Genomic DNA, 57671 nt, shown 5'->3' on the forward strand with positions numbered 1-57671 from the left:
TCGACCCGAAGCTGCTCGAGACCTACAAGAAGCTCGGCATCCCGCTCAAGGAGCAGGAAATACTCGCCGGCGTGCAGAACGTCGCCGTCGACGTCGTGTTCGACTCGGTCTCGGTCGCCACCACCTTCAAGCAGAAGCTCGCCGAAGCCGGCGTGATCTTCTGCCCGATCTCCGAAGCCGTGCGCGAGCATCCGGAGCTGGTGAAGAAGTACCTCGGCAGTGTCGTGCCGTTCGGCGACAACTACTACGCGGCGCTGAACTCGGCGGTGTTCTCCGACGGCTCGTTCGTGTTCGTGCCCAAGGGCGTGCGCTGCCCGATGGAGCTGTCGACCTACTTCCGCATCAACGAGCGCAACACCGGCCAGTTCGAGCGCACGCTGATCATCTGCGAGGACGACGCCCAGGTCTCCTACCTCGAAGGCTGCACCGCGCCGCAGCGCGACGAGAACCAGCTGCACGCGGCGGTCGTCGAACTGGTCGCGCTCGATCGCGCCGAGATCAAGTATTCGACCGTGCAGAACTGGTACCCGGGCGACGAGAACGGCGTCGGCGGCATCTACAACTTCGTCACCAAGCGTGGCGACTGCCGCGGCCGCGCCAGCAAGATTTCGTGGACGCAGGTCGAGACCGGCTCGGCGATCACCTGGAAGTACCCGAGCTGCATCCTGCGCGGCGACGACTCGGTCGGCGAGTTCTACTCGGTGGCGCTGACCCATCACCGCCAGCAGGCCGACACCGGCACCAAGATGATCCACGTCGGCCGCAACACCAGGTCGACGATCGTCTCCAAGGGCATTTCCGCCGGCCGCGGCCAGCAGGCCTACCGCGGCCTGGTGCGCGTGCTCGAGAAGGCCGAAGGCGCGCGCAACCACACTCGGTGCGACTCGCTGCTGATCGGCGACCAGTGCGGTGCCCACACCTTCCCGTACACCGAAGTCCGCAACCCGACGGCGATCGTCGAGCACGAGGCGACGACCTCGAAGATCGCCGACGACCAGCTGTTCTACTGCCGCGCGCGCGGCATCGGCGAGGAAGACGCCGTGTCGATGATCGTCAACGGCTTCTGCAAGGACGTCTTCAAGGAACTGCCGATGGAGTTCGCGGTGGAAGCGCAGAAGCTGCTGCAGGTTTCGCTGGAAGGCGCGGTGGGGTGAGCCCGCTTGCCCAAGCGGCGAACGCCCGGCCACGGAGCGTTGGCAATGGCGAGGAGCGACCCGATGTCGCGCCGAGCGGAGCCAGCGCCGGGCCGGGGCCGGATCAGGAACCGAAGTCGCGCCATGGACGGCCTGCCGGCGCGAAAACAGACAACGCGAAAGGCGGGTTGCCCCCGCTCTACGCCTGAGTTGGAACGAGAGATGAGCCAGTTACTGCAAATCGAAAATCTGCACGCCGAAGTCGCCGGCAAGGAAATCCTCAAGGGCCTGGACCTGGTGGTGAACGCCGGCGAAGTGCACGCGATCATGGGCCCGAACGGCGCCGGCAAGTCGACGCTGTCGAAGGTGCTGGCCGGTGCCGAGGACTACGTCGTCACCGCCGGCACGATCCGCTACCAGGGCCGCGACCTCGCCGAACTGTCGGCCGAGCAGCGCGCCGCGCACGGCATCTTCATGGGCTTCCAGTATCCGGTCGAGATTCCCGGCGTCAGCAACATGATGTTCCTCAAGGCGGCGCTCAACGCGCAGCGCAAGGAACGCGGCGAGCCCGAGCTCGATGCCGGCGACTTCCTGGCCTGGGTCCGCCACCGCGTCAAGCAGATGAAGATGGACCCGGCGATGCTCTCGCGCGGCGTCAACCAGGGCTTCTCCGGCGGCGAGAAGAAGCGCAACGAGATCCTGCAGATGCTGGTGCTCGAACCGCGGCTGATGGTGCTCGACGAAACCGACTCCGGCCTCGACATCGACGCGCTGAAGATCGTCGCCGACGGCATCAACGCGATGCGCTCGCCCGAGCGCGCGACCATCCTCGTCACGCACTACCAGCGTCTGCTCGACCACGTGCAGCCGGACGCCGTGCACGTGCTCGCCGCCGGCCGCATCGTCAAGAGCGGCGGCCCGGATCTCGCGCGCGAGCTCGAGGAAAAGGGCTACGGCTGGCTGCAGCAGGCGGCGTGATGACGATCCACGCATCCTACGGCGAAGCCTTCGAACGCTTTGCGGCGGCGCTGCCAGCCGCGGAACGCGCCGCCCGCGCCGCCGCCTTCGACACCTTCGCGCAGCGCGGCCTGCCGGACGACGGCATCGAGCGCTGGCACTACACCAATCTGCAGCCGTTCGCGGCGCAGCCCGTGCAGCTCGCGCCGGCCGCGGCCGGCACGCCGGATCTTTCGGCCTGGCGGCTCGAGGACTGCGACGAGCACGTCTGGATCAACGGCCGCGCGCTGAACGCGGCCGCCGCGCCGGCGCCGCTGCCGAGCCTCGATGCGCATGCCGGCCTCGCCGGCCTGCACCGCGCCTTCGCGACGCCGGGCCTGCAGCTGACGGTGCCGCGCGACGTGCGCCTCGATCGTCCGCTGCACGTGCTGAGCGTGTCGGACGCCCGCGAGGCCGGCGAGATGTTCCACCTCGCCCACCGCATCCGCCTCGAACGCGGCGCGCAGGCCCTGCTCATCGTCCAGAACCTCGGCCTGCCGGGCGCCACGCGCTTCTCGACGCAGAGCCTGTCGATCGAACTCGCCGAAGGCGCGCAGCTGACGCTGGTGCGCGTGCAGGACGAAGCCCGCGGCACGACGCACTGGCTGCAGACCACGGCCGAAGTCGGCCACGACGCGCGGCTCGACGTCGTCAACGTCGACCTCCCCTATGACGAAAGCGGGGATCCGATCCCCGGCGAAGCCACGGCCGCCAAGGCGAGCGGCGGCACGCTGATCCGCAGCGACTGGCGCGTCAAGCTCGCTGCGCCGGGCGCGCATGCCGAACTGTCCGGTCTGTTCGGCGCCGACGGCCGCGTGCACCTCGACAACCAGTACGAGATCGACCACGCCGCGCCGCACGGCACCAGCCGCCAGTGGTTCCGCGGCCTCGGCTTCGGCCCGAGCCGGGCGATCCTCAACGGCCGCGTCGTCGTGCAGCGCGGCGCGCAGAAGACCGATTCCGAACAGCGCATCGCCAACCTGATGCTGGCCAAGGGCGCCGAGATCGACGCCAAGCCGGAACTGGAGATCTACGCCGACGACGTCAAGTGCGCGCACGGCGCCAGCTGCGGCCAGCTCGACGACGCGGCGGTGTTCTACCTGCGCTCGCGCGGCGTGCCGGAAGCGCAGGCCCGCGCGCTGCTGATCTACAGCTTCATCAACGACGTACTGGCGCGCGTGCCGCACGTGGCGCTGCGCCTGCGCCTCGCGCGCCGCATCACGGCGCGGCTCGGCGCCGGCCTCGACCTTTCCGAAGCGACGCTGAGCGGAGCCGCCGCATGAGCGCCGCCGCCCCGCTGCCGCTGGATCTCGACGCGATCCGCGCGCAATTCCCGATCCTCACGCAGAAGGCGCGCGGCAAGCGCCTCGCCTACCTCGACAACGCGGCGACGACGCAGAAGCCGGAGGTGATGCTGCAGGCGATCGACCACTACTACCGCACCTCGAACGCCAACGTGCACCGCGCCGTGCACGAGCTCGCCGAGCGCGCGACCACCGCCTACGAAGGCGCGCGCGACCGCATCGCGGCGTTCCTCAACGCGCCGCGCGAGCAGATCGTCTTCACGCGCGGCACCACCGAGAGCATCAATCTGGTCGCGCGCAGCTACCTGCAGCCGCGCGTGCAGCCCGGCGACGAAGTGCTGCTGACCGGCATGGAGCACCACTCGGACATCGTGCCCTGGCAGCTCGCCGGCGCGAAGACCGTCGCCGCGCCGGTCGACGACCGCGGCGCGCTGATCTTCGAGGAATGGCTGCGGCTGTTCACGCCGCGGACCCGGCTGGTCGCCGTCGCGCAGATCTCGAACACGCTCGGCACCATCAACCCGATCGCCGACATCGTGCGCGAGGCGCATGCCCGCGGCGTGCCGGTGCTGGTCGACGGCGCCCAGGGCATCGCCCACCTGCCGACCGACGTGCGCGCGCTCGACGTCGACTTCTACGCGTTCTCGGCGCACAAGCTCTACGGTCCGACCGGCTTCGGCGCGCTGTACGCCAAGCGCGAGCATCTCGAAGCGATGGACCCGTGGCAGGGCGGCGGCGACATGATCCGCACCGTCGCCTTCAGCGGCAGCACCTGGAACGAGGTGCCGTACAAGTTCGAGGCCGGCACGCCGGACATGGCCGGCGCGGTCGGCTGCGCGGCGGCGATCGAGTGGCTGGACGCGCTCGGCGTCGCGCGCGTCGCCGCGCACGAGCACGCGCTGCTCGAATACGGCACGCAGCGCCTGCAGGAAGTGCCGGGCCTGCGCCTGATCGGCACCGCGCCGCAGAAGGCGGGCATCCTGTCGTTCGTGATGGACGGCGCGCACCCGCAGGACATCGGCACCATCCTCGATCTGGAAGGCGTGGCGATCCGCACCGGCCACCACTGCACGATGCCGTTGATGGAGCGCTTCGGCGTGCCGGCGACGGCGCGCGCCTCGCTCGCCGTCTACAACGGCACGGACGACATCGACCAGCTCTACGCCGCGCTGATGAAGGTGCACAAGCTGTTCTCGTGACGACGCGCCGACCGGCGCCGGCGCCCACACGCGCCGGCCGCCGGATCGGCACGCCGCGCCGTGCACGAGCGCACCGCTGACCAAGATCAAGATGCGGCGCGGCCCGCGACGCTAGGCTTGGCGCACGCTGTCCCCTTTCCGTGTCTTCGCCGCATGCCGCCGCCGGGCGGCGGCCGGATCGGTGCCGTCGACAGCGGCGGCGCATGCGGGCACGACCATCCGCCACGCAGACGCCGATCGCACGCAAGGATCGCTGATGCCGGCCGACGCTCTCGACGCTTTCTTCCGCCCCGCCTCGGTCGCACTGATCGGCGCCTCGACCCGGCCCGGCTCGGTCGGCGCGCTGGCCGCGCGCAATCTGCTCGACGGCGGCTACGCCGGGCCGGTGATGTTCGTCAATCCGCGTCACACCGAGATCGGCGGACGTCCGGTCTACGCCGACGTCGCGAGCCTGCCCCAGACCCCGGCGCTCGCCGTCATCGCCACGCCGCCGGCCACGGTGCCCGGCCTGATCGCGGCGCTCGGCGCGCGCGGCACGCGGGCGATCGTCGTCATCACCGCCGGCTTCGGCGAACTCGGCGAGCAGGGCAAGGCGCTGCAGCGCGCCGCCGTCGCCGCGGCGCGGGCGCACGGCGCCCGCCTGATCGGCCCGAACTGCCTCGGCCTGCAGGCGCCGGCGATCGGCCTCAACGCCAGCTTCGCGCAGCTGCTGCCGCCGCCCGGCCGGCTCGCCTTCGTCAGCCAGTCGGGGGCGATGGCAACCGCCCTGCTCGACTGGGCCGCCCCGCGCGGCATCGGCTTCTCGCAGCTCGTCTCGCTCGGCGACATGGCCGACGTCGACTTCGCCGACCTGCTCCGCTACCTCGCCGACGAACCGGGCACGGAGGCGATCCTGCTCTACATCGAAGGTCTGCGCGAAGCGCGCGGCTTCATCGAGGCCGCGCGCGCGGCGGTGCTGAACAAACCGGTGATCGCGCTCAAGGCCGGCCGCCGCGCCGAAAGCGCCAAGGCCGCGGCCTCGCACACCGGCGCGCTCGCCGGCGCCGATGCCGCCTACGAGGCGGCGTTCCGGCGCGCCGGCATCCTGCGTGTGCGCGACACGCTCGACCTGTTCGACGCGGCGCAGACGCTGGCCTGCACCGGCGCGCAACGCGGCGAACGCCTGGCGATCCTCACCAACGGCGGCGGCCCCGGCGTGCTCGCGAGCGATGCGCTCGCCGACGCCGGCGGCCGGCTCGCGACGCTGGCACCGCAGACGCTGGCGCGCCTCGACGCGACGCTGCCGCCGACCTGGAGCCACGGCAATCCGGTCGACATCATCGGCGACGCGTCGAGCGCGCGTTACCGCGAAGCGCTGGCCGCGCTGCTCGACGATGCCGACGTCGACGCCGTGCTGGTCATCAACTGCCCGACCGCGGTCGGGCATCCGCTGCAGGCGGCGCAGGCCGTTGCCGAGGTCGTGACGCAGGCGCAGCCGCAGCGGGACGATCGCAACGTGCTGGGCTGCTGGCTCGGCCGGCATTCGGCGGAAGCGGCGCGGCGCGTGCTCGTCGAGGCCGGCATCGCCGGCTACGAAACCCCCGAAGAAGCCGTGCGCGGCTTCATGCAGCGCGTGCAGTACGGCCGCTGCCGCGATGCGGTGCAGGCGCCGGTCGTCGCGCGCCCGTACACGGACGTCGACACCAGCGCCGCCGGCCGCGCCATCGACGGCGCGCTCGGCGCCGCGCGCGAATGGCTCGACAGCGAGGAAGTCGACCGCCTGCTCGGCGCCTGGCGCATCGCGGTGCCGGCCTTGCGCGTCGCCGCCGACGTCGACGCGGCGGTCGCCGCGGCCGCGGCGATCGGCTATCCGGTCGCGCTGAAGATCCGCTCGGCGCAGATCACGCACAAGACCGACGTCGGCGGCGTCGCCCTCGGTCTGGCCGACGCCGACGCGCTGCGCCGCGAGGCGGCAGCGATGCTCGAACGCGTACGCGCCGCGCGTCCCGACGCGCAACTCGCCGGCTTCACCGTGCAGGCCATGGTGCGCCGCCCGCAGGCCTTCGAGCTGATCGTCGGCGTCACGCGCGATCCGAGCTTCGGGCCGCTGCTGATGTTCGGCCACGGCGGCATCGCCGTCGAAGTGCAGCAGGACAGTGCCATCGAGCTGCTGCCGCTCGACGCCGCGCTGGCCCGCGCACAGATCGCGCGCACGCGCATTTACAAGCAGCTGCAGGGCCTGCGCCGCCAGCCGCCGGCCGATCTCGACGGCATCGTCGACATGCTGCTCCGCGTCGCGGCGATGGTCACCGCGCATCCGCAGATCGGCGAGCTCGACATCAATCCGCTGCTGGCCGACGCGCGCGGCGTGCTCGCCCTCGACGCGCGGGTCAGGGTCGCCGCGCAGCCGGATTGAAGGACCGCGCTAGCGTGCGTCGCCGGCCGGCCGCTCGTCCTGCATCCACAACAGCGCCTGGCCGAGGTGCAGCGCCAGCGCCAGCACCGTCGGCCCGATGAAGACGCCGGCGACGCCGAACGCCAGCACGCCGCCGATCACGCCCATGAACGTCAGCGCGAACGGCAGGTGACTCGAACGGCTGATCAGGAACGGCTTGATGACGTTGTCGACCGAGCTGATGCCGAAGAAGCCGTAGACGACCATGAACAGCGCCCAGCCCGGCTGGTCCTGACGGAACAGCCAGAACGCGGCGGCACCCCAGATCAGCGGCGGCCCGACCGGCGCCATCGACAGCACGAAGGTCAGCGCGCCGAGCAGGAACGGATTCGGCACGCCGGCGATCGCGAAGCCGATCGTCGCCACCATCGCCTGTGCCAGCGCAGTGCCGATGACGCTGAACATCACGCCGGTCACCGTGCGCTGCGCGATCTCCAGCAGCGTGCGCCCGCGCTCGCCGGCGATGCGCGTGGCGAAGGCGCGCAGCGCCGCCGCCAGTACCGCGCCGTCGCGGTAGAGGAAGAACAGCAGCAGCGCCGAGAACAGCGCCTGGCCGAGCCCGAGCCCGAGCGCGCGCCCGCCGAGCAGCGCCAGTCGCCGCGCCGGATCGACGAAGCGCCCGGCCAGTTCGGCGATGCGGTCGCCGCCCGAGCCGAGCCCGTGCAGCCAGGCGCGCAGCGGCTCGCCGAGCAAGGGAATGTGCCCGAGCCAGGCCGGCGGCTCCGGCGGCCCCGCGGTCCGCCATTCCTCGATCAGCTTCAGCAGCCACAGCGCCGCGTCACCGAGCGAGATCACCAGCATCGCCGTCGGCACGATCACGACCAGCGCGACGACCACGCAGGCCAGCAGGCTAGCGACGGTGCGCTGTCCGCCGAGGCGGTGCAGCAGCCAGACGTAGGCCGGCCAGGTCGACACCGAGATCGCGACCGCGAACAGGATCGCCGACAGGAACGGCCGCAGCACGAACCAGCAGACCAGCACGAGCAGCAAGGCCAGCGCCATGCGCGCCAGCTGCTCGAAACGAAGGACGTCAGCGTTCGCCACGAAGGGTTCTTCCGTGATGGAGGGGAGCCTGGAAAGCGCCGGCCGGCCGATTATGCGGCATCGTCGCGCGGACGCCATGCCGCCGCCCGGTTACGCCGCGGCGGCGCCGCGCGACGCGCAGGGCCGGCATCATCGCCGCCGCGCACGGCGCGGAGCATGCCGCGCCGGCCGCACGCTAGCGCGCCGCCAGCAGCATGATCGCCGGCACGGTCAGCGCCAGACCGGCGAAGTTGACGCGGCTCAGACGCTCGCGGAAGACGACGAGGCCGACCAGCGTGCCGAGCGCGACGACGCCGAGATTCATCGCCGTGAACACGCGCGCCGGATCGTCGGCCAGCGCGCGGTGCGCGCGCAGGTAGAAGAGGATGTTGCCGAAGTTGAGCGCGCCGAGCGCGAGCCCGGCGACCACGCTGCGCGCGCTCAGCGGCGGCCCGCCGCGCCAGCGCCGCCCGCCGACGATCAGCGCCGCGACGACGAAGGCCAGCGCGAACACGCGCAGCAGTGACTCGCCGAGCGGAAGGCCGGCCGCCGCGACACGCTTGAGCAGCACGTCGATCGTGCCGAGTCCGACGAACACCAGCAGCGGATAGAACCAGGCGCCGTGGCCGTCGCCATCCGCGCCGCGGCCGGCCTTCCAGACCAGCGCCAGCAGTGCCAGCAGGCCGAAGGCGATGCCGAGCAGCAGCCGCGGCGTCGCCGGCTGCCCGAACACGGTGAATGCGGCGAGCAGCGACAGCAGCAGCGACAGACGCTGGGCGACGTCCGAGCGCACGATGCCGGCATGCCGCACCGACGCACCGAGCGCAAGAAAGATCGTCGGCAACAGCACGCCGAGCGCGATCAGTTCCGGCCACGGCGCCGCCTGCAGCGCCGGCACGGCGGCCGGCCGCAGCAGCGCCGCGCTGAGCAGCGCCGCGACGACATAGTTCGCCGCGACCATTTGCGGGATATCGAGCCGGCCACGCGGCGCGAGCTTGAGCAGCACGGACACCAGCACGCTGCAGGCGACGGCGAGAGCGATATGGAACATGGCGAAGAGATCGGGCCGGGGAAACGGGAAACGCGCGCGGCGCGGCGGGCGGACGAACGGACGGGCGCGTAGCTTAGACCGTGCGGCGCGCGCCGCGGCCCACCTGTGCGGCACTCGCCGTGCGCAAGCGCAAACGTCGCCGCCGAGTCCGCGCACGCGGCGGCGCGGACGACGGCGCTTCAGGGCGACGCGGCGCGCGCCGTGCCCGACAGCAGCGGCTGCGCTTCGCCGATCAGCGACGCCAGCAGGTCGGCCATGAAGCGTACGCGCGGCGAACGCCGCACGTCCGGGTGCATCACCAGCCACAGCGGCCGCACCGTCGGACAGGCCGGGCCGGGCAGCGGCGCCAGCGCCGTGTCGCCGTGCGTCAGGAAATGCGGCAGCACGGCGGCGCCGAGGCCGGCGCGCGCCGCGTGCAGCAGCGCGGCGAGATCGTTGCTGCGCAGCACGATGCGACGTCCGGCCAGCTGCTGATCGAGCCAGGCCTGCTGCGGCACGCGGCTGAGGCTTTCGTCGTAGCCGAGGAATTCCCAGGCGTCGCGCGGCCGGTCGGCGTAGCCCGGCCGCGCGTAGAGCCCATAGCCCATCTCGCCGACGCGGCGCGCGACCAGCCCCGGCGCGTCGGGCCGCGACATGCGGATCGCGAGATCGGCCTCGCGGCGCGCCAGGTTCGCGTCGCGGGTCTCGCCGACCATTTCCAGTTCGAGGTTCGGCCATTGCGAACGCCGCTCGGCAAGACGCGGCACCAGCAGATGGCTGGCCAGCGCCGGCGGCGCGGAAACCCGCACGGTGCCCTGCAGCGAGGCGACGCCGAGCGCGAGCCGCGAGAACGCCTGGGCCTCGTCGTCGAGCCGGCCGGCCTGCGCGAGCAGGGCTTCGCCTTCGGCGGTCGGCGACCAGCCCTTCGCCAGGCGGTCGAACAGGCGCACGCCGAGGCGCTGCTCCAGAGCCTCGACACGCCGCGCGACCGTCGAATGCTCGACGGCCAGGCGACGGGCCGCGCCGGACAGGCTGCCGGCTCGCGCCAGCTCCAGGAAATAGCGGATGTCGTCCCATTGCAGATGCCGGGACGCGGCGGCGATGTCCGTGTTTTTTTGCACAGTGCATGTTCGCTTTTGCCGAATTCCTGTGCAACGACACGCTCACTACGCTGCGCCTCGTCCCTGATGTTCCTGACGCGAGGCTCGACGATGAACGCTCTTCCCCACTCCACGGCGACCGCGGTCCGCGAGATCTGCATCGCGCAATACGGCGATCGCTCGACGCTGACGGCGCGTCAGGTCGAACTGCCGCCGCCGGGCGCCGGCGAGGTGCGCGTCCGCCACAGCGCGATCGGCGTCAACTTCGTCGACGTCTACCACCGCACCGGCCTTTACGCGCTGCCGCGGCTGCCGGCCGTGCTCGGCGTCGAGGCGGCCGGCGTCATCGAGGCGGTCGGCGCGGGCGTCGATACGCTGCGGCCGGGACAGCGCGTGGTCTACGCCGGACCGCCGGCCGGCGCCTACAGCAGCGCCCGCAACCTGCCGGCGGCGCGTGCGATCGCGCTGCCCGACGACATCGACGCCGACGCTGCCGCCAGCCTGCTGCTGCGCGGCATCACCGCGCACATGCTGCTGCACTACGTCCGGCCGTTGAAAGCCGGCGATACGCTGCTGGTCCATGCCGCAGCCGGCGGACTGGGGCTGGTGCTCGTGCAGTGGGCCAAGCGCCTCGGCGCGCGCGTGATCGGCACGGTCGGCAGCGCCGGCAAGGCAGCGCTGGCGACGCAGCACGGCCTCGACCACGCCGTGCTGCATCGCGAGCAGGATTTCGTCGCCGCCGTGCAGGCGCTGACCGACGGTCGCGGCGTGGACTACGCCATCGACGGCATCGGCGGCGCGACGCTGGCGCGGACGATGGCCACGGTGCGGCCGTACGGCATGGTTGCCAGCGTCGGCCAGGTCGCCGGCGATCCGGGCCCGCTCGATCTGTCGCTGCTCGGGCCGGCGCGCTCGATCGCGCTGTCGCGGCCCGGCGTCTTCCGCTTCATGAGCGAGCCGGCCCTCTATCGCGAGGGCGCGCTGGCGACGCTGCAGCAGCTGCGCGCGGGCCTGCGCGCCAACATCGGCGCCGTGCTGCCGCTGGTGCAGGCGGCCGAGGCCCATCGCCGGCTCGAAAGCGGCGAGAGCGGCGGCGCGATCCTGCTGCGGCCATGAACGCATCCAGCTCCAGCCGCGCGCCGGCCGCGCCCGCGCCCGCGCCCGCCAGGACCGCGATCGTCACCGGCGGCGGCACCGGCATCGGCCGCGCCGTCAGCCTGCGCCTCGCCGCGGCCGGCTGCCGCGTCGCCGTGGTCTATTCGCGCAGCGAAGCCGACGCGCACGCCACCGTCGCGCAGGCGCGGCGCGCCGGCGGCGACGCGCTCGCCATCCGCGCCGACGTCGCCGACGACCGGCAGGCGCGACGCCTGGTCGCCGACGTGGTCGCGCGCTTCGGCGGCCTCGACTATCTCGTCAACAATGCCGGCATCACCCAGCAGCTGCCGTTCGACGATCTGGAGGCGATCGCGGACGACACCTGGGATCGTCTGATCGCCGTCAACGTCAAAGGCACCTTCCACTGCTGCCGCGCTGCCGCGCCGTACCTGCGCGCCGCCGGCGGCGCCATCGTCAACGTCGGCAGCATCGCCGGCGAAACCGGTTACGGCTCGTCGATGCCGTATGCGGTCTCGAAGGCCGCGGTGCACGGCCTGACGCGGGCGCTGGCCCGCGCCCTGGCGCCCGAGGTGCGCGTCAACGGCATCGCGCCCGGCGCGGTCGCGACGCGCTGGTGGTGCGGACACGAGCACAAGATGCGGCAGCTGTCCGGCGATCTGCCGCTGCAGCGCATCTCCAGCGCCGAGGACATCGCCGCCACGATCTGCGCCTTGCTCGACGCGCGGTCGCTGACCGGCCAGATCGTGCGCGCCGACAACGGACAGACGCTGTAGGACCCGGCGCCGCCGCGCGAAGCGGCGCGCGCTTGCGCTGGATCAAGGGCGCAGAACGGCGAAACCCCTATGCTGAGCGCACAGGGAGTTTCCGATGCCACGCTTGCCAGCCTCGTTCCGTTGCGGTGCCGCGCGCAGCCGCGCATGCCTGTGCCGTTTCGGTGCGGCAGGCGCGCTCGTCGGAGTGCTCGCCGCCTGCGTCGATCTATCGCCGCGCTACGTGCGGCCGGCGGCACCGGTGCCGGCCGCCTACCCGCAGGAAGCGGCAGCCGCGGCGAGCGACGCCGGCGTCGAAGCGGACTGGCGCCACTACTTCACCGACCCGCAGCTGCAGAGCCTGATCCGCGTCGCGCTGGCGAACAACCGCGACCTGCGCATCGCCGCGCTGCGCACGCAGGAAGCGCGCGCGGCCTACGCGATCCAGCGCGCCGACCAGTGGCCGACGCTCGCCGTCGGCGCGCAGGCGGCGCGGGCGCGCACGCCGGGCGATCTGAACATGAGCGGCCGACCGGTCGTCGGCGGCGACAACGAGGCCTATGTCGGCATCAGCAGCTGGGAACTCGATCTCTGGGGCCGCGTGCGCAATCTCAAGCAGTCGGCGCTGCAGGACTACCTGGCGAGCGAGGCGGCGCGGCACGGCGTGCGCGTGTCGCTGATCGCGCAGCTCGCCGACGGCTACCTGCAGCTGCGCGAACTCGACGAACGTCTGACGCTGACGCGGCAGACCATCGACAGCCGCCAGGAATCGTTCCGCATCTTCAAGCGGCGCTACGAGGTCGGCGCGATCTCCAAGCTCGACCTGACGCAGGTCGAAACGCTGCTCAACCAGGCGCAGTCGCTCAGCGCCCAGCTCGAGCAGGCCCGCGCCAGTCAGGTCCATGCGCTGCAGCAGCTGGCCGGCACCACGATCGAGCTGGCGCCGAGCGAGCGCGGCTTCGACGACGGTGCGGTGCTCGCCGGCCTGCCGCCGGGCCTGCCGTCGTCGCTGCTGACACGCCGCCCCGACCTCATGGCCGCCGAGCACCGCCTGCGCGCCGCGCACGCCAATATCGGCGCGGCGCGCGCGGCGTTCTTCCCGCGCATCGCCCTGACCGGCACCTTCGGCACGGCGAGCGCCGAACTCGACGGCCTGTTCGATTCCGGCAGCCGCGCGTGGACCTTCGTGCCGACGCTGGCGCTGCCGATCTTCGACGGCGGTCGGCGTCGCGCCGGCCTCGATCTGGCCGAAGTCCGCCGCAACCTCGCCGTCGCCGATTACGAAAAGACCGTGCAGACCGCGTTCCGCGAAGTCTCCGACGCGCTGTCGGCGCGGCGCTGGCTCGCCGAGCAGGTGCGTATCCAGCGCCAGACGCTCGATGCGCAGGCCGAGCGTGCACGGCTGGCGCGGCTGCGCTACGACAGCGGCGCCTCGCCCTACCTCGAAGTGCTGGACGCGCAGCGCGACCTGCTGTCGGCACAGCAGGCGCTGGTGCAGACGCGCCGCGCGCTGCTGTCGAGCGAGGTCGCGCTGTATGCTGCGCTCGGCGGCGGCAGCCACGACATCCCCGCCGATTCCCCTGCCCGCTCCGCCGCCGCCGAGGCCGCTCCGTGATCGAGATTCGTCCCCTCCTGAAGAAGGTGGCCGTGCCCGCCGCCGCCGTCCTCGTCGTGCTCGCGATCGCGCTGTACGCCTGGACCCGGCTGCAGTCGGACAGCGACAGCACCGGCTTCGCCAGCGGCAACGGCCGCATCGAGGCGACCGAGATCGACATCGCGCCGAAGCTGCCGGGCCGTGTCGCCGACATCCTGGTGCGCGAAGGCGACTTCGTCAGCGCCGGCCAGGTGCTCGCGCAAATGGACGTGCAGTCGCTGCAGGCGCAGCGCGACGAGGCCCAGGCCAGCCGCCTGCGCGCGGTCTACGCGGTCGGCGCCGCCGAGGCGCAGGTCGCGCTGCAGCAGGCCGATCTGGCCGCGCAGCAGGCGCTGATCCACCAGCGCGAGAGCGAGCTCGACGCCGCGCAGCGCCGCCTCGCACGCTCGGAAACGCTGGCGCGCGAAGGCGCGTCCTCGCAGCAGGAGCTCGACGACGACCGCGCCCGCGAGCGCGGTGCGCAGGCGGCGCTCGCGGCGACGCGCGCCCAGGCCAGCGCCGCGCAGGCCGCCGTCGACGCCGCCCGCGCACAGGTCACCGGCGCACGCTCGGCGGTGACGGCCGCCGAGGCGACGGTCGCGCGCATCGACGTCGACATCGCCGACAGTGCCCTCAAGTCGCCGCGCGACGCGCGCGTGCAATACCGCGTCGCCCAGCCCGGCGAAGTGCTCGGCGCCGGCGGCAAGGTGCTGAACCTCATCGACCTGTCCGACGTCTACATGACCTTCTTCCTGCCGGAGACGGTCGCCGGCCGCGTCGCGCTCGGCAGCGAGGCGCGCATCGTGCTCGACGCCGCGCCGAATCTGGTGATCCCGGCGACGATCTCCTACGTCGCCAGCGCCGCACAGTTCACGCCCAAGACCGTGGAAACGGCGAGCGAGCGCCAGAAGCTGATGTTCCGCGTCAAGGCGCAGATTCCGCGCAGCCTGCTGCAGAAGTATCTGAACCAGGTCAAGACCGGCCTGCCCGGCGTCGCCTGGGTGCGCATCGATGCGCAGGCACCGTGGCCGTCGCGGCTCGACGTCAAGGTTCTGGACTGAGCCCATGAACGACGCAGCGCCGAGCGTCGCGCGCCTGCGGAGCGTGCGCCTGCGCTACGGCAAGACCGCGGCGCTCGACGGCGTCGACCTCGAACTGCCGGCCGGCCGCATGGTCGGCCTGATCGGCCCCGACGGCGTCGGCAAATCGAGCCTGCTGGCGCTGATCGCCGGCGCGCGCGCCGTGCAGGACGGCCGCGTCGAGGTGCTCGGCGGCGACATGGCGCAGAAGCGGCATCGCGACGCGGTCTGCCCGCGCATCGCCTACATGCCGCAGGGCCTCGGCCGCAATCTGTACCCGACGCTGTCGGTCGAGGAGAACCTGCAGTTCTTCGCGCGCCTGTTCGGTCACGACGCGGCCGAGCGGCGGCGACGCATCGACGAGCTGACGCGCGCGACCGGCCTGTACGAGTTCCTGGCGCGTCCCGTCGGCAAGCTGTCCGGCGGCATGAAGCAGAAGCTCGGCCTGTGCTGCGCGCTGATCCACGACCCGGACCTGCTGGTGCTCGACGAACCGACGACCGGCGTCGACCCGCTGGCGCGCGCCCAGTTCTGGGAGCTGATCGCGCGTATCCGCGGCGGCCGGCCGGGCATGAGCGTGCTGGTCGCGACCGCGTACATGGACGAGGCGCAGCGCTTCGACTGGCTGGTGGCGATGGACGACGGCCACGTGCTGGCGACCGGCGCGCCGCGCGAACTGCTGGCGCGCACCGCCAGCCGCTCGCTGGAAGCCGCGTTCATCCGCCTGCTGCCGGACGAGAAGAAACGCGACTACCGCCCGGTCGAGATTCCGCCGCTGCCGGCCGACGGCGACAACGACATCGCCATCGAGGCGCGCGAGCTGACCATGCGCTTCGGCGACTTCACCGCCGTCGACCACGTCAGCTTCCGCATCCGCCGCGGCGAGATCTTCGGCTTCCTCGGCTCCAACGGCTGCGGCAAGACCACGACGATGAAGATGCTCACCGGCCTGCTGCCGGCGAGCGAGGGCGAGGCCTGGCTGCTCGGCGCGCATGTCGAGTCCGGCGACCTGGCGACGCGACGCCGCGTCGGCTACATGTCGCAGGGCTTCTCGCTGTACGGCGAGCTCAACGTGCGCCAGAACCTGGTGCTGCACGCGCGCCTGTTCCACGTGCCGGAAGCGCAGATCGAGGCGCGCGTCGCCGAAATGCTGGCGCGCTTCGGCCTGCAGGACGTGCAGGCGAGCCTGCCGGAGCGCCTGCCGCTCGGCATGCGCCAGCGCCTGTCGCTGGCGGTGGCGATGGTGCACAAGCCGGAACTGCTGATCCTCGACGAGCCGACCTCCGGCGTCGATCCGATCGCGCGCGACAACTTCTGGCGCCTGCTGATCGAGCTGTCGCGCCGCGATCGCGTGACGATCTTCATCTCGACGCACTTCATGAACGAGGCCGAGCGCTGCGACCGCATCTCGATGATGCACGCCGGCCGCGTGCTCGACAGCGACACGCCGGCGGCGCTGGTCGCCAAGCGCGGCGCGGACACGCTCGAGGACGCCTTCATCGGCTATCTGCTCGAAGCCGGCTGCGGCGCTGCCGCGCCCGACGCCGCGACGACGGCCGGCGCGCGCCCGTCGGCGCCGCAGCCGGTGCGCCATCGCCGCTTCAGCCTGCGGCGCATGTACAGCTATCTGTGGCGCGAAGCGCTGGAACTGCAGCGCGATCCGGTGCGCGCGACGATGGCGCTCGGCGGCTCACTGGTGCTGATGTTCGTCATCGGTTTCGGCATCAGCCTCGACGTCGAGAGCCTGCGCTACGCGGTGCTCGACCGCGACCAGTCGACGCTGAGCCAGAACTACGCGCTCAATCTCGCCGGTTCGCGCTACTTCAGCGAACAGGCGCCGATCGCCGACTACGCCGAGCTCGACCGCCGCATGCGCAGCGGCGAGCTGTCGTTGGCGATCGAGATTCCGCCCGGCTTCGGCCGCGACCTGCTGCGCGGCGATCCGGTGCAGATCGCGGCCTGGATCGACGGCGCGATGCCGCAGCGCGCCGAGACCGTGCAGGGCTACGTGCAGGGCCTGCACCAGCAATGGCTCGTCGAGCAGGCGCGCGAACGGCTCGGCACCGCGGTGAGCAGCCCGGCCGGTGTCGAGGTGCGCTTCCGCTACAACCCGGACGTCAAGAGCCTGCCGGCGATGGTGCCGGCGGTGATCCCGATGCTGCTGCAGATGCTGCCGGCGATGCTCACAGCGCTGGCCGTGGTCCGCGAAAAGGAGCTCGGCTCCATCGTCAATCTCTACGTCACGCCGGTCACGCGCTTCGAGTTCCTGCTCGGCAAGCAGCTGCCGTACGTCGCGCTGGCGATGCTCAATTTTCTGCTGATGAGCCTGCTCGCGGTCACCGTGTTCGGCGTGCCGATCACCGGCAGCTACCTCACCCTGCTGCTCGCGGCGCTGGTGTTCAGCATCATCGCCACCAGCATGGGCCTGCTGTCGTCAGCGCTGACGCGCAGCCAGATCGCGGCGATGTTCTTCACCATGATCGGCACGATGCTCCCGACCGTGCAGTTCGCCGGCCTGATCAATCCGGTGTCCTCGCTCGAAGGCGCCGGCCGCCTGATCGGCGAGATCTATCCGGCGACGCACATGTTCATCATCAGCCGCGGCGTGTTCAGCAAAGGCCTGGCGCTGCACGACGTGCAGGCCAACTTCATCCCGATGTTGCTGGCGGTGCCGGTGATCGTCGGCGCCGCCGTCGCACTGCTGCGCAAGCAGGAGCGCTGACGATGCGCATGCGCCATCTCGCCAACGTCTACCGCCTCGGCGTCAAGGAGCTGTGGAGCCTGTGGCGCGATCCGATGATGCTGTTCCTGATCATCTACACCTTCAGCTTCGCGATCTACACCGCGGCCACGGCGATGCCGGACACGCTGCACGGCGCCCCGATCGCGATCGTCGACGAGGACGGCTCGCCGCTGTCCTCGCGCATCGTCTCAGCGTTCTACCCGCCGCAGTTCACCGCGCCGCAGATGATCTCGATCGGCGAGATGGACCGCGGCATGGACGCCGGCCGCTTCACGTTCGCGCTCGACATTCCGCCCGACTTCCAGCGCGACGTGCTCGCCGGGCGCAGCGCCAGCGTGCAGCTCAACGTCGACGCCACGCGCATGGGCCAGGCCTTCACCGGCAGCGGCTACGTGCAGCAGATCGTGCTCGGCGAGATCGACGAGTTCGTGCAGCGCTACCGCGCCAGCAGCGTGCCGCCGGTCGACCTGGCGCTGCGCGCGCGCTTCAATCCGGCGCTGGAGAAATCCTGGTTCGGCGGCCTGATGGAGATCATCAACAACGTCACCATGCTGTCGATCATCCTGACCGGCGCCGCGCTGATCCGCGAACGCGAGCACGGCACCATCGAGCATCTGCTGGTGATGCCGGTGACGCCGACCGAGATCATGCTCGCCAAGGTCTGGGCGATGGGCGTGGTCGTGCTGCTGGCGGCGACGATCTCGCTGAACGTCGTCGTGCGCGGCCTGCTGCAGGTGCCGATCGAGGGCTCGATCGCGCTGTTCCTGGCCGGCGCCGGCCTGCACCTGTTCGCGACCACTTCGCTCGGCATCTTCATGGCGACGCTCGCGCGCAGCATGCCGCAGTTCGGCCTGCTGCTGATCCTGACCATGATCCCGCTCGAAATGCTGTCCGGCGGCCAGACGCCGCGCGAGAGCATGCCGCGCTTCGCGCAGGACCTCATGCTGCTGGCGCCGACCACGCACTTCGTCGAACTCGGCCAGGCGATCCTCTACCGCGGCGCCGGCATTGCCGTGGTCTGGAAGCCGTTCCTCGCGCTGGCGCTGATCGGCGCGGTGCTGTTCACGCTGTCGCTGCGCCGCTTCCGCGGCAGCATCAGCCGGATGGCATAGGCGCGGCGTCCAGCTCAATCGCGTAGCGCGCGCGGCCGTCGCCGAGATCCTGCTGCGGATGCACGCCGCGCAATCCGGCCTCGGCCGCCAACGCCGCCTTGCCGCCGGCCGAGACGAACGTCAGCGGCGCGCGCGTGTGCAGCGGCGCGAAGCGCCAGGCGCGCGGCAGCAGCTGCGCACGCTGCAGCTGCGGATGCCGGCGCAGCCAGTCGGCGATCAGCTCGCGCACCGTGTCCGGCGCGGCCAGCACGGTCTGGCTGCCATCGAGCGCCGGGAACGCGGCGCTGCCGGCGGCGCGATAGCTGTTGGTGGCGACGATCAGCATCTGCCGCTCGCCGACCGGTTTGCCGTCGATCGTCAACGCCGTGACGCGCGCGCCGACCGGCCGGCTCGGGTCGATGACGTAGCGCAGACCGTCGCCGGCGAACTGGTCGAAGTTGAAGCCGGGAAAGCGCTCGTTGAACAAGGCCTGCGGCGCGCTGTCAGCCGGATCGATGCGGTTGAAACGCTGCGCGCTCAGCTCCATCCAGCGCTTCAGCGTCGCGCCGTCGATACGCACCGCCATCATCTGATTGCTGAACGGATAGAGATCGGCGGCGCTGCGCAGGCTGAGCGCGCCGGGCGCGATGTCGGTGTAGTCGGCGGCGCCGGCGTAGCCGGTCTTGAACGCCGAGGCGGCCGACAGCAGCGGCTCGTCGCGCCACTCCGGATGCTCGCGGGCGATCCAGTCGCGCACGTAATCGCGCTGCACGGTATTGATGACGGCCAGCGTCGAGCTGTCGCCGACCTCGGCGAAGTACGAGCTGAGCCGCCAGCCGACGCTGCCGATCGGCGCCCGCAGAGAGGCGACCGCGCCCTCGTGCGCGACGCGCACCAGCGGCGCGATGCGCGCGTCGGGCGCGACGCAGTCCTGCGCGGTGCGGCAGATCGGTCGCAGCTCGCTGTACGCGGCCGCGCGGTCGAGCTGCCAGACGCCGCGCTCGCGGCGCAGGTCCAGATGCACGAGGCCGAGGGATTGGCCCCAGAAGCCGGCCATCACCGCCGGCACGCCGCGGATGCGACCGCGCCGCGCGTCGACGTCCGGCAGCGCAGCAAACGCGCCGGGGAACGGCTGGTGCATGTGGCCCATCAGGATCGCGTCGATGCCCGGCACGCCGGCCAGATGCCAGGCGGCGTTCTCCAGATCGCCGCTGTACGGCGCCGCGTCCGGGCCACCGTGGATCAGCGCGACGACCAGATCCGGATGCTGCGCCTGCAGCGCCGGCAGCCAGCGCTGCGCGGCTTCGACGACACCGCTGACGCGCACGCGGCCCTGCAGATGGGCGCGATCCCAGTTGACGATCTGCGGCGGCGTGAAGCCGAGTAGGCCGATGCGCAGCGTCACCGGCTGCGTGCCGCCGTCCGGCCGCCGCGCGCTGAAGGTCCGCGTCAGCAGCACCCACGGCCGGTACAGCGGCGTGCCGTCGCGCTCGGCATCGACGTTCGACAGCACCAGCGGGTAATGCGGGCCGGCGCAGCGGCGCGCGGCGCTGCCGGCGGCCGGCATCGGCGTGCCGGTGACCTGCGCCAGGTATGGCAGGCCGAAATTGAACTCGTGGTTGCCGATCGTGCCGCCGTCGTAGCCGAGCGCGTCCATCGCCCGGTACATCGCCAGTTCTTCGTCGCAGGGCAGCGGCGCGACGCGCGCCTGGTACTCGGCGAGCACCGTGCCCTGGATCGTGTCGCCGGCGTCGAACAGCATCGTGTTCGGATACTCGGCGCGCGCCTGCGTCACCAGCGTCGCCACGCGCTCGAAGCCGAGCGTCGGATCGGGCGCGTCGCGGCTGTAGTCGTAGCCGAGGATGTGGCTGTGCAGATCGGTGGTTTCGAGCAGCACCAGCGGCACGGTACTGCCGTCGGCCGGCTCCGGCGCCGCGGCCGGCGGCGCGACGCGGCAGGCCGCGAGCAGGGCGGCACCCAGCAGCGCGGCCCCCAGCAGCGCGTTGATCGGCAGGACGGAGGGTCGGCGTGACATGACGGGACTCGGCTCGGACAGGTCGGCTATTCGCAAGCAGCGGCCGTGCCGGATCCGGTCCGGCGCGCGATCACGGATTGTTGTTGGCCGGCTCGAAGACCTTGAGCATGGTCTTCTGCGTGTCCTCGGCGATCGCGTTCGGATCCTGGCGCCGCTCGAAGTAGCGCTGCGTGCGGTCGAGCAGATCGAGCTTGGTGCGCGCCGCATCGTCGGCGCCGGGCAGCTTGTGCTTGACGTCGTCGAGCTGACGGTCGGAGTCGTAGAGATAGCCGTCCGGCCGCACGACCACGGTCGGCATCTGCGCCTCGTCTTCGTTTTCGCGTTCCACCGTCTCGCGCGCCGCGCTGCGCGCCTGCTCGACGAGCGCGTCGCGGTTCAGCGACAGCGAGCCCTGCGCGAGCACCGCGCTGGCGCCCAGCAGCGGCGACAGCCACGCCAGCTGCGCGAGGCGCCGCCAGCGCCGGTGCCGCGATTGCGCCCTGTCCTGCCGCATGTCGTCTTCGCTCGTGACCGCCGAGGGTTCCGTCGTCCGATACGCCTGTTCGATCGCGCGTCGGCGCGCGAGTTCCGCCGCGCGTCGCTCAATCGCAGACATCGACGATGTACAGCTCGAGGCTCTCGCTGTCCTGCCAGCGGTTGATCGCGAGCCGGTACGTTACACGCATGCTGCCGGCGGCGCGCAGCTGCTCGATGCCGCCGAAGTGCATCGCCGACAGCGTCGCGCCGCCGGCGCTCGCGAGACGGTACTTGACGTGCTGCTCCTTGAGCACGCGATGGCCGAGCACGCGGAACGTGCCTTCGAACAGCGGCTCGGCGAAACCCTGGCCCCAGGGGCCGGCGCGTTCGAGCGCGTGCGCGGTATCGAGATCGAGCTCGGCCGCCGCCAGCTCGCCGTCGGTGTGCACGACGCGATCCAGCGCGTCGTCGTCGAGCAGTTCGGCGCAGACCGCGTCGAAGGCCTGCGCGAAGCGCGCGTAATCGGCCTCGGCGAGGCTCAGGCCGGCGGCCATCGCATGACCGCCGTAGCGCAGCACCAGGCCCGGATGGCGCGCGTCGAGCCGCACCAGCGCGTCGCGCAGGTGCAGGCCGGCGATCGAGCGCCCCGAGCCCTTCAGCAGACCGCCGTCCTGGGCGCGCGCGAAGGCGATGACCGGCCGGTGCAGGCGCTCCTTGAGCTTGGAGGCGACCAGACCGACGACGCCTTCGTGCCAGTCGTCCTGGAACACGCAGACGCCGGTCGCGTCGCTGCCCTCGACCAGCAGCAGCGCTTCCTCGCGCATCTGCGCTTCGATCTCGCGGCGCTCGCGGTTGAAGCGGTCGAGCTGCTGCGCGAGCGGCAGCGCCGTCTCGTACGACGGCGCCAGCAGACATTCGATGCCGGTGCGGATGTCGTCGAGACGGCCGGCGGCGTTGATGCGCGGACCGAGCACGAAGCCGAGATCGGTCGAACCGATGCGCTGCGCGTCGCGGCCGGCGACCTGCAGCAGCGCGCGCACGCCCGGCCGCGCGCGGCCGGCGCGGATGCGCGCCAGGCCCTGCTGCACGAGGATGCGGTTGTTGTGGTCGAGGCGCACCACGTCGGCGACGGTGCCGATCGCGACCAGATCGAGCAGTTCGGCGAGGTTCGGCTCGGCGCGAGACGCGAAGGCGCCGTCGCGGCGCAGCTGCGCGCGCAGCGCCAGCAGCAGGTAGAACATCACGCCGACGCCGGCGAGATGCTTGGAGGCGAACGCGCAGTCCGGCTGGTTCGGATCGACGATCGCGTCGGCGGCCGGCAGCTCCGGCCCGGCGAGATGATGATCGGTGACGACGACGCGCAGGCCAAGCGCCCGGGCGCGGGCGACGCCGGCAACGCTGGCGATGCCGCTGTCGACGGTGATCAGCAGGCGCGCACCGGTCGCGGCGGCGGCCTCGGCCAGCGCCGGCGACAGGCCGTAGCCCATGCGGAAACGGTCCGGCACCACGTAGTCGACCGCCGGCGCGCCGAGCGCGCGCAGACCGGCGACGGCGACGGCGACGCCGGTCGCACCGTCGGCATCGTAGTCGCCGGCGATGACGATGCCCTCGCCGGCGGCGATCGTCTGCGCCACCAGCGCGACGGCGGCGTCAATGCCGCGCAGCCCGGCCGGCGGCAACAGGCGCGCCAGCTCCAGTTCGAGTTCGGCGGCGGCGACGCCGCGCGCCGCGTAGAGGCGCCGCAGCACCGGGTGCAGCGACGCCGGCAGCGCATCGACGGCGCCCGGCGGGCGGCGCTCGATACGCGGCGTCATGCCTGCGGCAGCCCGGCGCGTGCGGTCTGGCGCGCGCTCAGGGCTGCAGGCGCGCGAGCAGCGCCTTTTCGACGGCGCCGCGCTCGGCCGGCACCTGGATCAGACCCTTGAGGCCGTCCTTCATGACGATGTCCGGGTCCTTGAGGCCGTTGCCGGTCAGCGTGCAGACCACGGTCGAGCCCTGCGGAATCTTGCCGGTCTTGATGTCGGCGAGCGCCCCGCACAGCGAGGCCGCCGAGGCCGGCTCGCAGAACACGCCTTCGCTGGCCGCGAGCAGCTTCTGCGTGGCGAGGATCGCCTCGTCGCTGCACTCGTCGAACCAGCCGTTCGATTCCTTCTGCAGCGCCCAGGCCAGATCCCAGGACTGCGGATCGCCGATGCGGATCGCGGTGGCGACCGTCTCCGGATCCTTGACCGGACCGCCGCGCATGAACGGCGCGCTGCCGGCCGCCTGGTAGCCGACCATGCGCGGCCGCGCGTGGGTCAGCGCCCGGTCGAGGAAGCGGCCTTCGGCGTGATACGGGCTGATCGCGGTGGCGACGCCGGCGGCTTCCGAGTAGCCGATCCAGTGCGCGCTGATGTTGCCGGCGTTGCCGACCGGCAGGCAGTGAAAGTCCGGCGCGCGGCCGAGCGCCTCGACGATCTCGAACGCCGCGGTCTTCTGGCCCTGCAGGCGATACGGGTTGATCGAATTGACGATCGCCACCGGCGTGGTCTCGCCGATTTCCTTGACGAGGCGCATGCCGTCGTCGAAATTGCCCTGGATCTGGATCACCACGGCGCCGTGCACGACCGCCTGCGCGAGCTTGCCAAGCGCGATCTTGCCTTCCGGGATCAGCACGAAGGCAGTGACGCCGGCGCGCACCGCGTAGGCGGCGGCGGCGGCCGAGGTGTTGCCGGTCGAGGCGCAGATGATGGCCTTCGCGCCTTCGTGCACGGCCTGCGTGACGGCCACCGTCATACCGCGGTCCTTGAACGAACCCGTGGGATTGAGGCCCTCGAACTTCACGTACAGCTCGCCCTCGAAGCCGATCTTGCCCGGCAGGTTCTCGAGCTTGATCAGCGGCGTGCGGCCCTCGCCGAGCGAGATGGCGCGCGCTTCGGGAGCCAGCGGCAGGCGGCTGCGGTAGTGTTCGATCAAACCGGTATAACGGGTCACGTCGGATCTCGGTGGAACGGCGGAAATCGGATGAGGGCTAGGCGGCGTCGCGTTGCGGCCGCGCCAGCAGCTGTTCGAGGTGGGCGCGTACCGCCGGCCATTCGACGTCGACGACGCTGAACCAGACGCTGTCGCGGACGCGGCCCGACTCGGTGAGCATGTGGCGGCGGAACACGCCTTCCTCGGTCGCACCGATGCGCTTCAGGGCGCGGCGCGATTTCTCGTTGAGGCTGTCGGTCTTGAACTCGACGCGCATCAGGCCGAGCGTCTCGAAGGCGTGGCGCAGCAGCAGGTACTTGGCTTCGGTGTTGATCGCGCTGCGCTGCGCCGACGGCGTCAGCCAGGTCCAGCCGATCTCGGCGCGGCGGTGCGTGGCGTCGATCTGCGCGAGGCGCGTGCTGCCGACCACGGCGCCGCTCGCGGCATCGATCTGCACGAAGGCCTGCGCGGTGCCGGCCTGCTGCCAGGCCAGCGCCTGCGCGACGAAGCGGCGCATCGCCGCCGGCGTGCCGAAATCCTGCGGGAACCAGGTCCAGATCGACGGCGCGGCGCCGGCCGCGGCCAGCGCCTCGACGTGCGCGTCGAGCAGCGGCTCGAGGCGCACGTGATGGCCGGCCAGCGTGCGCGGCGACAGATCGGGCGGCGCGGCGGCGGCCATCGTCAGTCGAACTTCTCGACGCGCAGGCAGGCCGCACCTTCGCGCACGAACGGCAGGCGCAGCATCTCGACCAGCGCGTGATCGAAGCGCTCCTGGCGGACCACCGAGGTGATCAGCGCGACGTGCGCGTCCTCGTTGCCCTGCGGCTCGCGCTGCAGGATCGCCTCGACGCTGATCTCGTGCGCGGCGAGGATCGCCGTCAGCTTCGACAGCACGCCGGCTTCGTCGGCGACCTTCAGGCGCAGGTAGAACGCGCTGGCGATCGCCGACATCGGCAGCACCGGCAGCGGCTGCACGGCGTCCGGCTGGAAGGCCAGCGCCGGCACCGCGTGGCTCGGGTCGGCGCCGAGGCCGCGCGCCAGATCGACGAGGTCGGCGATCACCGCCGACGCCGTCGCGTCGCCGCCGGCGCCGCGCCCGTAGAGTCCGACCTCGCCGACCGCGTTGCCGCGCACCAGCACCGAATTCAGCACGCCGTCGACCTTGGCCAGCAGCGAGGTCTCCGGCACCAGCGTCGGGTGCACGCGCAGCTCGACGCCGGCATCGCCGCGCTTGGCGATGCCGAGCAACTTGATGCGATAGCCGAACACCTGCGCGATCTGGATGTCCTGCGGCGTGACGCGCGTGATGCCCTCGGTCGTCACCGACCCGGCGTCGAGCGGCATGCCGAAGGCGATGCTGGCGAGGATCGTCAGCTTGTGCGCGGCGTCGAGGCCCTCGATGTCGAAAGTCGGATCGGCCTCGGCGTAGCCGAGCCGCTGCGCGTCGCGCAGCGCGTCGGCGAAGCTCTGGCCCTTCTCCTGCATCTGCGTCAGGATGTAGTTGCAGGTGCCGTTGATGATGCCGGCGAGGCGCTCGATGCGGTTGCCGGCCAGACCTTCGCGGATCGCCTTGATGACCGGGATGCCGCCGGCGACCGCCGCCTCGAAGGCGATGCTGACGCCGCCGCGGCGCGCCGCGGCGAACACGCGGTTGCCGTCCTCGGCGAGCAGCGCCTTGTTGGCGGTGACGACCGGCTTGCCGCGCCCGACCGCGGCCTCGATCAGCTCGCGCGCCGGGCTGATGCCGCCGATCAGCTCGACGACGATGTCGACGTCGGCCTCGCGCGCGACCGTCATCGGATCGGTGACAACGCTGACGCCGGACAGATCGCAGTCGCGCGGCTTGGCCGGATCGCGCGCCGCGGCGTGCGTGACGAGCAGCGGCCGGCCGACGCGCCGCGCGATCTCGGCGGCGTTGTCCTTCAGCAGGCGCAGCACGCCCTGGCCGACCGTGCCCAGGCCGATGACGCCGACGCGGATCGGCGCCGCGCTCATGCCTTGGCCTCTTTGAGCATCTTCTTGATGCCGCGGATCGCCTGGCGGGTGCGCTGCTCGTTCTCGATCAGCGCGAAGCGCACGTGCGTGTCGCCGTATTCGCCGAAACCGATGCCCGGCGAGACCGCGACCTTGGCCTCTTCCATCAGCCGCTTGGAGAACTCCAGCGAACCGAGGTGCTTGAACGGCTCCGGAATCTCGGCCCAGACGAACATCGTCGCCTTGGGCTTGTCGACCTTCCAGCCGGCGGCGTTGAGGCCGTCGCAGAGCACGTCGCGGCGCACTTCGTACATGTGGCGGATCTCGGCGACGCACTGCTGCGGGCCTTCGAGCGCGGCGATCGCGGCGACCTGGATCGGCGTGAACATGCCGTAGTCGAGATAGCTCTTGATGCGCGCCAGCGCCGCGACCAGCGTCGGATTGCCGGCCATGAAGCCGACACGCCAGCCGGGCATGTTGTAGCTCTTCGACAGCGTGAAGAACTCGACGGCGATGTCCTTGGCGCCCGGCACCTGCAGCACGCTCGGCGCGGTGTAACCGTCGAACACGATGTCGGCGTAGGCCAGATCGTGGACCAGCCAGATCTCGTGCTCGCGGCAGATCGCGACGACCTTCTCGAAGAACTCGAGCTCGACGCAATGCGTCGTCGGATTGGCCGGGAAGTTCAGGATCAGCATCTTCGGCGCCGGCCACGATTCCTTGATCGCGCGCTGCAGCTCCTCGAAGAAGTCGACGTCCGGCGTCATGCGCACGTGGCGCACGTCGGCGCCGGCCAGCACCACGCCGTACGGGTGGATCGGGTAGGCCGGGTTCGGCACCAGCACCACGTCGCCGGGGCCGAGCGTCGCGAACGCCAGATGCGCGAGGCCTTCCTTGGAGCCGATCGTGGCGATCACCTCGCTGTCCGGGTCGAGGTCGACGTCGTAGCGCGTCTTGTACCAGCGCGCCATCGCGCGGCGCAGGCGCGGGATGCCCTTGGACACCGAGTAACGGTGCGTGTGCGTGCCGTCCTCGTCGTGCAGCTCGGGCTTGACGTAATCGGAGTCGGTGCCGCGCACCGAGGCCTCGACCAGCTTGTCGAGGATGTGCTTGGGCGTCGGCTGGTCGGGGTTGCCCATCGAGAAATCGATGACGTCGTCGCCGCGAGCTCGGGCAGCCTTCTTCAAATCGCCGACGATGTTGAAGACGTAAGGCGGCAAGCGCTGAATGCGCGGGAAGACGGTTTTCACGGGATTCCTGGATGGATGAAGGGGAACAGCGGGGGTGACGCGCTCCGGACGGAGCCCAAAAACGGGGGCGGTATTAAAACAAGTTGGGGGTTTCCCCGCAAGCGAAAAACCGTCGTCAAACCCTTGTCGGCATTGGATTTGCGCGGCCTGACGGCGGCCTTTTGCCGCCGCCCGCCCAGCACAGCCGGCGCGCCTTCGCCATGATCTGCGTCAGGGGAGGCCCGGTGGGGCCTCCCTAGCATCGGGCCGCCCGTCTTTGGGTGTGCACCGACTCCCCCTTCCGATGTCACGTCGTCCCCGCCTCACCCCGTCCGAGATTCCGCAGCGCCAGGTCATCCGCGGCTGGCTGCAGGAATTCCGCTCGCGCAGCACGCTGCGCGCCCTGCTCCTGAGCGGCTTCGACCTGCTGCTGTTCGCCGCGCTGCTGGTGGCGATCGTGCGCGTCGAGTCGCCGATCGCCCAGCTGCTGCTCGCCGTCGCCGAAGGCTTCGTCATCGGCCGCCTGTTCATCATCGGCCACGATGCCTGCCACCAGGCGCTGACCGACAGCCACCGCCTGAACCGCTGGCTCGGCCGACTCGTGTTCCTGCCGTCGCTGACCCCTTACAGCCTCTGGGAGGTCGGCCACAACGTCGTCCACCACGGCTACACCAACCTCAAGGGCTTCGACTTCGTCTGGGCGCCGCTGACGCCGGCGGAGTACCGCGCGCTGCCGCGCTGGCGCCGCCGGCTCGAACGCCTGTACCGCAGCGGCTGGGCGCCGGGCCTTTACTACCTGATCGAGATCTGGTGGCTGCGCATGATGTTCCCGAGCCAGCGCTACATGAAGGCGCGGCGCCCGGCCTTCCTCTGGGACAACCTGCTGGTCAGCGCCGCGGCGCTGCTGTGGATCGGCGGCCTCGTGCTCGCCGCGCAGGCCACCGGCCAGGCGGCCTGGTGGCTGGTGCTGGTCGGCTTCGTCGTACCGTTCCTCGCCTGGAATATGCTGGTCGGCTTCGTCGTCTACGTGCACCACACGCATCCGCGCATCCGCTGGTACGCCGACAAGGAGAACTGGGCGAAGTCGGTGCCGTTCGTGTCGACCACGGTGCACCTGCGCCTGCCGTTCGGCCTCGGCGCCGCGCTGCACCAGATCCTCGAGCACACCGCGCACCACGTCGACATGGGCATCCCGCTGTACGGCCTGCCGGAGGCGCAACGCCGCCTCGAAGCGGCACTGCCCGAGCACATCGTCGTGCAGGATTTCTCGTGGCGCTGGTACTTCGACACCGCGCGCCGCTGCGCGCTGTTCGACCTGGAGCAGAACCGCTGGACCGACTTCGCCGGCCGCCCCAGCGAAGCGGCGGTCCCGGCGCCGGCTACGGCGCCCTGACCTTGGCCGGCAGTTTCTGCGCGGGGCTGATCGGCTGGCCCTTCTCGCGGATCTCGAAGTGCAGCAGCGGCTTGTTCTCCGGGCCGAGGCCCATTTCGGCGATCGGCTGGCCGGCGGTGACGATGTCGCCTTCCTTGACGTAGCGCGTGCGGTTGTAGCCGTAGGCGGACAGGTAGACGTCGTCGTGCTTGATGATGACGAGCTCGCCGTAGCCCTTCAGCGCGTTGCCGCTGTAGACGACGCGGCCGGGCGCGGCGGCGAGTACCGGCTGGCCGACGAAGCCGCTGAAGTCGACGCCCTTGCTGCCCTGCTGGCCGAAGCCGCGCACGACCGCCGCGCCGTCGACCGGCCAGCCCCAGCTGTAGGCCCCGACCTGATCGACCGGCTTCGGCGGCGGCGGGGGCGGCGGCGCGACGACCGGCGGCGGCGTATCGGCGGTGACCGCCTGGGCGCCGGCGGTGCTGGCGTCCTCGATCGGCCGCGACTGCATCTGGTCGGTCTGGAAGCGCTGCTGCGGCCGCACCGCGGCGACCGCCGGGCCGCGCGGCGGCCGCAGGCGCAGGATCTGGCCGGGGCGGATCAGGTAGTCGGCGCCGATATCGTTCCAGCGCGCCAGATCGCGATAGTCGAGACTGTTGCGAAAGGCGATGCCGAACACGGTGTCACCGCGCTGCACGACGTATTCCTGCGGACCGGGCATGCGCTCCGGCACCACTGGCCCGACGTCGCGCTTCTTCTTGCCGTCCTCCCACGAGGACCAGCCGGCGCAGCCCTGCAGCAGCAGCACGGCGAGCAGCGGGCCGGCACAGCGGATCTTGGCGAAATGGCTCATGCAGGCGGTCCGTGGTCGGCCGGACGCTAGCGCCCGGCGGTGGTCTTGCGGCCCTTCAGCAGGAATCTCAGCACAAAAACGGCGCACAGCAAAAGGGCGGCGATGCCGATCTCGTTCGAATAATGCCGCATCGCCTGCGCCGCCGACTCGCCGAACCAGTAGCCGACGCCGACCAGCACCGTGCACCACAGCGTCGCGCCGATCGCGGTGGCGAGCATGAACGGCGCCAGCGGCATGCCGAACACGCCCGGGGGCAGCGAGATCAGATGGCGGATCACCGGAATGAAGCGGCCGACGAAAGTGGCCCACACGGCATTGCGCAGGAACAGGCGCTCGGCCTCGTGGTACTTGCGTTCGTCGATCAGGAACCAGCGGCCGTAGCGCAACAGGAACGCGCGCCCGGCGTAGCGGCCGAGCGCGTAGTTGACGCTGGCGCCGAGCAGCGAACCGGCGCCGCCGGACAGCGCCGCGAGCGCCGGATCGAGCTCGCCGCGCCGGGCCAGATAACCGGCCGGAATCATCACCAGCTCCGACGGCACCGGGAACAGGCTCGACTCCAGCGCCATCAGGAAGAAAATCTCGACGTACCCCAGGTGGGCGACGTACTGCTCGATCCAAGCGGTGAAGACATGCATGCGTAACGGTTCCTCCGTGAACCTAGTCCCGTGCCCCGGCGACCTCGAGACCTGAAACAGCGTCCTTGCGCGCGTGCCGGCACGGCTGCCGCGCCGGCGATGCCGCCCGCCGCATTGGGCGCCGCCGCATTGCCGACACGGCCTAGACCTTGCCCGACAGCAGCGGCACGAAACTGACCCAGCCCAGATCCTGCTCGCGGAACGTCGGGCCGCGGCGTTCGACGAGCTTGAGCGTCTGCCGCCCCTGCGGGCCGACCGGGATCACCAGGCGACCGCCGGGCGCAAGCTGCTCGAGCAGTGCCGGCGGCACGCGCTCGGCGCCGGCGGTGACGAGGATGCCGTCGTACGGCGCGTACGGCAGCCAGCCGTTCATGCCGTCGGCATAGCCGAAGTGCACATTGCGGCAGCCGAGCGCCGCGAGCCGCGTGCGCGCCTGCTCCGACAGCGCCTTGATGCGCTCGACCGTGAACAGCGTGCCGACCAGTTCGGCGAGCACCGCAGTCTGGTAGCCGCTGCCGGTGCCGACCTCGAGCACGCGCTCGAGCGGCCGCCGTCCCTGCGTCAGCGCCTGCGTCATGTAGGCGACCACGACCGGCTGCGAGATCGTCTGCGCATGGCCGATCGGCAGCGCGTTGTTTTCGTAGGCGCGGTTCTTCAGCGCGTCGTCGACGAACTGCTCGCGCGGCACCTTGGCGACGGCGGCCAGCACCGCCGGCTCCTGCACGCCGGCGGCGCGGATTTCGTCGAGCAGGCGCGTGCGCGCGCTGGCGATCGCGCCGACCACCGGCCGCGGCGTCTGCGCGCGCGGCGTCACAGCGTGCTCGCCCAGCGGCCGACGCGTTCGAGCATGCTGTGCCGCGTCAGATCGACGAGCAGCGGCGTGATCGACACGCGGCCGCTGGCGACCGCGTTGAAGTCGGTACCCGGCCCGCAGTCCGCCTCGGCGCCGGCCGCGCCGATCCAGTAGATCGTGCGGCCGCGCGGATCGCGCGACTTCAGCACTTCCTCGGCGCGGTGGCGGTTGCCGGCGCGCGTCACCTCGAAACCCTGCAGCGCCTCGAACGGCCGGTCCGGCACGTTGACGTTGAGGATGGTGTCACCGGGCAGCGGGTCGCGCTCGATCTGTTCGAGCAGGCGCAGCACGACGCGCGCGGCGGCCTCGTAATGCTCGGGCGAATGCGAGACGTTCGATACCGCGATCGCCGAATAACCGAGATGGCGGCCTTCCATCGCCGCGGCGACGGTGCCCGAGTACAGGGTGTCGTCGCCGAGGTTGGCACCGGCGTTGATGCCGGAAACGACGATGTCCGGCTTGAAATCGAGCAGGCCGTTGAGCGCCAGGTGCACGCAGTCGGTCGGCGTGCCGTCGACGCAGATCGTGCCGTCATCGTGGCGCAGCGCGCGCAGCGGATTGAGCACCGTCAGCGAATTGCTGGCGCCGCTGCGGTTGCGGTCGGGCGCGACGACCTGGACCTCGTGGCGGGTCCGCAGCTGCTCGCGCAGGCACACTAGGCCCGGCGCGTGGCAGCCGTCATCGTTCGAAAGCAGGATTTTCATGGGGCGTAGCAGATGGTCAGCGACAGTTTAGCGGATATGATCTGGCGACCACGGCCCGCCTTCGTGACCAAACCGTGACCGACGACGCCGCTGACGCCCCTGCCGACGATGCCGCGCTGTTCCGCCTGGCGATGCAAGGCGTGCGCCTGCAGCCGCCGTCGTCGCGCGTGTCCGCTCGCGCCGATGCGCCGGCGCCGGTGCCGCAGCCGCGCCAGCGCCACGCCGACGAACTCGACGTGCTGCGCTCGCTGCTGGATACCGAGCCGGACGAGATCGAGAGCGGCGACACCCTGCTCTACCGCGCGCCCGGCGTGCAGGACGCGGTGATGCGCCGCCTGCGCCGCGGCCATTACCGGATCGAGACGGAGCTCGACCTGCACGGCCTCAACCGCGATCGCGCCAAGCTCGCCGTCGCGCAGTTCCTTGCCCGCTGCCATCACCGCGACCAGCGCTGCGTGCGCATCATCCACGGCAAGGGCAACGGCTCGCCGAACAGCGGCCCGGTCATCAAGGCCCTGCTCGGCAGCTGGCTGCGCCGCCGCAAGGACGTGCTCGCCTACTGCTCGGCGCGCGCCGTCGACGGCGGCACCGGCGCGGTCTACGTCCTTCTGCGCGCGCTGTAGCGCGCACCGGCTCAGGGCAGCGGGCCGATCTGCGGCTTGCGGCCGGTGAGCTCGAGTTCGAGCTGGCCGAGCAGCTGCCGGAAACGTTGCGCGCCGGCGAGGCGGGCGATCTGCAGGCCACCCTGCAGCGCGGCGCCGACTTCGACCGCCTTGTCGTAGGCGTCGCCCTGAAAACGCAGCTTGCCCTCGCGCCGTCCCTCTTCCAGGGTCAGCACCAGCCACGCGTAGATCTCGCGCATCAGCAGGCGCGCCTCGACCCGCATCGTGTCGGACAACGTGCCGAACTCGGCACCGAGCACGCCGCCCGGACACAGGCGCCCCTCGTCGGATTCGAGATGCTCGAGGTAGGTGCGGAAGTAGGCCTGCAGGCGCGTCCAGGCGTCGGCGTCGAACTCCAGCTCGCGCACCCAGTTCTGAAAGCTCTCGCGATAGCGACGCACCAGCGCGACGCCGAGATCGTCCTTGGCCGGAAAGTGGTAATGGATCGCCGCCGTGCGCAGACCGAGCTGCGTGGCGATGTGCTGGTAGCTGAACCCGTTGAAGCCGCGCCGCTGCATCAACTGCTCGGCACAGCTCAGGATCGCCGAGCGGGTATCGGGCTGGCCGCGCGGCCTGCGGCGCGGCTTGCTGTTTGCGGCTTGCAACATGGGCTCAGTGTAGGACTGCGCTGAAAGCGTCGGCAAGCAGGCGCGGGGCCTGCGCGCAGAATCTAGGCACCTTGCAGCAGCACGACGGCATGCGCGGCGAGGCCTTGCTTGTGGCCGATCGCGTCCATGCCTTCGTTGGTCGTCGCCTTGACGTTGACGCAGCCGACGTCGACGCCGAGTCCGGCGGCGAGCTGTTCGCGCATCGCTTCGGTATGGGCCGACACGCGCGGCGCTTGCGCGATCAGGCTCACGTCGGCGTTGACGACCGCGTAACCGGCGGCGCGCACGCGACGCATCACCTCTTCCAACAGCTTGCGGCTGTCGATGCCTTTGAACTGCGGATCGCTGTCGGGAAACAGCTTGCCGATGTCGCCGCCGGCGATCGCGCCGAGCAGCGCGTCGCACAGCGCGTGGATGATGGCGTCGCCGTCGGAATGCGCGATGACGCGGTACGCGCACGGAATGAACACGCCGCCCAGATGCACGCCCTCGCCCGCTTCGAGGCGATGCGTGTCGTAACCGTGACCGATGCGCAGCTTCATCGTCGATGCCTCAGGAACGCCCGGCCTGCTGCTGCAGCCAGAATTCGGCGAGCTGCAGGTCTTCCGGATAGGTGACTTTGATGTTCGATTCGCGGCCGCGCACCAGGCGCGGCTTGTAGCCGGCCCGCTCCATCGCCCCGGCCTCGTCGGTCACTTCGAGGCCACGCTCGGCACAGGTCTGCAGGGCCTGGCGCAGCGTCTGCAGCCGGAACATCTGCGGCGTCTGCGCGCGCCAGCAGAACGCGCGGTCGACGGTCTCGTCGATGCGGCTCTGCTTGTTGGCGCGCTTGAGCGTGTCGGTGACCGGCAGCGCCAGGATGCCGCCGTGCTCGTCATCGGCTTCCTCGCAGAGCCGGTCGATGTCGCCGGCCTGCACGCACGGCCGCGCGGCGTCGTGGACGAGCACGTAGACCTCGCGAAAGTGCGCGGTGCGTTCGGCGACCGCCGCCAGCCCCGCCAGCACCGACTCGGCACGCGCGGCACCGCCGCTGGTGGTGACGATGCGCGGATGGCGCGCGATCGGCAGCTGCGCGAACTCACTGTCGCTGCGCGGCAGCACCACGACGATGCCGTCGATCCATTCGGCCTGCAGGAACGGCGCCAGCGACCACTCGATCAGGGTGCGCCCGCGCAGCGGCAGATACTGCTTCGGCCGGCCGCCGCCCATGCGCGTGCCGCCGCCGGCCGCCGGCACCACCGCCCAGTAGCGCGGGATCGTCGGCGGCCCCTGCCGGCTCGCTCCGCTCATCGCGCGCTCCGCGGCGGCGCCGCGGACCGGCCGGCGCGAGCGCCGGCAACGGCACGTCGGGAAGGATCGAACGTCATGCGTTACGGCTGGACGACGAGGTAGAAGGTCTCGCCTTCCTTGACCATGCCCATCGTCGTGCGCGCGCGCCCCTCGATCGCGACGACGCCGGAGTTCAGATCCTGAACCTCGGCGTCGAGCGTGGCGTTGCGCGCGCGCAGACGCTCGTTCTCGGCCTGCTGCGCCGCCACTTCGCCCTTCAGGCGATGCGTGTGCGCGACGCCGCCGTTCGCCACCCACAGCCGCCACTGCAGTGCGAGCAGCAGCACGGCGAGGACGGCGAGGACGGCGCGCTGGGCCATGCCCGCGGTTCCCGGGCCCTTACAGAACGATCGGGAACGCGCCGGCGCCCGGGTAGCGGGCACGCTTGCCGAGCTTGCGCTCGATGCGCAGCAGCTGGTTGTACTTGGCCATGCGATCCGAGCGGCACAGCGAGCCGGTCTTGATCTGCGTCGCGGTCGTGCCGACGGCGATGTCGGCGATCGTCGCGTCCTCGGTTTCGCCCGAGCGGTGCGAGACGACGCTGGTGTAGCCGGCGTCGGTCGCCATCTGGATCGCTTCCAGCGTCTCGGTCAGCGTGCCGATCTGGTTCGGCTTGATCAGGATCGAGTTGGCGACGCCGCGGATGATGCCTTCGGCGAGAATCTTGGTGTTGGTGACGAACAGATCGTCGCCGACCAGCTGCACCTTGTTGCCGAGCTTCTCGGTCAGGTACTTCCAGCCCTTCCAGTCGCCCTCCGCGCAGCCGTCCTCGATCGAGATGACCGGGTACTTGGCGCAGATGCCGGCGAGGAAGTCGGCGAACTGTTCGCTGGTGAAGCTCTTGCCTTCACCGTGCAGGTTGTACTTGCCCTTCTCGTAGAACTCGCTCGACGCCACATCCAGACCCAGGTAGACGTCCTTGCCCGGCTTGTAGCCGGCCTTCTCGATCGCCTCGATCAGGCAGTCGAGCGCCGCGGTGTTCGACGGCAGGTTCGGCGCGAAGCCGCCCTCGTCGCCGACCGCGGTGTTGAGCTTGCGCGCCTTGAGCACGCCCTTGAGCGTATGGAAGATCTCGGCGCCGGTGCGCAGCGCCTCCGAGAAGCTCGGCGCGCCGACCGGCAGGATCATGAATTCCTGGATGTCGACGTTGTTGTCGGCATGGGCTCCGCCGTTGATGACGTTCATCATCGGCACCGGCAGCGTCACGCTGGAGATGCCACCGAGATGCTGGAACAGCGGCAGGAAGTTTTCCTCGGCCGCGGCCTTGGCCGTGGCCAGCGACACCGCGAGGATCGCGTTGGCGCCGAGCTTCGATTTGTTCTCGGTGCCGTCGGCGGCAATCATCGCCGCGTCGACCACCGCCTGCTCCTGCGCGTCGAGGCCGGTGACGACCTTGGCCAGCGCGCCTTCGACATTGGCGACCGCCTTCGTCACGCCCTTGCCCAGATAGCGGGCCTTGCCCTTCTTCGGCGCGCCGTCGCGCAGCTCGACCGCCTCGCGCGTGCCCGTCGAAGCGCCGCTCGGCGCCGCCGCGCGGCCGACCGCACCGGATTCCAGCTCGACTTCGGCTTCGACGGTGGGGTTGCCGCGCGAATCGATGATTTCCAGGGCGGTGACTTTGACGATCTTCGACATGGGGAGAACGAACTCCGGCTGAGTGGTAAAGATCGGCAATTCTAGCCTGCGCGCCAGACGCCGTCATGAACGACCCGGGGCCACCGCCCCGCAACGGGGTGTTTTGCAGGCGCCATGCCGACGCACGCTGTTCCCTTCGCTGGTGCGCCGGCTTCGCGGCCAGGGCCTTGATCCGCCGGGGACGAAGCAAGGGATCTTTCGCGGACGAAGATCGCCAGCCTGCGGCGTGGCGCGGCTCCGCTCGGAGCGAAGCGAGCGGCAGCCGCGCCTGGACGACCGTCGACACCGCAGGCGCGGCGCGCCGACCGGCGACAGGATCGTGTTCCGCGGAAATGAGGCCACGACGGCTGCGGCGGCAGCTTCAGCTGGCACGGCGCGGACACGCAGACGCGTGCCTGCGCCCACAACGCCGCCGGCACGACCACAGGCGACTGCGGCGCGGACGGCGCGGACGGCGCGGACGGCGCGGACGGCGCGGACGGCGCGGACGGCGCCAGCCTGCCCGATCTCGACCTGCTGGCGCGGCGCGCCGCGCGATCCGAGCGCGCCCGTCAACGAACAAGGCCGCTCGCCGGCCTTGTTCGTTGACGCCTCACGACGCGTCGCAGACACTGCCGCAAATTTTTCCATCAGACGAGACCATGTCCGCGACCCTTCACATCCAGAACATCGCCGTCGGAAACGACGCGCCGTTCGTCCTCTTCGGCGGCATCAATGTCCTCGAATCGAAGGACATGGCCCTGCAGGCCGCCGCCGAGTACGTGCGCGTCACGCGCAAACTGGGGATTCCCTACGTCTTCAAGGCCAGCTTCGACAAGGCCAACCGCTCGTCGATCCACTCCTATCGCGGCCCCGGCCTCGAAGAAGGCCTGCGCATCTTCGAAGCGGTGAAGGCCGAGTTCGGCGTGCCGCTGATCACTGACGTGCACGAACCCTGGCAGGCGGCGCCGGTCGCCGAAGTCGTCGACGTCCTGCAGCTGCCGGCCTTTCTCGCACGGCAGACCGATCTGGTCGTGGCCATGGCCAAGACCGGCCGTGTCGTCAACATCAAGAAACCGCAGTTCCTCAGCCCGAGCCAGATCGGCAACATCGTCGAGAAGTTCCGCGAGGCCGGCAACGAGCAGATCATCCTCTGCGATCGCGGCACCTGCTTCGGTTACGACAATCTGGTGGTGGACATGCTGGGCTTCGGCGTCATGAAGAAGTCCACGAACGGCCTGCCGGTGATCTTCGACGTGACGCACGCCCTGCAGCAGCGCGATCCTGGCGCCGCCGCCTCCGGCGGACGCCGTGCGCAGGTGCTCGATCTGGCGCGCGCCGGCCTCGCCGTCGGCCTGGCCGGCCTGTTCCTCGAAGCGCACCCGAATCCCGACCAGGCCAAATGCGACGGCCCCAGCGCCCTGCCGCTCGACAAGCTGGAGCCGTTCCTCGCCCAGCTCAAGGCGCTGGACGAGCTGGTGAAGGGCTTCGCGCCGCTGGAGATCCGCTAGGGCGCGGCGCGAAGCGACGCTCGCCGCCAAAGAAAAAGGCCGGCTTGCGCCGGCCTTTTTCCTGCCCGTTGCGTGCCGCCTCAGGCGACTTTCGCGCTCGAAGCCGCGGCCGGCGCCGGGGCGCCCTGCGCCGGCTGGTGCGCCAGATGATGCTCGCGCGCCGCCTTGACGAAGCCCTCGAACAGCGGGTGCCCGTCGCGCGGCGTCGAGGTGAACTCCGGGTGGAACTGGCAGCCGACGAAGAACGGATGGTTGGGCAGTTCGACCATCTCGACCAGTTCGTTCTCGGCCGACTCGGCAACGAGTTCCATGCCGTTCTCGATCAGCACCGGCTTGTAGTTGTTGTTGAACTCATAGCGGTGGCGGTGGCGCTCGCGGATGATCTCGGCGTTGTACATCGCGCGCGACTTGCTGCCGGCGCGCAGGCGGCAGGCCTGCGAGCCGAGGCGCATCGTGCCGCCCTTATCCGAGCGCTCGTCGCGCAGCTGCGTACGGCCGGTCTCGTCCTGCCACTCGGTGATCAGGCCGATCACCGGATCCGGCGTCTTCGGATCGAATTCGGTCGAATGCGCGCGCGGCAGACCGCAGACATTGCGCGCGTACTCGATGACCGCGACCTGCATGCCGAGGCAGATGCCGAGGTACGGGATCTTGTTCTCGCGCGCATAGCGCGCCGCCATGATCTTGCCCTCGACCCCGCGCTCGCCGAAGCCGCCGGGCACGAGGATCGCATCCATGCCCTGCAGGATGCGCGCGCTCTGCGTCTCGACCGCTTCCGATTCGATGTAGCGGATCTTCACGCGCGTGCCGGTGTGCAGGCCGGCGTGGGCGAGCGCCTCGTTCAGCGACTTGTAGGCGTCGGCGAGATCGACGTACTTGCCGACCATCGCCACCTGCACTTCCATGTCGGCCTTCTGGCGCGCGTCGACGACGCGCTCCCAGGCCGACAGGTCGGCCGGCCGCGCATCGAGGCCGAAGTGATCGACGACGATCTGATCGAGATTCTGCTGGTGCAGCCAGCCGGGAATCTTGTAGATGTCGTCCATGTCGATCGCCGCGATCACCGACTGGTACGGCACGTTGGTGAACAGCGAGATCTTGCGCCGCTCGGCGTCCGGAATCGGCCGCTCGGTGCGGCAGATCAGCACGTCCGGCTGGATACCGATGCCGCGCAGTTCCTTGACCGAGTGCTGCGTCGGCTTGGTCTTCAGCTCGCCGGACGCCTTCACGTACGGCAGCAGCGTCAGGTGCAGGAACATCGAGTCCCTGCGGCCGAGCTCGACCGCCATCTGGCGAATCGCTTCGAGGAACGGCAGCGACTCGATGTCGCCGACCGTGCCGCCGATCTCGACCATGCAGATGTCGGCGCCGGCGGCGCCGCGGCGGATCGCCGCCTGGATCTCGTCGGTGATGTGCGGGATCACCTGCACCGTCTTGCCCAGATAATCGCCGCGGCGCTCCTTGTCGAGCACGTTGCGGTAGATCTGGCCAGTGGTGACGTTCGAATAGCGCGTGGTCTTGCCACGCAGGAAGCGTTCGTAGTGACCGAGGTCAAGGTCGGTTTCGGCGCCATCCTCGGTGACGAACACTTCGCCATGCTGGAACGGGCTCATGGTCCCTGCATCGACATTGATGTAGGGATCGAGCTTGATCATGCTGACCTTGAGTCCGCGCGACTCGAGGACGGCACCCAGCGAAGCGGCAGAAATGCCTTTACCGAGCGAGGACACCACGCCCCCGGTCACAAATACAAATCGCGTCTGATGCGGCGCGTCGGGCATGGGAGTGTAGAAGCGGTGGGTTTCTGCAATTTTACGCCGCGGACGGCGCCCACTCAACGCGGGTGAGTGCCCAACTCCGCGCAAACGCCCTCGACGACGGCGCCCGGCAGTGCGGTTTCCCATTGCGGATCAAGGCCTAGCGCGACTGCGCGCGCGCTGCGCCAGTAGCCGGCGACGGCGATCAGCTCGTCGCCTTCGTACAGTAGCGGCATGCGCTCGCGCACCCAGGGCGGCAGCCCCGCCGCCTGGCACAGCTGCTTGAGCGTGCGCGTGTGCGCGTCGCCGGCCGGCCTGAGCCGCTCGCCGCCGCGCGCGAAGCGCAGCTGCAGCGCGATCGCCGGCGCCCGTGCGAGCCGCAGCCAGCCAAGGCCGCCCGGCAGCGCGACGGAGCGCCGGCGCAGCGGCCAGGGCCGCTCGCCATCCGGTGCCGGCGGCAGCGGATCGAGCCAGTAGAGTCGATCGCGGTAGCGACGCAGTTCGCCGTGCTCGTGGCGCAAACGCGGCTGCGCGTCCGCGCGCGCGCGCAGCACCTCGCGGTCGAGGTGCGCGAGCCGCAGCTCCGACGGTGCCGGCCAGCCGCGCGCGACCCAGGCGTGGTACAGGGCGTTGCGGCGGCGCAGCGCCGGCAGCGCCAGCAGGCCGGCGACCGAGCAGCCGTCACCGACGCGCACGCGCGCCAGATCGAGCTCGGCGAGTTCGGCCGCCAGGGTCTCGGCCTCGGCCGCGCGCGCGGCGAGCCGGGCCAGGCTCGGCAGCGCCTGCGGCCAGTGCCGGAGCAGCCGCGGCACGATCTCGCGGCGCAGGTAGGAACGCGCGTAGCGCGGATCGGCGTTGTGCGGATCGTCGATCCACGCCAGCTGCTGCGCTTCGGCATAGCGGCGCAGTTCGTCGCGGCCGCGATCAAGCAGCGGACGCCACAGCCGCGCCGGACCGAACGGCGCGAGCGCCGGCATCGCCGCCAGGCCGGCGATGCCGGTGCCGCGCAGCGCCCGCAGCAGCACGGTCTCGGCCTGATCGTCGCGGTGATGCGCGGTGACGAGCAGATCGCCGGACCGCAGCAGCTCGCCGAACGCCGCATAGCGCGCCGCGCGCGCCGCCGCCTCGGGGCCTTCGCCGTGCGCGGCGGCGACCTGCACGCGGCACACGCGCAACGGCACGCCGAGCGCGCGGCAGGTGCGCCGCGCCGCGCGCGCCCAGTCGTCGGCGGCGTCCTGCAGGCCGTGATGGACGTGCACCGCGCGCAGGTTCGGCACGCCCTGCGCATGCAGCAGGTGCAGCAGTACCGTCGAATCGAGTCCGCCGCTGTACGCGACCCAGACGCGGGCGCGCGGCGCGAGCGCGGGCAGATCCAGCTTCACGGCGCGTGCCTGTTGCCGATCGATTTCACCGGCGCTGCGCCAGCAGCGGCCGCGCGCACCAGTGGACGCGTGGCACAGCGCAGCGCCGGACAGGCGGCGCGGCGCGCGGCACGGACGCGCGAGCGACGCGCGCAGCACGCCGGCTTCACATCGTCAGTGGAGCGTTTCGTAGGAGCCGTACGACATCAGCCGCTGGTAGCGCGCCGTCATCAGCTGCGTCATCGGCGTGTGGCGCAGACGCTCGAGGTTGGCGATCAGCTTCTGGCGGATCGTCGTCATCATCGCCGCCGGATCGCGGTGCGCGCCGCCGAGCGGCTCCGGCACGATCTCGTCGATCAGCTTGTGCTCGAACAGGTCCGGCGCGGTAATGCGCATCGCCTCGGCGGCTTCCGGCGCGCGCCCGGCGTCCTTGAACAGAATCGACGCGCAGCCTTCCGGCGAGATCACCGAGTAGATGCTGTACTGGAGCATCATGATGTGATCGGCGACGCCGATCGCCAGCGCGCCGCCCGAGCCGCCCTCGCCGATCACCGTCGCCAGCACCGGCGTGCGCAGCTTCGACAGCTCGAACAGGTTGCGGGCGATCGCCTCGGACTGGTTGCGCTCCTCGGCGCCGATGCCCGGATAGGCGCCCGGCGTGTCGATGAAGGTCAGGATCGGCAGATTGAACTTCTCGGCGAGCTTCATCAGGCGCAGCGCCTTGCGATAGCCCTCCGGCTTGGGCATGCCGAAGTTGCGGTAGACGCGCTCCTTGGCGTCGCGGCCCTTCTGCTGGCCGAGCACGACGACGGCACGGCCTTCGAGGCGGGCGACGCCGCCGACGATGCTCGGGTCGTCGGCGAAGTGGCGGTCGCCGTGCAGCTCGTCCCACTCCGTGAACAGGTTCTTGACGTAGTCGAGCGCGTACGGGCGCTGCGGATGGCGCGCCAGCTGCGCGACCTGCCAGGGCGTCAGCTTGGCGAACACGCTCTCGGTGAGCTGGCGGCTCTTGACCTCGAGACGCGCGATCTCCTCGGTCAGGTTGACGCCGCTGCCGGTCGTCGCGAAGCGCAGCTCCTCGATCTTCTGCTGCAGCTCGGCGATCGGCTGTTCGAAGTCCAGATAATTCAGGTTCATCGTCTCTCGTCCTGCGGCCCGCGCCCCGGCGCCGGCTCCTCTCGTTCGCACCACACGCGGCCCGGCGGGCCGCGAACCCTATTCGTCGTCGAAGCTGCCGCCGCCGGCCGAGGCGAAACGCCGTTCGGGAATCGGCGGCTGGAAGCGCTTGTACTGAACTTTAACGCAATCGGCGCCGAGCGACTGTTGCAGCGCGACGACCGTGTCGTCGTTGAGACGCAGCTTCCAGTCGGCGCCGAATTCGAGCTCGCAGGCCGCGCTGGCGCCACGATAGCGGACGCCGACCACCGTCTGCCCGCCGCGCAGCGGCGTCAGGCGCTTGCGCAATGCCAGCACCTCGCCGGACGGACGCCGCCAGTCGAGCAGCAGGCGCGTCGCGTAATCGCGCAGGACGTCGTCGAGCGACAGGAATTCCGGCGCGTACAGCCGCGGCTCCGGGTCGCGCCCCTCGCGGGCCGGCGACAGGCCGATCTCGGCGATCGCGAACACCAGCTGGTCGGGCTTCACGAACGGCGCGTACTTCGACCATTTGTCGGCGTCGATCCAGGTCGCCAGCTGCGAGGAGCGGTCCTCGAGCGTCAGCTTGTAGCTGGCGCCGCCGCGGCCGTCGCCCTTGAAGAAGCGCAAATCGCGCACCCAGGCGGCGAACATCAGCTTGCTGCGCGGCTGCCAGATCGGCTTGCCCTTGGCGTCGACCGGCTGCGGCACGGCGTGCTGCTGGATCAGCTCGTGCAGGCGGCCGCTGCAGACCTGCTCGACGATCTCGCCGTAGGCTTCGATCGGGTGGCCGGACAGATAGAAACCGAGCGTCTCGCGCTCGCGCGCCAGCAGCTCGCGCTGCGACCAGTCGGTCTCCAGATCGGGCTCGACCTGGCGCTCCTGCTTGGCGGCGCCGCCGCCGAGCCCGAACAGGTCGTTCTGCCCGGAATCGGCGCTGGCCGCCGCCGCCTCTGCCAGCTGCAGCGCCTTCGGCAGCGTCTTCATCAGCGACGGCCGATTCAGGCCGAAGCCGTCCATCGCCCCCGAGCAGATCAGCGCCTCGAGTACGCGCTTGTTGGCTTTCTTGGTGTCGACACGCTTGCAGAAATCGAACAGATCCTTGAACGGCCCGTTCTGCTCGCGCTCGGCGATGATGCCTTCGAGCGCCGCCTCGCCGGCGCCCTTGATCGCGCCGAGGCCGTAGCGGATCGCGCCGGGCCCCGGCACGGTGAAGCGGAAGTAGCTGGTGTTGACGTCCGGCGGCAGCATCGTCAGGCCCATGCGCAGACACTCCTCGCGCATGGTGACGATCGTGTCGGTGTGCTGCATTTCGCAGGACAGCACCGCCGCCATGAACTCGGCCGGATAGTGCGTCTTCAGCCACGCGGTCTGGTACGAGACCAGCGCGTAGGCGGCGGCGTGCGACTTGTTGAAGCCGTAGTTCGCGAACTTGTCCATCAGGTCGAAGACCTGCGTGGCGACATCCGCATCGACGCCGCGGCCGATCGCGCCCGAGGTGAAGACCTCGCGCTGCTTATCCATCTCGGCCTTGATCTTCTTGCCCATCGCGCGACGCAGGAGATCGGCGCCGCCGAGCGTGTAGCCGGCCAGGCGCTGCGACATCTGCATCACCTGCTCCTGATAGACGAAGATGCCGTAGGTCGGCTGCAGCACGACTTCCATGTCCGGATGCAGATAGGTGACCGGCGCGTCACCGCGCTTGCGTGCGCAGTACTCGGGAATCAGCTCCATCGGACCCGGACGGTACAGCGAGACGAGCGCGATGATGTCCTCGAAGGTATCCGGCCTGAGGTCCTTCGAGGCGCGCTGCATGCCCGGGGATTCCATCTGGAACACCGCGGTCGTATCGCCGCTCGCGTACAGCGCGTAGGTCTCGGCATCGTCGATCGGCAGCTTGAGCACTTCGATGCTGCGCCCCGAGCTCTTCTCGATGTTGACGACCGCCTCCTGAATCACCGTCAGCGTCTTCAGGCCGAGGAAGTCGAACTTCACCAGGCCGGCCGACTCCAGGTCCTTCATGTCGAACTGCGTGCGCATGCCGGCGCCGCCGGCTTCGCAGTACATCGGCGTGTAGTCGCTCAACGGCTTTGGAGCGATGACGACGCCGCCGGCGTGCACGCCGACGCCGCGCGTCACGCCCTCGAGCGCGAGGCCCATGTCGATGACCGCGCGCGTGTCCTCCTCGGCGTCGTAGCGCTGCTTGAGCTCCGGCACCGAGTCGAGCGCGTCGACCAGGGTCGCGCCGGGCGTGCCGGGAATCAGCTTGGCGATCGAATCGGCGAAGCCGTAGCCGTGGCCCATCACGCGCGCGACGTCGCGGATCACGCCGCGCGCCGCCATCGTCGCGTAGGTGATGATCTGGCCGACGCGCTCGCGACCGTACTTGTGCGTGACGTATTCGATCACGCGGTCGCGATTGTCCATGCAGAAGTCGACGTCGAAGTCCGGCATCGACACGCGCTCCGGATTGAGGAAGCGCTCGAACAGCAGGTTGTACGGCAGCGGGTCGAGGTCGGTGATCTTGATCGCGTAGGCGACCAGCGAACCGGCGCCCGAACCGCGGCCGGGTCCGACCGGGCAGCCGTGCGTCTTCGCCCACTCGATGAAGTCGGAGACCACCAGGAAGTAGCCGGCGAAGCCCATCTTTTCGATGATGCCGAGCTCGTAGTCGAGCCGCTTCCAGTACTCCGCCTCCGGCGCCGCGAGCGTGATCATCGCGAAGCGCTCGCGCAGGCCCTCCTCGGCGCGATGGCGCAGCCAGGAGTTGGTGTCGTAGCCGTCCGGCACCGGGAAGTTCGGCAGGTGGTACGGCGGCGCGAACTTCAGCGTCAGCGAGCAGCGCCGTGCGATCTCCACCGAATTCGCCAGCGCCTCCGGCAGATCGGCGAACAGCGCCGCCATCTCGTCGGCCGACTTCAGGTACTGCTCTTCGCTGTACTCGCGCGGCCGCTTCGGATCGTTGAGCACGCGGCCCTGGGCGATGCAGACGCGCGCCTCGTGCGAATCGAATTCCTCGCGCGTCAGGAAGCGCACGTCGTTGGTCGCGACCAGCGGCACCTGCTCGTGCCGCGACAGCGCCACTGCGGCGTCGACCCATTCGTCGTCGCCGGTGCGTCCGCAGCGCGAGATTTCCAGATACAGGCGCTGCGGGAACAGAGCCTGCAGCTCGGCCAGCGCCTCGCGCGCGGCGGCGACATTGTCTGCAAGCGCGGCACGGAAGATCGCACCGTCGCGGCCGGACATCGCAATCAGGCCGCCGGCGTATTCGCGCAGCCAGGCGCGCGTCACCAGCGGCGAACCCTTGCCCTGCCCGTCCGTGTAGGCCAGCGACAGCAGCTTGGCGATGTTGCGGTAGCCGCTATCGTCCTGCACCAGCAGCGTCAGGCGCTCGGCGGCATCGCCGCCGGCCGCGGGCTCCAGCCAGACGTCGCAGCCGATGACCGGCTTGACGCCGGCGCCCTCCGCCGACTTGTAGAACTTCACCATCGCGAACAGATTGTTCTGGTCGGTGATGGCGATCGCCGGAAAGCCCAGCTCGGCGGCCTTCGATACCAGCGTCGCGCCGACGCCGCCGCCCTTGCGCTTCGGCGGCTCGACGCGCACGACGCTGTCGGTCAGCGAGAACTCGGTGTGCACGCGCAGGTGCACGAAGCGCACGGTGTCGCCGGTCCCGCTCATGCGCAGACCTCGTCCGGCGGCAGCAGATCCGGCGGCAGGGTGTCCTCGTCCGGCACCGCGCCGAACCGCTCGCGCTGCGCGCAGGGCGCGAAGCTCATGCGATGCAGCGCGCAGACGCCGAGCCGGCGCAGCGCGTCCATGTGATCCGGCGTGCCGTAGCCCTTGTGGCGGGCGAAACCGTAACCTGGGTATTCGGCGTCGAGGCGCTGCATTTCGCGGTCGCGCGCGACCTTGGCGAGGATCGACGCCGCCATGATCGGCGCATGGATCGCATCGCCCTCGACGACCGCCTCGGCGCTGAAGTTCCAGACCGGCAGGCGGTTGCCGTCGACCAGGCAGTGCAGCGGCGCCGGCGTGAGGGCCTCGGCGGCCCGGCGCATCGCCAGCATCGAGGCGTGCAGGATGTTGAGGCGGTCGATCTCCTCGATCTCGGCGCGCGCGATCGCGAAAGCGAGCGCACGCTCGCGGATGCGCTCGAACAGCGCCTCGCGCCCGGCCGGGCTGAGCTTCTTGGAATCGTCGAGGCCACGGATGCCGTGGCGCTGGTCGAGGATCACGGCGGCGGCGTAGACCGGTCCCGCCAGGCAGCCCCGCCCGGCCTCGTCGAGGCCGGCGACGAGCGGCACCCGATAGGAAGCGATGGAGACCCGACGTGGCATGCGCGGAATTCTAGGCGCTCGCGGCGACGATGACAGGCTTGACGAAACGGCGAAACCGCGAACGCTCAGGCGCCAAGCAGTCCGGCGACGACCTCGGCGGCGCGCGCCGCGGCGTCGCAGCGCAGCGTGGCGCGCACGCGATCGAAAGCGGCGAGCTGGCGCGCGCGCGCGCCGCCCGGCGCCAGCAGCTCGACGACGGCGGCGGCGAGCCGCTCCGGCGTGGCGTCGTCCTGCAGCAGTTCCGGCACCGGCGCCTCGTCGGCGAGCAGGTTCGGCAGGCTGACGTACTTGGTCTTGAGCAGGCCTGCCTTCAGCAGCAGCCAGGCGGTGAGCGGCGAGCCGCGGTACGAGACCACCATCGGCCGGCCAAGCAGCAGGCATTCGAGCGTCGCCGTGCCGGAGGCGATCAGCACCGCGTCGGCCGCCTGCATCGCCTCGCGCGACTGGCCGTCGAGCAGCGTCCAGGTCAGTCCGGCGGCGTGCGTGGCGATCGCCGCTTCCATCGGCGCGCGCAGCGCCGGCTTGGCGAGCGGCGTCACGAAGCGCACGCCGGGCACCTGCGCGGCGATCAGGTGCGCGGCGCGCGCGAACGGCTCGGCCAGATACTTCAGTTCCGAACCGCGGCTGCCCGGCAGCACGGCGACGACCGGGCCGTCCGTCGGCAGCCCGAGCCCGGCACGCGCCTGCGCCGGCGTCACCGAAGCGTCGAGCTGGTCGGCGAGCGGATGGCCGATGTAATCGGCGGAAACCCCGCGCGCGGCGTAGAACGCCGGCTCGAACGGAAACAGGCAGAGGATGCGCTCGACCGCGCGGGCAATGGTCTTGACGCGGCCGGCGCGCCAGGCCCAGACGGTCGGACTGACGACGTGCACGGTGCGGATGCCCTGCTCGCGCAAGCGCCGCTCGACGCCGAGATTGAAGTCCGGCGCGTCAATGCCGATCACCACGTCGGGCCGATCGGCCGACAGGCGCCGGATCAGCGCGCGACGCAGGCGCAGGATGCGCGGCAGCGCCGGCAGGACCTCGGCGATGCCCATCACCGACAGCTGCTCGATCGAAGCGATCGCCTCGACGCCGGCGGCCTGCATGCGCGGCCCGGCGACGCCATAGAAGTGCGCCGCCGGCAGGCGCGCGCGCAGCGCCGTCACCAGCGCCGCGCCGAGCAGGTCGCCGGACATCTCGCCGGCGACCAGCGCGATCTTCGGTGCGGCCATCAGGACGCGCGCGCGCCGCTCACGGCGCCGGCGCGGCAGCGTTCTGCGCCTTCCACTGCCTGATCGCGTTGAGCGTGTTGCCGACGTGCTGGCTCGGATCCATCGCGCTGTACGCGTAGAGGATCTTGCCGTCCGGGGTGACGACGTACGAGATGCGGCTGGCGTAGTTCACCAGCGGCAGCTTGGCGTCGTAGGCCTTCATGATCTTGCCGTCGCTGTCGGCAGCGACCGGGAACTTGCCGCCGCATTCGGTCAGCGAGAACTTGTGCAGCGTGTCGATCTCGTCGTTCGACACGCCGATCACCGTCGCGCCGAGCGCCTTGTACTGGTCCATTGCCTCGGCGAACAGATGCGCCTCGACGGTGCAGCCCTTGGTGAAGGCCTTCGGATAGAAGTAGACGACGACCGGCCCCTGCTTGAGCGCCGCGGCGAGCGAGAACGCGTAGTCCTTGCCGGCCAGCGAGGCCGGCGCCGAGAAATCCGGCGCACTGGCACCGACCTGCAGCGCCGCCCAGGCCGGCAACGCCAGCACCAGCGCCATCACGATCCACAGCCGTTTGATGATCCGCATGACACGCTCCTCGCGAGATTCGCCGACGGAGGCCCTTCAGCGCTGCAGCGCGCGCTTCGAGCCGTTGATGAACGCCAGCATATACGCGACATGCGTCGAAACGGATGCCGTCTGCGCCAGTTCCTGCTTGACCTTGTCCAGCGTCTGGCCGGACAGGAAGATCAGCTTGTAGGCGTCCTTGATCGCCGCCACATCCTCGGCCGCGAAACCGCGCCGGCGCAGGCCCTCGGCGTTGATGCCGCGCGCCTCGGCCGGATGGCCCTGCACCATGATGAACGGCAGCACGTCGCGGGTGATGACGCTGCCGCCGCCGGTGAAGACGTGGTTGCCGATCTGGCAATACTGGTGGATCAGCGTGTAGCCGCCGCAGCCGACGTAGTCGCCGAGCAGCACGTGGCCGGCGAGCGAGGTGTTGTTGGCGAGGATGTTGTGGCTGCCGACGATGCAGTCGTGGCCGATGTGCACCGCCGCCATGATCCAGTTGCGGTCGCCGACCTTGGTCAGGCCGTCCTGCTCCTTCATCGTGCCGCGCTGGATCGTCACGTACTCGCGGATCGTGTTGCCGTCGCCGATCTCGACGCGCGTCGGATCGTCGGGCTTGGCGGTCATGTCCTGCGAGATCTCGCCGAGCGAAGCGAACTGGAAAATCTTGTTGCCGCGGCCGATCGTCATCGGCCCGCGCAGCACCACATGCGGGCCGATCCAGGTGTCGGCGCCGATCGTCACGCCGGGACCGATGATGCTGTACGGGCCGACCTCGACCGTCTCGTGCAGTTCGGCCTTCGGATCGACGATCGCGGTCGGATGGATGCGCGCCGTCATGCCGCCGACCCGTCGGTGTCGTAGTTCACCGTGCGCAGCACGCAGATCAGATCCGCCTCGCTGGCGAGTTCGTCGCCGACCGTTGCGCGCGTGCGGAATTTCCAGATGTCGCGCTTGTTCTTCTCGAGCTCGACATGGAAGGTCAGCGTATCGCCGGGGATCACCGGGCGCTTGAAGCGGCAGTTGTCGATGCCGGCGAAGTACAGCACCAGACCATCCTTGGCGCGCAATCCGGACTTGTGGATCGCCAGCAACCCGCAGGTCTGCGCCAACGCCTCGATCTGCAGCACGCCCGGCATCGTCGGCAGGCCCGGGAAGTGTCCCGGGAAGAACGGCTCGTTGTAGGTGACGTTCTTGATCGCCGTCAGCGTCATCTTCTCCTCGTCGATCGCCAGCACGCGGTCGACGAGCAGAAACGGATAGCGGTGCGGCAACAGCTTGAGGATTTCGCAGATGTCAAAGGATGTCGTTGTTGTCGTCATCGTCCTGTGTTCCGGCGGTGATACGAAGATGTCGCTCCAGCGCCTGCAGGCGATTCTCGAAGCGGCCGAGGCGCCGCACCCGCGCCACGGTCTTGCGCCACTCGCGCGCGTCGTCGAGCGGCAGGCCGGAGCCGTACACGCCGCGCTGGCGGATCGAGTTCGTCACCATGGCCCGGCCGAGGACGATCACGTCGTCGGCGATTTCGATGTGGCCGTTGATGCCCACGGCGCCGCCAATCATACAGCGGCTGCCGACCCGGGTACTGCCGGCGATGCCGGTGTGCGCGGCGATCGCGGTGTGCGCGCCGATGCGGCAGTTGTGGGCGATCTGGATCAGGTTGTCGAGCCGCACGCCGTTCTCGATCACGGTATCGTCGATCGCGCCGCGGTCGATGCAGGTGTTGGCGCCGATCTCGACATCGTCGCCGACGATCAGGCCGCCGAGCTGCGGCACTTCCTCCCAGCCCTTCGGCCCGCGCGCGTTGCCGAAACCGCGCGAGCCGAGCACCGCGCCCGGATGGACCTGGCAGCGCGCGCCGACGCGCACACGCGGCCCGACCCAGACTCGCGCCACCAGGCGCGTGCCGTCGCCGATCACGGCCTCGCGGCCGACGATGCAGCCGGGACCGACGTAGACGCCGGTGCCGAGCCGCGCGCCGGCTTCGATCACCGCGCCGGCGCCGACGTGGCAGCCGTCGCCGAGCACGGCATCGGCGGCGAGCGCCGCCGCAGCATGCACGCCGGGCTCGAAATCGCGGTCCGGATCGAACAGCGCGGCGATGCGCGCGTAGGCCAGATACGGATCCGGCGCGATCAGGCCGGCGGTCGCCAGCGCGTCGGCGTCGCGCGGATGGACGATGACGACGGCCGCCGCGGTCGAGGCCAGCTCGCCGCGCAGCTTGGGATTCGACAGGAAGCTCAGGCAGCCGGGCTTGCCCGGCGACAGGCCGCAGACGCCGGACACTGCCGTCGCCGGATCGCCGCGCAGCGCCAGGCCGAAGCGCTGCGCCAGTTCTTCGAGAGTGAATGTGGCCATGAGGGAATCGGGCAGTAGGGAGTGCGAAGCTTACGCATCGGTCCGGGGCGCGCAAACGGCGACGGCCTGCGCAAGGCAGGCCGTCGCGGAACCGCCACGGACCGGCGCCGCGCGGGCGCCGATGCGAAAACTTACTTGCCGGCGGCCGGAGCGGCCTGCAGGCGCTTGAGCACGTCGTCGGTGACATCGACGTCCGGCTTGGCGTAGACCGGGTTCTCGACGATCAGGTCGAGGTTCTTCTCGCGCGCGACGGCGTCGATCACGTTCTTCACCTGCCCCATCGCCTTGGCGAACGATTCCTGGCGCGCCTTGTTGAAGTCGTCCTGCAGCTGACGGCCCTTCGACTCGAGGTCGATGCGGCGCGTCGTCAGGTCCTTCTCCTTCTTGGCGCGATCGGCCGGCGCCAGCAGATCGGCTTCCTTCTGGAACGCGCGGCCGTCGTCCTGCAGCTTCTTGGCCTCGGCCTCGAGATCGTTCTGGCGGCGCTCGAACTGCCCCTTGAGCTGGTCCTGCATGGCCTTGAACTGCGGCGCCTTCTCGGCGAGCTCCGCCGAACGCACCGAACCGACCTTGATGTCGGCCAGCGCCGGCAGGGCGGTGACGGCGAGCACAACGCCGGTGACGGCGATCAACTTGCGAATCATGTCTTTCTCTCGTGTCTGTGTTGCAGCGGTGAAACGGGAAATGGCGGAATCCGGGGGAACGGCAACCGTCAGAAGCCTGAACCGAACGTGATCTGGAAGCGATCCTGATCATCACCCGGTTTCGGATTCAGCGGGAACGCGTAGCTCAGATCGAGCAGGCCGAGGAACGGCGTGAACCAGGAGAACGCGATACCCGCCGACTGGCGCAGATCGCTGATCGCGAAGTCGCCCGGCTCCTGGAACACGTTGCCGACGTCCCAGAACGCTTCCAGACGCGTCGACTTGCCGTCGCTCTCGACCGGCAGCGGGATGATCAGATTGGTCTGCGCCGTGGTGCGCAGCTTGCCGCCGAACGGGTTGTTGTACGGATTGTCGCGCGGGCCGAGCGAACCATCCTTGTAGCCGCGCACCGTACGCGGACCGCCGGCGAAGAAGTTCTCCCACGGCGGCACGTCAGAGCTGCCGTACGAATCGACGAGGCCGACCGAGCCGTTGATCTCGGCGGTGAACTTCCAGAACAGCGGGATGTACTGCTGCGCGCGATAGCTGAGGTTGTAGTACTCGAGATCGCCGCCGGGCAGCGCGAGGTCCATGGTCAGCGCATGCAGCGCGCCGCGCGTCGCGAAGAACGTGCGGTTGCGCGAGTCGTAGCTGATGCCGGTGCGCGCCTGGTAGATGAAGAACTGCGTGCCGTTGTTGATGACGAACTTGAGAATCTGGTCCGAGCTCGAAGTCGGGAACGTCTGCACGGCGACGTCCTCGACGCCGAGGCCGGCGCGCAGCGTGATGAACTCCGACAGCGGAATGCCGTAGGTCAGGTTGGCGCCGACCGTGTTGGTATTGAAGCCAGACGAGTAGCGGATCACCGACTCCGACTTGCGGTAGTAGGCGGAGATCGACTGGCTGATGCCGTCCTCAGTGAAGTACGGATCGGTCCACGACAGGCTGATCGCCTGCGAGATCGCGTTGTTCTGCGCCTGCAGGTCGATGCGGTTGCCGGTGCCGAGGAAGTTGGTGTGCGTCACCTGGCCGGTGATCAGGAAGCCCTGCGAGCCCGAATAGCCGACGCCGAACTGCACCGAGCCCGGCGGACGCTCCTTGACCTTGAAGCTGACGTCGACGAGGTCGTCGCTGCCCGGCACCGGTTTGGTGTCGACCTCGGCCTCCTCGATGAACGGCAGGCGCGCGAGGCGCACGCGCGAACGCTCGACCGAGGACTTCGAGAACGGCGCCGCTTCGAGCTGGCGCATCTCGCGACGCAGCGTTTCGTCGTTGGTGCCGGAATTGCCGACGAAGCTGATGCGGCGCACGTAGGCGCGCTTGCCCGGATCGACGACGTAGTTGAGCGAGACTTCCTTCTTCTCCTCGTCGACTTCCGGCACCGGCGTGACCTTGGCGAAGGCGTAGCCGATATCCGACAGCGCCGCTTCGATGCGGTCCGACGAGTCGGTCGCCTGCTTGCGCGAGAAGGTCTCGCCGGACTGCGTCGTCGTCAGCGCCTCGAGGTAGCGCTCGTTGAGGATGGTATTGCCCGAATAGCGGCTGTCCTTGACCTTGTAGACTTCGCCTTCGGTGACGTTGATGGTGATGTAGATCGCCTTCTTGTCCGGCGTCAGCGCGACCTGCACCGAATCGACCGAGAACTTCAGGTATCCGCGGTCCTGGTAATAGGACTGCAGCTTCTCGAGGTCGCCGGACAGCGACTGCTTCGAATAGCGGTCGTTCTTCTGGAACGGCATCCAGTTGGTGGTCTTCAGGTCGAACTGCTTGAGCAGCTCCTCCGTCGGAAACACATGATTGCCGATGATGTTGATGTCGGTGATCTTGGTGACCGAACCCTCGGTGACCTTGATGTTCAGCGACACGCGATTGTTCGGCTCTTCGCTGACCTTGGTCTCGATGCCGACGTCGTAGTAGCCGTTGGCGTAGTACTGGCGGCGCAGCTCCTGCTCGACCTGGTCGAGCAGATCGCGGCGGAACAGTTCGCCGTCGGCGAGGCCGAGGTCCTTCAGCGATTTCTTCAGCTCGTCGCCGCCGATCTTCTCGTTGCCCTCGATCTTGAAGGTCGAGATCGCCGGACGCTCCTGGAGCTTGACGACCAGCGCGTTGCCGTCGCGTTCGAGCTGCACGTCCTGGAACAGGCCGGAGCCGTACAGGGCGCGGATCGCCTGCCGCGACGTCGAATTGTTCAGTTCGTCGCCGGCCGACAGCGGCAGATAGGTAAGCACCGTGCCGATCTCGAGGCGCTGCAGGCCCTCGGCGCGGATCTCGGAAATCTTGAAGGGCTCGAAGGCGTGGGCCCGCGCGGTCAGCGCCAATGCCGCCAGAGCCGTCGCGATGGCCGTCTTGGAAGTCTTGAGTCTTTTCACCGGCTCTATTTCTTTTCTGGTCAGTTCAGCAGGCGCACGATGTCGTTGTAAAACGCGAGTCCCATCAGCAGGGCCAGCAAGCTCAGGCCGATGCGCTGTCCCGCTTCCTGCGCTCGCTCGGAAAGCGGCGAACCTTTCAGAGCCTCCACGCCGTAGTACAGCAGATGGCCGCCGTCGAGCACCGGCACCGGCAGCAGATTGAGCACGCCGAGACTGACACTGACCACCGCCATGAAGCTCAGGAACGCGATCCACCCGACCTGCGCCGAGTAGCCCGCGACCTGTGCAATCTGGATCGGCCCGCTGACGTTCTTGACCGAGATATCTCCGGTCACCATGCGCCACAACATGCGCACGGTCAGCACCGACATCCGCCAAGTCTCGGATGCGGCTCGCGGAATCGCCTCGAGCGGCCCGGACTGGCTGACGGCGCGCAAATCCTGCCACAAGTCCCCGGGGTTCGCCACGCTGGCGCCGAAGCGTCCGATCGTCTGGCCGGCCTCGTCGACGCGCGCCAGGATCACGGTCGCCTCGCGCTCCTCGCCGGCGCGGCGCAGCCGGACCTTGACCACTTCGCCGGGGTGCGCGCGCACCCAGGTCGCCCACTGCTGCCAGGAATCGACCGGCGTGTCGTTGTAGCGCAGCAGCTCGTCGCCGGGCTCGAAGCCGGCGGCCGCGGCGGCGCTGCCGGCCTGCACGGTATCGAGGATCGGCGGCAGCTTCGGCTGGTACGGGTGCAGACCGAGATCCTCGAACAGGAACTCGGGGTCGACGCGCACGCCGGACAGCGGCAGCACGACCGAACGCAGCGTGCCGTCGGCGGACTTCACGGTCAGCGGCAGCTCGCCCTTGTCGAGCGCGCGCTCGATGATCTCGGGACGCAGTTCGTTCCAGGTCGGCACCGGCTCGCCGGCAACCATCGTCACCTCGTCGCCGGCAGCCAGGTGCGCCTGCGCGGCGACCGAGTCGGCCGGCGGATCGGCGATCAGCGGCTTCATGCCTTCGACGCCGATCACGAACACGCACCAGTACAGCAGCACGGCCAGCGCGAAATTGAACAGCGGGCCGGCGGCGACGATCGCCATGCGCTTGCCGACCGACGCCTGGGTGAAGGCATACGACCGTTCGGCGGGCGCGACGATGCCCTCGCGCTCGTCGAGCATCTTGACGTAGCCGCCGAGCGGCACCGCCGACAGCACCCACTCGACGCCGTCCTTGGCGCGATGCGTCCACAGCGGCCGACCGAAGCCGATCGAGAAGCGCAGCACCTTCACGCCGCAGCGGCGCGCGACCCAGTAGTGGCCGAACTCGTGGAAAGCGACGAGCACGCCGATCGTGACGATGAAACCGCCGACCGACCACAGAAAATCAAGCACCGACCGCCTCCTGCGCCGCGGCGCGCGCCCAGGCATCGACTGCGAGAATCGCGTCGAGGTCCTCGGCCGGCGACGCGGTGCATCGCGCGGCAGCCGCCAGCGTTCTGTCTATCACTTCGGTGATCCCCGGGTACGAAAGACGCCCTTCCAGAAACGCTTGGACAGCGACTTCATTGGCCGCGTTCAATACATTCGGCGCGTCGCCGCCGGCGCGCAGCGCTGCACGCGCCAGGCCCAGGCACGGGAAGCGCTGCAAGTCGGCCGCCTCGAAACGGAAGCGTCCGAGCGCTGCAAGATCCAGGCCGCCGACACCGGACTCCCAGCGCTCCGGCCACGCCAGCGCGTGCGCGATCGGCACGCGCATGTCGGCATGGCCGAGCTGCGCCAGCATCGAACCGTCGACGTACTCGACCAGCGAGTGGATCGCGCTTTCCGGGTGGATGACCACGTCGAGCTGCGCATCGGGCAGATCGTAGAGCACGGACGCCTCGATCAGCTCCAGGCCCTTGTTCATCATCGTCGCCGAGTCGACCGAGATCTTCGGCCCCATCACCCAGTTCGGATGGCGCACCGCCTGCTGCGGCGTGACCGCCGCCAGCGCTTCGAGCGGCGTCTCGCGGAACGGCCCGCCCGAAGCGGTCAGGATCAGCCGCCGCACGTGCGCCGGCGCGCGTCCGCAGCGGCTGTCCGGCGGCAGGCACTGGAAGATCGCGTTGTGCTCGGAGTCGATCGGGATCAGCGTCGCGCCGGCCGCCTCGGCCTCGCGCATCAGCAGCCGGCCGGCCATCACCAGCGGCTCCTTGTTGGCGATCAGCACGCGCTTGCCGGCGCGCACCGCGGCCAGCGTCGGCAGCAGGCCGACGGCGCCGACGATCGCCGACATCACCTGATCGGCCTCGGCGTCGGCGGCGATCGTGGCGAGCGCGGCGGCGCCGCCGTGCACCACGGTCGGCACGCCGGCAGCGGCGAGCCGCGCGCGCAGCGCCTCGGCCGACGCGACGTCCGCCATCACCGCGTGACGCGGACGGAACTCGAGACACAGCGCGGCCAGCGCCTCGACGTCGCGATTCGCGCTCAGCGCGTAGGCCTGCAGGCGCTGCGGGTGGCGGCGCACCAGATCGAGCGTGTTGCGGCCGATCGTGCCGGTGGCACCGAGGATGACGAGTTTCTGGATCACGGCGGCGTCGCGCCTCAGGCCAGACCGCAGAGGCGCAGACCGAGCACCATGGTTGGCAGCGCGGCAACGATGCTGTCGACGCGATCGAGGATGCCGCCGTGGCCCGGCAGGATGTGCCCGCTGTCCTTGAGGCCGACGCTGCGCTTGAACATCGATTCGGTCAGGTCGCCGACGATCGAGACCACGGCAACGAGCAGCGACAGGCCGACCAGCGCCGCGATCGCGCCCGGCTCGCGCAGGCCGAACACCCAGCTGCCGGCCGCCAGCGCCCAGACCGCGCACAGCGCCAGGCCGCCGAGCGCGCCTTCGACAGTCTTGCCCGGCGAGATCGCCGGCGCCAGCTTGCGCCGGCCGAAGCGGCGGCCAGCGAAATACGCGCCGGTGTCGGCGGCAAAAACCAGGAACAGCACGAACAGCAGTTTTAGCGGCCCGTTGGCCAGACCGTGCAGCGCCGCGACCGAGATCAGGCTGCTGGCGATCATCAGCAGTCCGCCGGCCATCATCCACGGCGTGGCGATGCGGCCGCCGTCGGCGCCGCCGTGCGCGTAGGCACGCAGACGCAAGGGCAGCAGGAACCAGACCAGCACCACCGGCGCCAGCGCGTAGCCCAGCCACGGCCCGTTGACCGGGCTGTACCAGGTCGCGGCGAGCAGCGCGGCGGTCGCTGCCAGGTAGGCCAGGCGTTGCGGCGTGCGGCCGGCCCAGCCCATGAACGCGGTCCATTCCCAGGCCATGATCAGGCCGACACCGCCGAGCACCAGGAACAGCCACGGCGTCGGCGCGAACCAGACCAGGGCCAGCAGCAACGGCAGCAGGACCAGCGCCGTGAGGACACGTTGCATCAGCATGTCGGCATTCTCGTCGGCGCTAGGCCTGGGCTTGAGGGACACCGCCGAAACGGCGTTCGCGGCCAGCGTACCAGCGCAGGGCATCATCCAACAGCGGCGCGTCGGCATCCGGCCACAGGACGTCGGTGAAGTACAGCTCGCTGTAGGCCAGCTGCCAGAGCATGAAATTGCTGATCCGGCATTCGCCGCCGGTGCGGATCAGCAGCTCGGGCGCCGGCCACTCGGCGGTGACCAGCTCGGCCTCGAGCGCATCGTGCGTGATCGCCTCGCCGCGCGCGGCAACGCGCTGCGCCGCCTGCACGATGTCCCACTGGCCGCCGTAACCGACCGCGACGACCAGCGTCATGGCCGGATTGCGCGCGGTCAGCTGCTCGGCCTCGGCGATGCGGGCGCGCAGCGCCGCACTGAAGCCGGAGTGCTCGCCGATCACGCGCAGGCGGATGCCGTTGGCCTGCAGATCCGGCAGCTCGCGCTCGAGCACCGTCATCAGCAGCTCCATCAGCAGGCGCACCTCGAGCGGCGGACGCTTCCAGTTCTCCTGCGAGAACGCGAACAGCGTCAGCACCTCGATGCCGCGATCGCGCGCGGCGCCGACGATCCTGCGCACCGCCTTGACGCCGGCCTGATGGCCGAATGGCCGCGGCTGGCCACGGGCCTGCGCCCAGCGGCCGTTGCCGTCCATGATGATCGCGACGTGGCGCGGCAGGCCGGGCGTTGCCGGGCCGGACTTCGGGGAAACGCGCGTCATGGCGCTGACTGCGGCCGGCACCTCACATCGACAGCAGTTCTTTTTCCTTGGCGGCGGCCAGCTCGTCGACCTTGGCGACGTACTGGTCGGTCAGCTTCTGCACGTCGGTCTCGCCGCGCTTCTCGTCGTCGGTCGAGATCTGCTTGTTCTTGACCAGATCCTTGACCGCCTGGTTGGCGTCGCGGCGCACGGCGCGGATCGCCACCTTGGCGTTCTCGGCCTCGCTCTTGACGACTTTGGCCAGATCCTTGCGGCGCTGCTCGGTGAGCGGCGGGATGATGATGCGGATGGTCTGGCCGGCGGTGTTCGGCGTCAGGCCCAGATCGGAGGTCATGATCGCCTTCTCGATGACGCTGACCAGGCCCTTTTCCCAGG

49 protein-coding genes and 1 pseudogene (2 of these 50 cut by a window edge) are annotated in these 57671 nt (G+C 70.2%); 14 read left to right on the plus strand and 36 right to left on the minus strand.

Annotation, left to right across the window (positions count from 1 at the left end):
• From sufB to H149_RS0102855, 5 genes are all read left to right on the plus strand, one after another.
• A protein-coding gene (sufB, locus tag H149_RS0102835; RefSeq protein ID WP_026352788.1) for a Fe-S cluster assembly protein SufB crosses the window boundary here: on the plus strand, positions 1–1154 show its 3' portion. Its footprint begins 328 nt before the window's first position; 1154 of the gene's 1482 nt are visible here — the last part of the coding sequence; its start codon lies off the left edge, out of view; the stop codon is at positions 1152–1154.
• Between the two features lie 201 nt (positions 1155–1355).
• The gene (gene sufC, locus H149_RS0102840; protein ID WP_020648221.1) at positions 1356–2111 is read left to right on the plus strand and encodes a Fe-S cluster assembly ATPase SufC; all 756 of its coding nucleotides are present in this window, start codon (positions 1356–1358) and stop codon (positions 2109–2111) included.
• The gene (locus H149_RS19480; RefSeq protein WP_020648222.1) at positions 2111–3412 is read left to right on the plus strand and encodes a SufB/SufD family protein; all 1302 of its coding nucleotides are present in this window, start codon (positions 2111–2113) and stop codon (positions 3410–3412) included. The genes sufC and H149_RS19480 overlap by 1 nt, the downstream gene beginning before the upstream one ends.
• Positions 3409–4632, plus strand: a complete 1224-nt coding sequence (locus H149_RS0102850) for a cysteine desulfurase (RefSeq protein ID WP_020648223.1) — start codon at positions 3409–3411, stop codon at positions 4630–4632. Before H149_RS19480 ends, H149_RS0102850 begins: the two co-directional genes overlap by 4 nt.
• 256 nt (positions 4633–4888) lie before the next feature.
• Entirely contained in the window at positions 4889–7027 is a 2139-nt protein-coding gene (locus tag H149_RS0102855; RefSeq protein ID WP_020648224.1) for an acetate--CoA ligase family protein, read from the plus strand.
• Positions 7028–7036: 9 nt separating this feature from the next.
• Here the strand turns inward: H149_RS0102855 and H149_RS0102860 are convergent, their stop codons facing one another.
• The 3 genes from H149_RS0102860 to H149_RS0102870 all read right to left on the minus strand — a co-directional run bounded on the left by H149_RS0102860 (position 7037) and on the right by H149_RS0102870 (position 10240).
• Positions 7037–8110: an AI-2E family transporter gene (locus H149_RS0102860; protein ID WP_020648225.1), complete on the minus strand. Its 1074-nt coding sequence runs from the start codon at positions 8108–8110 to the stop codon at positions 7037–7039.
• 175 nt (positions 8111–8285) lie between these two features.
• Positions 8286–9140, minus strand: a complete 855-nt coding sequence (locus tag H149_RS0102865) for a hypothetical protein (protein ID WP_020648226.1) — start codon at positions 9138–9140, stop codon at positions 8286–8288.
• Positions 9141–9319: 179 nt separating this feature from the next.
• Positions 9320–10240, minus strand: coding sequence for a LysR family transcriptional regulator (locus tag H149_RS0102870; RefSeq protein ID WP_020648227.1), 921 nt, complete (start codon positions 10238–10240; stop codon positions 9320–9322).
• 90 nt (positions 10241–10330) lie between these two features.
• Here H149_RS0102870 and H149_RS0102875 point away from each other — a divergent pair, with 90 nt between their 5' ends.
• The 6 genes from H149_RS0102875 to H149_RS0102900 all read left to right on the plus strand — a co-directional run bounded on the left by H149_RS0102875 (position 10331) and on the right by H149_RS0102900 (position 18651).
• A complete protein-coding gene (locus H149_RS0102875; RefSeq protein WP_026352790.1) occupies positions 10331–11335 on the plus strand; it encodes a quinone oxidoreductase family protein in 1005 nt (334 codons plus the stop codon).
• Entirely contained in the window at positions 11332–12108 is a 777-nt protein-coding gene (locus H149_RS0102880) for an SDR family NAD(P)-dependent oxidoreductase (RefSeq protein WP_020648229.1), read from the plus strand. The genes H149_RS0102875 and H149_RS0102880 overlap by 4 nt, the downstream gene beginning before the upstream one ends.
• 94 nt (positions 12109–12202) lie before the next feature.
• Positions 12203–13699, plus strand: coding sequence for an efflux transporter outer membrane subunit (locus H149_RS0102885; RefSeq protein ID WP_083930772.1), 1497 nt, complete (start codon positions 12203–12205; stop codon positions 13697–13699).
• Positions 13699–14778: an HlyD family secretion protein gene (locus tag H149_RS0102890; protein WP_026352793.1), complete on the plus strand. Its 1080-nt coding sequence runs from the start codon at positions 13699–13701 to the stop codon at positions 14776–14778. Before H149_RS0102885 ends, H149_RS0102890 begins: the two co-directional genes overlap by 1 nt.
• A 4-nt stretch (positions 14779–14782) precedes the next feature.
• On the plus strand, positions 14783–17518 hold the full coding sequence (rbbA, locus tag H149_RS0102895) for a ribosome-associated ATPase/putative transporter RbbA (protein WP_020648232.1): 2736 nt from the start codon (positions 14783–14785) through the stop codon (positions 17516–17518).
• 2 nt (positions 17519–17520) lie between these two features.
• On the plus strand, positions 17521–18651 hold the full coding sequence (locus H149_RS0102900; protein WP_020648233.1) for an ABC transporter permease: 1131 nt from the start codon (positions 17521–17523) through the stop codon (positions 18649–18651).
• Here H149_RS0102900 and H149_RS0102905 read toward each other — a convergent pair.
• The 7 genes and pseudogenes from H149_RS0102905 to alaC form a co-directional block, all read right to left on the minus strand.
• On the minus strand, positions 18635–20665 hold the full coding sequence (locus H149_RS0102905; protein ID WP_020648234.1) for a bifunctional 2',3'-cyclic-nucleotide 2'-phosphodiesterase/3'-nucleotidase: 2031 nt from the start codon (positions 20663–20665) through the stop codon (positions 18635–18637). The genes H149_RS0102900 and H149_RS0102905 overlap by 17 nt on opposite strands.
• Positions 20666–20735: 70 nt before the next feature.
• Positions 20736–21158 carry a hypothetical protein gene (locus H149_RS0102910; RefSeq protein WP_154654618.1) on the minus strand — a complete coding sequence of 141 codons (423 nt, stop codon included), beginning with the start codon at positions 21156–21158 and terminating at the stop codon, positions 20736–20738.
• 88 nt (positions 21159–21246) lie between these two features.
• Positions 21247–22935, minus strand: a complete 1689-nt coding sequence (gene recJ, locus H149_RS0102915) for a single-stranded-DNA-specific exonuclease RecJ (protein ID WP_020648236.1) — start codon at positions 22933–22935, stop codon at positions 21247–21249.
• 126 nt (positions 22936–23061) lie between these two features.
• Positions 23062–24094: pseudogene (gene thrC, locus H149_RS0102920) on the minus strand (threonine synthase); the annotation flags it as partial.
• 37 nt (positions 24095–24131) lie between these two features.
• Positions 24132–24752, minus strand: coding sequence for a GNAT family N-acetyltransferase (locus tag H149_RS0102925; RefSeq protein WP_020648238.1), 621 nt, complete (start codon positions 24750–24752; stop codon positions 24132–24134).
• A gap of 2 nt (positions 24753–24754) precedes the next feature.
• Complete coding sequence (locus H149_RS0102930; protein ID WP_020648239.1) at positions 24755–26068, minus strand: homoserine dehydrogenase; 1314 nt, start codon at positions 26066–26068, stop codon at positions 24755–24757.
• The gene (gene alaC / locus H149_RS0102935) at positions 26065–27297 is read right to left on the minus strand and encodes an alanine transaminase (protein WP_020648240.1); all 1233 of its coding nucleotides are present in this window, start codon (positions 27295–27297) and stop codon (positions 26065–26067) included. Before alaC ends, H149_RS0102930 begins: the two co-directional genes overlap by 4 nt.
• Before the next feature lie 283 nt (positions 27298–27580).
• Here alaC and H149_RS0102940 point away from each other — a divergent pair, with 283 nt between their 5' ends.
• On the plus strand, positions 27581–28669 hold the full coding sequence (locus tag H149_RS0102940; RefSeq protein WP_020648241.1) for a fatty acid desaturase: 1089 nt from the start codon (positions 27581–27583) through the stop codon (positions 28667–28669).
• Here H149_RS0102940 and H149_RS0102945 read toward each other — a convergent pair.
• The 4 genes from H149_RS0102945 to surE form a co-directional block, all read right to left on the minus strand.
• Positions 28656–29501, minus strand: a complete 846-nt coding sequence (locus H149_RS0102945; RefSeq protein ID WP_020648242.1) for a peptidoglycan DD-metalloendopeptidase family protein — start codon at positions 29499–29501, stop codon at positions 28656–28658. The genes H149_RS0102940 and H149_RS0102945 overlap by 14 nt on opposite strands.
• Before the next feature lie 26 nt (positions 29502–29527).
• The gene (locus H149_RS0102950) at positions 29528–30136 is read right to left on the minus strand and encodes a DedA family protein (protein ID WP_020648243.1); all 609 of its coding nucleotides are present in this window, start codon (positions 30134–30136) and stop codon (positions 29528–29530) included.
• A 142-nt stretch (positions 30137–30278) separates the two neighbouring features.
• Entirely contained in the window at positions 30279–30950 is a 672-nt protein-coding gene (locus tag H149_RS0102955; RefSeq protein WP_020648244.1) for a protein-L-isoaspartate(D-aspartate) O-methyltransferase, read from the minus strand.
• Positions 30947–31693 carry a 5'/3'-nucleotidase SurE gene (surE, locus tag H149_RS0102960; RefSeq protein WP_020648245.1) on the minus strand — a complete coding sequence of 249 codons (747 nt, stop codon included), beginning with the start codon at positions 31691–31693 and terminating at the stop codon, positions 30947–30949. The genes H149_RS0102955 and surE overlap by 4 nt, the downstream gene beginning before the upstream one ends.
• 74 nt (positions 31694–31767) lie before the next feature.
• Here surE and H149_RS0102965 point away from each other — a divergent pair, with 74 nt between their 5' ends.
• Entirely contained in the window at positions 31768–32316 is a 549-nt protein-coding gene (locus H149_RS0102965; RefSeq protein WP_020648246.1) for a Smr/MutS family protein, read from the plus strand.
• A gap of 11 nt (positions 32317–32327) precedes the next feature.
• Here the strand turns inward: H149_RS0102965 and H149_RS0102970 are convergent, their stop codons facing one another.
• From H149_RS0102970 to eno, 5 genes are all read right to left on the minus strand, one after another.
• Entirely contained in the window at positions 32328–32963 is a 636-nt protein-coding gene (locus H149_RS0102970) for a TetR/AcrR family transcriptional regulator (RefSeq protein ID WP_020648247.1), read from the minus strand.
• Between the two features lie 62 nt (positions 32964–33025).
• Positions 33026–33505, minus strand: coding sequence for a 2-C-methyl-D-erythritol 2,4-cyclodiphosphate synthase (gene ispF / locus H149_RS0102975; RefSeq protein ID WP_020648248.1), 480 nt, complete (start codon positions 33503–33505; stop codon positions 33026–33028).
• Positions 33506–33515: 10 nt separating this feature from the next.
• On the minus strand, positions 33516–34253 hold the full coding sequence (ispD, locus tag H149_RS0102980) for a 2-C-methyl-D-erythritol 4-phosphate cytidylyltransferase (protein ID WP_020648249.1): 738 nt from the start codon (positions 34251–34253) through the stop codon (positions 33516–33518).
• 80 nt (positions 34254–34333) lie between these two features.
• Positions 34334–34612: a cell division protein FtsB gene (gene ftsB / locus H149_RS0102985; RefSeq protein ID WP_020648250.1), complete on the minus strand. Its 279-nt coding sequence runs from the start codon at positions 34610–34612 to the stop codon at positions 34334–34336.
• 19 nt (positions 34613–34631) lie between these two features.
• Entirely contained in the window at positions 34632–35927 is a 1296-nt protein-coding gene (gene eno, locus H149_RS0102990) for a phosphopyruvate hydratase (RefSeq protein ID WP_020648251.1), read from the minus strand.
• Between the two features lie 641 nt (positions 35928–36568).
• Between eno and kdsA the strand changes: the two genes are divergently transcribed.
• On the plus strand, positions 36569–37417 hold the full coding sequence (gene kdsA / locus H149_RS0102995; protein WP_020648252.1) for a 3-deoxy-8-phosphooctulonate synthase: 849 nt from the start codon (positions 36569–36571) through the stop codon (positions 37415–37417).
• 80 nt (positions 37418–37497) lie between these two features.
• On the opposite strand, the gene pyrG is transcribed toward kdsA, so the two are convergent.
• The 17 genes from pyrG to frr all read right to left on the minus strand — a co-directional run.
• Positions 37498–39198 carry a CTP synthase gene (gene pyrG / locus H149_RS0103000; RefSeq protein ID WP_051101779.1) on the minus strand — a complete coding sequence of 567 codons (1701 nt, stop codon included), beginning with the start codon at positions 39196–39198 and terminating at the stop codon, positions 37498–37500.
• 53 nt (positions 39199–39251) lie between these two features.
• Positions 39252–40556 (minus strand): tRNA lysidine(34) synthetase TilS, encoded by a 1305-nt coding sequence (gene tilS, locus H149_RS19485; protein WP_083930808.1) that lies wholly within the window; start codon positions 40554–40556, stop codon positions 39252–39254.
• Positions 40557–40709: 153 nt separating this feature from the next.
• Positions 40710–41672, minus strand: a complete 963-nt coding sequence (locus H149_RS0103010; protein WP_020648255.1) for an acetyl-CoA carboxylase carboxyltransferase subunit alpha — start codon at positions 41670–41672, stop codon at positions 40710–40712.
• A gap of 78 nt (positions 41673–41750) precedes the next feature.
• On the minus strand, positions 41751–45350 hold the full coding sequence (gene dnaE / locus H149_RS0103015; protein ID WP_020648256.1) for a DNA polymerase III subunit alpha: 3600 nt from the start codon (positions 45348–45350) through the stop codon (positions 41751–41753).
• The gene (rnhB, locus tag H149_RS0103020) at positions 45347–46009 is read right to left on the minus strand and encodes a ribonuclease HII (RefSeq protein WP_051101780.1); all 663 of its coding nucleotides are present in this window, start codon (positions 46007–46009) and stop codon (positions 45347–45349) included. The genes dnaE and rnhB overlap by 4 nt, the downstream gene beginning before the upstream one ends.
• A 65-nt stretch (positions 46010–46074) precedes the next feature.
• Positions 46075–47223: a lipid-A-disaccharide synthase gene (gene lpxB / locus H149_RS0103025; RefSeq protein ID WP_020648258.1), complete on the minus strand. Its 1149-nt coding sequence runs from the start codon at positions 47221–47223 to the stop codon at positions 46075–46077.
• Positions 47224–47242: 19 nt separating this feature from the next.
• Complete coding sequence (locus H149_RS0103030) at positions 47243–47794, minus strand: peroxiredoxin (protein WP_020648259.1); 552 nt, start codon at positions 47792–47794, stop codon at positions 47243–47245.
• Between the two features lie 36 nt (positions 47795–47830).
• Complete coding sequence (gene lpxA, locus H149_RS0103035) at positions 47831–48616, minus strand: acyl-ACP--UDP-N-acetylglucosamine O-acyltransferase (RefSeq protein WP_020648260.1); 786 nt, start codon at positions 48614–48616, stop codon at positions 47831–47833.
• On the minus strand, positions 48613–49098 hold the full coding sequence (gene fabZ / locus H149_RS0103040) for a 3-hydroxyacyl-ACP dehydratase FabZ (protein ID WP_026352801.1): 486 nt from the start codon (positions 49096–49098) through the stop codon (positions 48613–48615). Before fabZ ends, lpxA begins: the two co-directional genes overlap by 4 nt.
• Positions 49073–50134 carry a UDP-3-O-(3-hydroxymyristoyl)glucosamine N-acyltransferase gene (lpxD, locus tag H149_RS0103045; RefSeq protein WP_020648262.1) on the minus strand — a complete coding sequence of 354 codons (1062 nt, stop codon included), beginning with the start codon at positions 50132–50134 and terminating at the stop codon, positions 49073–49075. The genes fabZ and lpxD overlap by 26 nt, the downstream gene beginning before the upstream one ends.
• Positions 50135–50265: 131 nt before the next feature.
• The gene (locus tag H149_RS0103050; RefSeq protein WP_020648263.1) at positions 50266–50778 is read right to left on the minus strand and encodes an OmpH/Skp family outer membrane protein; all 513 of its coding nucleotides are present in this window, start codon (positions 50776–50778) and stop codon (positions 50266–50268) included.
• A gap of 68 nt (positions 50779–50846) precedes the next feature.
• The gene (bamA, locus tag H149_RS0103055; protein WP_039747832.1) at positions 50847–53147 is read right to left on the minus strand and encodes an outer membrane protein assembly factor BamA; all 2301 of its coding nucleotides are present in this window, start codon (positions 53145–53147) and stop codon (positions 50847–50849) included.
• Between the two features lie 20 nt (positions 53148–53167).
• The gene (rseP, locus tag H149_RS0103060) at positions 53168–54523 is read right to left on the minus strand and encodes an RIP metalloprotease RseP (RefSeq protein ID WP_020648265.1); all 1356 of its coding nucleotides are present in this window, start codon (positions 54521–54523) and stop codon (positions 53168–53170) included.
• Complete coding sequence (gene dxr / locus H149_RS0103065) at positions 54516–55700, minus strand: 1-deoxy-D-xylulose-5-phosphate reductoisomerase (RefSeq protein ID WP_020648266.1); 1185 nt, start codon at positions 55698–55700, stop codon at positions 54516–54518. Before dxr ends, rseP begins: the two co-directional genes overlap by 8 nt.
• A gap of 14 nt (positions 55701–55714) precedes the next feature.
• A complete protein-coding gene (locus H149_RS0103070) occupies positions 55715–56548 on the minus strand; it encodes a phosphatidate cytidylyltransferase (protein WP_020648267.1) in 834 nt (277 codons plus the stop codon).
• A 19-nt stretch (positions 56549–56567) separates the two neighbouring features.
• On the minus strand, positions 56568–57296 hold the full coding sequence (uppS, locus tag H149_RS0103075; protein ID WP_020648268.1) for a polyprenyl diphosphate synthase: 729 nt from the start codon (positions 57294–57296) through the stop codon (positions 56568–56570).
• 22 nt (positions 57297–57318) lie between these two features.
• On the minus strand, positions 57319–57671 hold the 3' portion of the coding sequence (frr, locus tag H149_RS0103080) for a ribosome recycling factor (protein ID WP_020648269.1). 205 nt of this gene lie beyond the right edge of the window; only the last 353 of its 558 coding nucleotides appear in the window; its start codon lies beyond the right edge, outside the window; the stop codon is at positions 57319–57321.

Origin of the sequence: Solimonas variicoloris DSM 15731 (genome assembly GCF_000382285.1) — a bacterium.
GTDB classification, from domain to species: Bacteria; Pseudomonadota; Gammaproteobacteria; order Nevskiales; family Nevskiaceae; genus Solimonas; species Solimonas variicoloris.

Bases quoted from the DNA above. Each gene is read 5' to 3' on its own strand.
- ispF (WP_020648248.1), bottom strand. From the start codon at position 33,505: ATGAAGCTGCGCATCGGTCACGGTTACGACACGCATCGCCTCGAAGCG.
- H149_RS0102910 (WP_154654618.1), bottom strand. From the start codon at position 21,158: ATGCGGCAGGACAGGGCGCAATCGCGGCACCGGCGCTGGCGGCGCCTC.
- H149_RS0102905 (WP_020648234.1), bottom strand. From the start codon at position 20,665: ATGTCACGCCGACCCTCCGTCCTGCCGATCAACGCGCTGCTGGGGGCC.
- H149_RS0102940 (WP_020648241.1), top strand. From the start codon at position 27,581: ATGTCACGTCGTCCCCGCCTCACCCCGTCCGAGATTCCGCAGCGCCAG.
- H149_RS0102970 (WP_020648247.1), bottom strand. From the start codon at position 32,963: ATGTTGCAAGCCGCAAACAGCAAGCCGCGCCGCAGGCCGCGCGGCCAG.
- H149_RS0102925 (WP_020648238.1), bottom strand. From the start codon at position 24,752: ATGGCCGCCGCCGCGCCGCCCGATCTGTCGCCGCGCACGCTGGCCGGC.
- H149_RS19480 (WP_020648222.1), top strand. From the start codon at position 2,111: ATGACGATCCACGCATCCTACGGCGAAGCCTTCGAACGCTTTGCGGCG.
- H149_RS0102865 (WP_020648226.1), bottom strand. From the start codon at position 9,140: ATGTTCCATATCGCTCTCGCCGTCGCCTGCAGCGTGCTGGTGTCCGTG.
- H149_RS0102850 (WP_020648223.1), top strand. From the start codon at position 3,409: ATGAGCGCCGCCGCCCCGCTGCCGCTGGATCTCGACGCGATCCGCGCG.
- H149_RS0103070 (WP_020648267.1), bottom strand. From the start codon at position 56,548: ATGCTGATGCAACGTGTCCTCACGGCGCTGGTCCTGCTGCCGTTGCTG.
- ftsB (WP_020648250.1), bottom strand. From the start codon at position 34,612: ATGGCCCAGCGCGCCGTCCTCGCCGTCCTCGCCGTGCTGCTGCTCGCA.
- eno (WP_020648251.1), bottom strand. From the start codon at position 35,927: ATGTCGAAGATCGTCAAAGTCACCGCCCTGGAAATCATCGATTCGCGC.
- H149_RS0102900 (WP_020648233.1), top strand. From the start codon at position 17,521: ATGCGCATGCGCCATCTCGCCAACGTCTACCGCCTCGGCGTCAAGGAG.
- H149_RS0102885 (WP_083930772.1), top strand. From the start codon at position 12,203: ATGCCACGCTTGCCAGCCTCGTTCCGTTGCGGTGCCGCGCGCAGCCGC.
- H149_RS0102880 (WP_020648229.1), top strand. From the start codon at position 11,332: ATGAACGCATCCAGCTCCAGCCGCGCGCCGGCCGCGCCCGCGCCCGCG.
- dnaE (WP_020648256.1), bottom strand. From the start codon at position 45,350: ATGAGCGGGACCGGCGACACCGTGCGCTTCGTGCACCTGCGCGTGCAC.
- sufC (WP_020648221.1), top strand. From the start codon at position 1,356: ATGAGCCAGTTACTGCAAATCGAAAATCTGCACGCCGAAGTCGCCGGC.
- fabZ (WP_026352801.1), bottom strand. From the start codon at position 49,098: ATGACGACAACAACGACATCCTTTGACATCTGCGAAATCCTCAAGCTG.
- H149_RS0102945 (WP_020648242.1), bottom strand. From the start codon at position 29,501: ATGAGCCATTTCGCCAAGATCCGCTGTGCCGGCCCGCTGCTCGCCGTG.
- H149_RS0103030 (WP_020648259.1), bottom strand. From the start codon at position 47,794: ATGCGGATCATCAAACGGCTGTGGATCGTGATGGCGCTGGTGCTGGCG.
- rbbA (WP_020648232.1), top strand. From the start codon at position 14,783: ATGAACGACGCAGCGCCGAGCGTCGCGCGCCTGCGGAGCGTGCGCCTG.
- H149_RS0102930 (WP_020648239.1), bottom strand. From the start codon at position 26,068: ATGAGCGCGGCGCCGATCCGCGTCGGCGTCATCGGCCTGGGCACGGTC.
- H149_RS0102875 (WP_026352790.1), top strand. From the start codon at position 10,331: ATGAACGCTCTTCCCCACTCCACGGCGACCGCGGTCCGCGAGATCTGC.
- ispD (WP_020648249.1), bottom strand. From the start codon at position 34,253: ATGAGCGGAGCGAGCCGGCAGGGGCCGCCGACGATCCCGCGCTACTGG.
- H149_RS0102855 (WP_020648224.1), top strand. From the start codon at position 4,889: ATGCCGGCCGACGCTCTCGACGCTTTCTTCCGCCCCGCCTCGGTCGCA.
- H149_RS0102950 (WP_020648243.1), bottom strand. From the start codon at position 30,136: ATGCATGTCTTCACCGCTTGGATCGAGCAGTACGTCGCCCACCTGGGG.
- lpxB (WP_020648258.1), bottom strand. From the start codon at position 47,223: ATGGCCGCACCGAAGATCGCGCTGGTCGCCGGCGAGATGTCCGGCGAC.
- lpxD (WP_020648262.1), bottom strand. From the start codon at position 50,134: ATGGCCACATTCACTCTCGAAGAACTGGCGCAGCGCTTCGGCCTGGCG.
- H149_RS0103010 (WP_020648255.1), bottom strand. From the start codon at position 41,672: ATGAACCTGAATTATCTGGACTTCGAACAGCCGATCGCCGAGCTGCAG.
- recJ (WP_020648236.1), bottom strand. From the start codon at position 22,935: ATGACGCCGCGTATCGAGCGCCGCCCGCCGGGCGCCGTCGATGCGCTG.
- kdsA (WP_020648252.1), top strand. From the start codon at position 36,569: ATGTCCGCGACCCTTCACATCCAGAACATCGCCGTCGGAAACGACGCG.
- pyrG (WP_051101779.1), bottom strand. From the start codon at position 39,198: ATGCCCGACGCGCCGCATCAGACGCGATTTGTATTTGTGACCGGGGGC.
- surE (WP_020648245.1), bottom strand. From the start codon at position 31,693: ATGAAAATCCTGCTTTCGAACGATGACGGCTGCCACGCGCCGGGCCTA.
- lpxA (WP_020648260.1), bottom strand. From the start codon at position 48,616: ATGACGGCGCGCATCCATCCGACCGCGATCGTCGATCCGAAGGCCGAA.
- uppS (WP_020648268.1), bottom strand. From the start codon at position 57,296: ATGACGCGCGTTTCCCCGAAGTCCGGCCCGGCAACGCCCGGCCTGCCG.
- rnhB (WP_051101780.1), bottom strand. From the start codon at position 46,009: ATGCCACGTCGGGTCTCCATCGCTTCCTATCGGGTGCCGCTCGTCGCC.
- H149_RS0103050 (WP_020648263.1), bottom strand. From the start codon at position 50,778: ATGATTCGCAAGTTGATCGCCGTCACCGGCGTTGTGCTCGCCGTCACC.